We start from the raw sequence: 54,297 nt of genomic DNA, 5'->3' as shown, positions 1-54,297 counted from the left end.
TTTGCGCGCCTATAAACTTCGTAGTAACCGCAGGCATACAATCCAGACATGCCCGAATTGCCTGAAGTCGAAACCACCGGAGTTTGGTGGGCCAACCTTTCTTAGCCGCCCATGCGGCAGAGAACGATTGGCCGAAGGGCTCGGTCTCGATGGCGACTTTCTGAGCTGCCTATGCGGCAGAGAGCCACAACGCGGCCGGCATCATCCCGGACGGCATTTTCTGAGCTGCCTATGCGGCAGAGAGCTAGAGGCGGATGTGCCTTTGGCCCTTTGAAAGTCTAGCGTTTGCAGGGGTGTGGGTAGTGAAGCCCATTTCCACAAGGGGCTGGTAACCCGTTGATTTGATAGGGGCTGAAAAGGTGGCGTAAAAAAGGGCTGGGATGTCTCTGACATTCCAGCCCTTGGGTGTTGCGATGGTGATGTGGGGCTTAGTCGCCGAGGGTCAGCAGGGAGGCGTTGCCGCCGGCTGCGGTGGTGTTGATGGTGACGACCTTTTCGGTGGCGAAGCGCAGCAGGTAGTGCGGGCCGCCGGCCTTGGGGCCGGTGCCGGACAGGCCCTGGCCGCCGAAGGGTTGCACGCCGACCACGGCGCCGATCTGGTTGCGGTTGACGTAGACGTTGCCGACGGCGACGCGGTTGGCGATGCGGTCTACGGTTTCGTCGATGCGCGAGTGCACGCCCAGGGTCAGGCCGTAACCGGTGGCGTTGATCTGGTCGATCACGGCGTCGAGCTGGTCGGCCTTCCAGCGGATCACGTGCAGGATCGGGCCGAATACTTCGCGCTGCAGTTGCGAGAGTGATTGCAGTTCGTAGGCGCGCGGGGCGAAGAAGGTGCCGGCGGCGATGTCGTTGCCGATCGAGGCCTGGGCGATCAGGCGGGCTTCACGGTCCATGCGCGCGGCGTGATCCTGCAGGATCTTGAGCGCATCGGCGTCGATCACGGGGCCAACGTCGGTGGACAACAGGCCTGGGTCGCCGACCTTCAGTTCCGCCATCGCGCCGGCCAGCATCGTCATCACCTTGTCGGCGATGTCGTCCTGGACGAACAGCACGCGTGCGGCCGAGCAGCGCTGGCCGGCGGAGATGAAGGCGCTGGCGATCGCGTCCTTGACCACGGCTTCCGGCAGAGAGGAGGAGTCGGCGATGAAGGCGTTCTGGCCGCCGGTTTCGGCGATCAGTACGCCGATGGCGGCGTCGCGTGCGGCCATGGTGCGGTTGATCGCGCGGGCGGTTTCGGTGGAGCCGGTGAAGGCGACGCCGGCCACGCGCGGATCCTGGGTCAGTGCGGCGCCGACGGTGGCGCCGTCTCCCGGCAGGTATTGCAGCACGGCCTCGGGTACGCCGGCTTCGTGCAGCAGCTTCACGGCGGCGAAGCCGATCAGGTTGGTCTGCTCGGCGGGCTTGGCGATGACGGCGTTGCCGGCGGCGAGCGCGGCGCTGACCTGGCCGAGGAAGATCGCCAGCGGGAAGTTCCACGGGCTGATGCAGACGAATACGCCGCGGCCGTGCAGTTGCAGTTCGTTGGACTCACCGGTCGGTCCGGGCAGTTTCTCGGGTGCGCCGAACTGGGCGCGGGCCTGGCCGGCGTAGTAGCGCAGGAAGTCGACCGCTTCGCGTACCTCGGCAACGGCGTCGGGCAGGGTCTTGCCGGCTTCCTTCACGCATAGCGCCATGAACTCGGGCATGCGCGCTTCCAGCAGGTCGGCGGCGTGTTCGAGGATGGTGGCGCGGCTGGCGGCCGGGGTGCGGTTCCAGCCGGATTGCGCGGCGATGGCGTTGCTTAAGGCTTTTTCGACGGCGGCGGTATCGGCGGGCTGCCAGTGACCGACGACCTGATTGCGGTCGGCGGGGCTGGTTACCGGCAAGGCGTCGGTGGCGACCACGGCACCTGGCACCAGTGGGCCGGCCTTCCAGGGCTTGATCGCTGCATTGAGCTGCTCGGCGAGTTGGCGCAGTTCGTTGTCGTTGGCGAGATTGGCGCCCATGGAGTTCTTCCTGTTCTGGTTCTGGCTGCGCAGCAGGTCGAGCGGCAGCGGGATCTTCGGATGCGGGATGGAGGCGAACGAGGACACGGCCTCGACCGGATCGCGGATCAGGTCTGCGATCGGTACCTTCTCGTCGGTGATGCGGTTGACGAAGCTGGAGTTGGCGCCGTTTTCGAGCAGGCGACGTACCAGGTAGGGCAGCAGGTCTTCGTGCGAGCCGACCGGTGCGTAGACGCGGCATGGCAGGTCGAGGCGATCGGCCGGCACCACCTCGGCGTAGAGGTCATCGCCCATGCCGTGCAGTTTCTGGTGTTCGTAGGTGCGGCCGGCGGCGATCGTGCGGATCGCGGCGATGGTGTGTGCGTTGTGGGTCGCGAACATCGGGTAGATCGCATCGCTGTGACCGAACAGACGCTTGGCGCAGGCCAGGTAGGACACGTCGGTGTTCTGCTTGCGGGTAAACACCGGGTAGCCGGGCAGGCCTTCGACCTGGGCGCGCTTGACCTCCGCGTCCCAGTAGGCGCCCTTGACCAGGCGTACCTGCAGGCGACGGCCGATACGGCGGGCCAGGTCGGCCAGGTAGTCGATCGTGTAGGGCGTGCGCTTCTGGTAGGCCTGTACGACCACGCCGAAGCCGTCCCAGCCGGCGAGGGTCGGATCGCTGACCACGGCTTCGATGATGTCCAGCGACAGTTCCAGGCGGTCGGCCTCTTCGGCATCGACGGTGCAGCCGATGCCATAGGACTTGGCCAGTTGCGCCAGCTCCAGCACCGCCGGCGCGAGGTCGCGCATCACGCGGGCGCGCTGGGCGTGCTCGTAGCGCGGGTACAGCGCGGACAGCTTGATCGAAATGCCGTGCGAGGCGGTCACGTCGCCGTCGCTCTTGCCGCCGCGCGCGAGGTTGTCGCTGCCGATGGCGTGGATCGCGCGGCGATAGTCGTCGAGATAGCGGCGGGCGTCCTTCATGGTCAGCGCCGCTTCGCCGAGCATGTCGAACGAATAGCGGTAGCTGGCGTTGTCGCCCTTGTGCGAGCGTGCCAGTGCTTCGTCGATGGTGCGGCCCATGACGAACTGGTGGCCCATGATCTTCATCGCCTGGCGCACGGCCAGGCGCACCACCGGCTCGCCGATGCGGCCGACCAGGCGCTTGAACGCGCCGGGTACGTCGGCGCGGGTGAGGTCGTTGATCTGCACCAGATGGCCGGTGAGCATCAGGCCCCAGGTCGAAGCGTTGACCAGCACCGAGTCGCTGCCACCGAGGTGCTTTTTCCAGTCGGCGTCGCCGAGCTTGTCGCGGATCAGCTTGTCGGCGGTTTCCTGGTCGGGGATGCGCAGCAGCGCTTCGGCCACGCACATCAGCAGCACGCCTTCCTCGCTGCCGAGGTCGTACTGGCGCATGAAGGCTTCCACCGCGCTCTGGTTGGCGGCGCGGGCACGCACGCGGGTGACCAGATCGGCGGCGAGCGCCTGCACCTTGGCCTGTTCGGCGGCGGGCAGGCGCGCCTGGTCGAGCAATTCGCGGACGTGCTCGGTCTCGTCCTTCAGCCAGGCGGCGGTGATCGCCGCGCGCAGTGCAGGCGGGGCGGGGGGGAGTTCGGGAGCGAGAAGGACAGCTGGGGCGACGCCTCGCGGCGCGCCGGATTCGGGCAATGCGTTCATACGGAAACCGCCGATGGAATGCGGCAATTCTAGGACCGCGCCGGCCACCTCCACATGCGTGGAAACGGCAGCTTTTCTGACGTTTTGTGCATGGTGTGGGGCGCCATCCTGGAACCGGTGGTCGATCGACGGAAAGCGGGAAGATCTTGATTTTCGATGGGTTTCTGGTTGCGGTGCAGCATGAAAAAGCCGCATTGGAGCCTTGCCCCGCGTGTTCAGCGGGGGCTAACATCGAAGCGTTCCCCAGCAGACCGTTAGCGAAGGAACCACTCGTACTGAAGCGCGGTTGCGACATGATCGAGGTGCTGCCGGTATCAGCGGATGGGTCAGGTACGCAGCTGCGGCTGCGCCCCCCTCGGGCGATGACGGCCCGGCAGTTCGTCATGTTGTTTGTGGCGCTGAGCGGGGCGATGTGGCTGGTGGCTGGGCTGGGGTGGTGGACCGGGAACGTGTTTGCTCCGGTTTTCGCCCTGCTGCACAGCGGCCTGGTGGCATGGGCGCTGCGCGAGTTGTGGCGCGGTGGCGAGCGTGAAGAGGCGATCCGGGTGGAAGCGGCTACGGTCGAGGTCTTCCAGCCGCCGGGATCTCCCCCCACGTTCCGGGCGCATCCGCATTGGGTGCGTTTGCAGGTGGAAGGCGATGAACGACTGGTGCTGGTGAGCAGCGGGAAGCAGATCGAGATCGGCAGTTTCCTCGGTCCGGCCGAACGCAACGAACTTGCAACAACGCTGAAAGGCTTGCTCGCGGCCGTCGATGGCCGCAACCGATGACGTAAGGGTCTAGGCAATGAAGCAACGCAACGGCTGGGGCGACAGGTGGTGCAGGACAGGGATCGGGGCGGGGCTGGCGCTATTCGCGTCCGGCGCCTGGGCACAGGCCGCCGATCCCAAGGAATGGCAACTCAACATGGGCCGGGGCGTCACTCATACGGCGCGCATGGCCTACCAGGCGCACATGGAGGCGCTGTGGGTGTGCGTGGCGATCGGCGTGCTGGTGTTCGGCGCGATCGGCTATGCGCTGTTCAAGTTCCGCAAGTCCAAGGGCGCGGTCGCTGCCCAGTTCAGTCACAACACCAAGGCCGAGATCGTCTGGACGGTGATCCCGGTGGTGGTGCTGATCGCGATGGCCTGGCCGGCCACCGCCAAGCTGATCGCGATGTACGACATGCGCGACTCGGAAATGACGATCAAGGTCACCGGCTACCAGTGGCTGTGGAAGTACGAGTACCTCGGCGAGAACGTCGAGTTGACCAGTCGTCTGGCGCGCGAATCCGACCGCATCCGCCAGAGCGGTGAGCGGCCGACCGCCGCTTCGCAGCCGCATTACCTGCTGGACGTCGACAACCGGCTGGTGCTGCCGGTGGATACCAAGATCCGTTTCGTCATCACTTCCAACGACGTGATCCACGCGTGGTGGGTGCCGGCGCTGGGCTGGAAGCAGGATGCGATCCCCGGAATCATCAACGAGGCCTGGACCAACATCGAGGTGCCGGGCGTCTATCGAGGTCAGTGCGCCGAGCTGTGCGGCAAGGACCATGGTTTCATGCCGATCGTGGTCGAGGCGCTGCCGAAGGACGAGTTCAAGCGCTGGCTGGCCGCACGCAAGCCGGCGCCTGCCGAAGCGGCTCCGCCCGCGCCCGCTGCGCAACCTGCTGCCGGCACGGAAGCGCCGGCACCGACCGTCGCGCCCGCACCGGAATCGACCGGTACCTGATTCCTCTCCGCACGCTCCGACTTTGCAAGGGTAGTCGCACGCCATGGCATATACCGCAGTCGATCACCACGGGCACCACCAGCAGGGCTTTTTCGAGCGCTGGTTTTTCTCCACCAATCACAAGGATATCGGCACGCTGTATCTGCTGTTCTCCTTCGTGATGTTCATCATCGGCGCGGCGATGAGCGTGGTGATCCGCGCCGAGTTGATGCAGCCGGGCCTGCAGTTCGTCAGGCCTGAATTCTTCAACCAGATGACCACCGTGCATGCGCTGGTGATGATCTTCGGCGGGGTGATGCCGGCCTTCGTCGGGTTGGCGAACTGGATGATTCCGCTGCAGATCGGCGCGCCGGACATGGCGCTGCCGCGCATGAACAACTGGTCGTTCTGGCTGCTGCCGGTGGCGTTCTCGCTGCTGCTGGGGACGCTGTTCCTGCCCGGCGGCGCGCCGGCAGGCGGGTGGACGCTGTACCCGCCGCTGTCGTTGCAGGGCGGCTACAACGTGGCGTTCTCGGTGTTCGCGATCCACGTGGCCGGCATCAGTTCGATCATGGGCGCGATCAACATCATCGCCACGGTGTTGAACATGCGTGCGCCGGGCATCGACCTGCTGAAGATGCCGATCTTCTGCTGGGCCTGGCTGATCACTGCATTCCTGCTGATCGCGGTGATGCCGGTGCTGGCGGGCGCGGTGACGATGCTGTTGACCGACAAGTTCTTCGGCACCAGCTTCTTCAATGCCGCCGGCGGCGGCGATCCGGTGATGTACCAGCACATCTTCTGGTTCTTCGGGCATCCGGAGGTCTACATCATGATCCTGCCGGCGTTCGGCGTGGTCAGCGAGATCATCCCGACCTTCAGCCGCAAGCCGCTGTTCGGTTACCAGGCGATGGTGTACGCGATCGCGGCGATCGCGTTCCTGAGCTTCATCGTCTGGGCCCACCACATGTTCACCGTGGGCATGCCGCTGGGCGGCGAGATCTACTTCATGTTCGCGACGATGCTGATCTCGATCCCGACCGGCGTGAAGGTGTTCAACTGGGTCAGCACGATGTGGAAGGGCTCGCTGACCTTCGAGGCGCCGATGCTGTGGGCGGTGTCGTTCGTGATCCTGTTCACCATCGGTGGCTTCTCCGGCTTGATGCTGGCGATCGTGCCGGCCGATTTCCAGTATCACGACACCTACTTCGTGGTCGCGCACTTCCATTACGTGCTGGTCACCGGTGCGGTGTTCGGCTTGATCGCGGCGGTGTACTACTGGTGGCCGAAGTGGACTGGGCGGATGTACAGCGAGACCGCGGCCAAGTTCCACTTCTGGTGGACGATGGTGTTCGTCAACCTGCTGTTCTTCCCGCAGCACTTCCTCGGCCTGGCCGGCATGCCGCGGCGCATCCCCGATTACAACGTGGTGTTCGCCGACTGGAACATGGTCAGTTCGATCGGTGCGTTCGGCATGTTCGTCACGCCGTTCCTGATGGCGGGCATTCTTCTGTATTCGCTGCGCAATGGCGCCAAGGCCGCCGACCGCGCCTGGGAAGGCGCCAAGGGTCTGGAGTGGACGGTGCCGTCGCCGGCACCTGCGCATACCTTCACCGTGCCGCCGGTCATCAAGCCGGGAGACCTTGCCCATGAAGACATCGGTCACTGATGTGCCATCGGAGCCGGCGGTGACGCAACTGCTGTCGGCGGCCGAGCGGCAGGCGCAGCAGCGTCGTGCCGCGCGTCGCACTGCGCTGGTGATCGGGCTGGTCGCGGTGGCGATCTATGCCGGTTTCATCCTGTCCGGGGTGATCGGGCGATGAGCGCGCCGCAGCCCGTACCGCGTTCTCCGACCGCCGGTCTGATGCGGCTGTTGGGCGTGGTGTTGGCGGCATTCGTGCTGACGTTCTCGTTGGTGCCGCTGTACCGGGTGGCCTGCGAGAAGGTGTTCGGGATCCGCATCGACCGTGGGCCGGGCACCTATCAGGCCGGCAAGCCGCTGGTCGGCAAGCGCACGGTGCGGGTGGAATTCGATGGGACGGTCAATTCGCGTCTGCCGTGGTCATTCCGTCCCGAGCAGCTGACGATGGACGTGGTGCCCGGCGAGCTCAACGAGGCGCTGTACTTCGCCCGCAACGACAGCGATCACGCGGTGGTCGGCAGTGCGGTGCCGTCGGTGGCGCCGGCGCGCGCGTCGGGTTACTTCAGCAAGACCGAGTGTTTCTGCTTCACCGCGCAGACGTTGCAGGCGGGTGAAACACGTGACATGCCGCTGCGTTTCATCGTCGATCCGAACCTGCCCGATGATGTCACCACGATCACGCTTTCCTACGCGTTCTATCGCAACGATGCGCTGACTTCGGAGTTGGATGCCAAGGCCGATGGTGCACGTGGAGGTGCGCGTTAGTCCGGGACATGCTGTGGGAGGGGCTTCAGCCCCGACGCTTTCCGCGAAGGCCCTGTCGGGGCTGAAGCCCCTCCCACAGACTGCCCTCCTGTCTGGAATACGAACTGGAAGCGAGAACCATGGCCGAACACACTACTGACGCCAATGCCTACTTCGTGCCGAGCCACAGCCGTTGGCCGTTCATCGGTTCGATCGCGATGTTCGTGCTGATGATCGGCGTAGCCAGCTGGCTCAACGATGCGGCCTGGGGACGCTGGGCGTTCTTCGCCGGCATCGCGATGCTGGTGGCGACGTTGTTCATGTGGTTCGGCGATGTGATCCGCGAATCCAACGCCGGCTCCTACAACCGGCAGGTGGATGGTTCGTTCCGGATGGGGATGGTGTGGTTCATCTTCTCGGAGGTGATGTTCTTCGGCGCCTTCTTCGGCGCGCTGTTCTACACCCGCACCTTCATCCTGCCGTGGCTGGGGGGCGTCGGCGACGGGATGATGACCAACGAGTTGCTGTGGAACGGTTATTCGGCGGCGTGGCCGACCAACGGGCCGGGGCAGATCGGTGGGCAGTTCCAGACCATCCCGGCCTGGGGCCTGCCGCTGATCAACACGATGATCCTGCTCAGCTCCGGCGTGACCCTGACCATCGCGCACCACGCGCTCAAGGCCGGCAACCGTCGCCAGTTGCTGATCTGGCAGGGCATCACGGTGCTGCTGGGCTGCGCGTTCCTGTACTTCCAGGCCGAGGAGTACATGCATGCCTACCATGCGCTCAACCTGACGCTGGGTTCGGGCATCTACGGTTCGACGTTCTTCATGCTGACCGGCTTCCACGGCATGCACGTGGCACTCGGCACGATCATGCTGGTGGTGATGTGGCTGCGCGCCGCGCGTGGACATTTCACCCGCGACCACCACTTCGCGTTCGAGGCGGCGGCGTGGTACTGGCATTTCGTGGATGTGGTCTGGTTGGCGCTGTTTTTGTTTGTGTATGTGCTTTGAGGGCGGGGATTGGGGATTCGGGATTGGGGATTCGCAACGGCAGGAGCGCTTCCGCTTTTGCGAATCCCCAATCCCCTCGGCGGCTCAGCCGCCGATGCCATGCGGCTTGATCCAGCCGGCGTAGATGCCTAATACGACCAGCAGGATCAGGGTCACCGACAGGCCGATGCGCCAGGTCAATGCCCTGACCGTACGCCGGGTCTCGCCGCGGTCGTTGAGCAGGTAGTACAGGCCGGCGCCCAGGTTCCAGACGATGGCGATCAGGAACGCGACAATCAGCAGGGTTTTCAGCGAATCGTTCACGGTCGTTCCAATGTCCGGTGCGGTAACGCCATTGCAACCGCTTTCGGAACGCTTGTCATGACGCGCCAGCACACACGAGTGGGATTGTGGATCGCCGCGCTGCTGTTGGCGGCGGCATTTGTCGGGCTCGGCCGCTGGCAGTTGCAGCGCATGCATGGCAAGGAACAGTTGCTCGAAGCGGCCGCGCATGTGCGCGATCACACCGTCGCGCTGTCGCAGGCGCTGGCACGGCCGGCGGCGCTGGCGTGGGCCAGTGGCAATGGTCGATTCCTGCCGCAGCGGATCCTGCTCGACAACCAGACCCACGACGGACAAGCCGGCGTGCGTGTCTACCAGCCGTTCGAGGTGCAGGGCGCGTCCGTGCTGGTGCTGGTCGATCTGGGCTGGTTGCCGCTGCCGCCGGATCGGCGGATGCCGTCGCTGCCGCCGGTCACCGGCACGGCCGAGCTGCGCGGGTTGCTGACAGCACCGCCGTCAGCGGGACTGGCGCTGGGGCCGGCGATGGCCCCGACCGGTTCGGCGGCGACCTGGCTGGCGACGCGGATCGATCCGCAGGCGATCGCGCAGGCACTCGGGCGGCGCGACATTTCGTCGCAGGTGCTGCGCTTGGATCCGGCCCTGCCGCTGGGCTATCCGCGCGATCTGGAACTGTTGCCCAACACACTGCCGCCCGCGCGGCACTTGGCCTACGCGGTGCAGTGGTTCGGCCTGGCGCTGGCGGTACTGGTCACCGCCGGCCTGCTGGAGTGGCGCCGGCGGCGTGACGTGAGGCGGGCGGCGAAATCCATGGCATGAGAAAATCCCCGGCATGACTTCCTCCCCAACGGCCACGCCGCGTTCGACCAGACGCGGCCGCACGATGCTGATTGCGCTGTTCGTGCTGTTCTTCGGCTCGATGTTCGTGGCCGGTGTGCTGCGTTTTGCGGGCTGGCAGCCGGCGGCGATGCGCAACAACGGCGAGCTGCTGACGCCGCCGGGCGATCTGCGCGCACTGACGCCGCAACTGGCCGATGGCAGCGCCTACGCGTGGCAACCCTCGGAACGGTTGTGGCGGATCACGCTGGCGCCGCCGGCCAATTGCGTGGAGGCCTGCCTCGCGCTCGCGGGCGACCTCGACAAGGTCTGGCAATTGCTCGGCCACAACGCCGACAAGGTGCAACTGCTGTGGATCGGGACACCGCCGCCGGGACTGCCGGCACTGCCTGAGCTGCGCGTGTTGCGCGACGATCCACGCCTGCGGCAGGGACTGCCACGCGTGGACGATGCCGAGGGCGTGCCGGTGTACGTGATCGATCCGAACGGTTTCGTGATCCTGCGCTATGAGCCCGGTTTCGACCCGGCCGACCTGCGCGCGGATCTGGCGAAGCTGCTGAAACTGATGTGAGTCTTCTTTCCAAATGAATGTGATTTCCCGCCCGGCGCTGGCCCGGCATTTCCATCGCATGGTCTGGCTGGCGACGCTGTTCACCGCTTCGACGATTCTGTTCGGCGCCTTCGTGCGCCTGTCCGATGCCGGCCTGAGCTGCCCGGATTGGCCGACCTGCTATGGCCGGGCGACCTGGCCGGCTATCCCGGCTGAAGTGGCCGACCATGCGGCGAGCAAGATCCGCCCGCTGGAGACGCACAAAGCCTGGCGTGAGCAGGTACATCGCTTCCTGGCCGGCTCGCTCGGCATCGAGGTACTGCTGATCACGTTGCTGGCGGCGCGTCGGCGTCGCTTCGGCATGGCCCAGGTGATCGCCGCCTCAGTGCTGGTGGCGGCGGCGATCCCGATGTACATGCGCGGTGACCACACCACGGCCAGCGCGCTGGCGATCGCCGGCGAGGCGATCCTGCTGCTGGCGGCGCTGCGCTGGTCCAACATCGACCTGGCGCGTGCGGCGGTGCTGACGCTGGCGGTGGTGATCTTCCAGGCGCTGCTTGGCATGTGGACGGTGACCTGGCTGCTCAAACCGATCGTGGTGATGGGTCACCTGCTGGGTGCGTTGCTGATGTTCGGGCTGCTGGTGTGGATGGCCTGGCGCGCGACTCATCTGCCGATCACGTTGGCCGATGCGAACCGTCTGAAATGGCTGGTGGGCGTCGGCATCGCGGTGCTGGGGCTGCAGATCGCGCTCGGTGGCTGGGTCAGCGCGAACTACGCCGCGCTGGCCTGCGGTGGCGGCAGCTGGTCGGCGGACAACTTCCCGCGTTGCGTCAGCCAGTGGTGGCCGCCGCACGACTTCGCCGAGGGCTTCACGCTGTGGCGTGGCATCGGGGTGGATTACGAAGGCGGCGTGCTCGACGGCGCTTCGCGCATCGCGATCCAGATGGCGCACCGGCTGTGGGCGGTGGCGACTGCGCTGTACCTGTGGTGGCTGGCGTGGCGGTTGTATCGCCAGCCCGGTCTGCGCGTGTGGGCAGGGGCGCTGGCGTTGCTGGTGGTGGTGCAGGTCGGGCTGGGCATCCTCAACGTCAAGCTGGCGCTGCCGCTGGAAGTGTCGGTGATGCACAGCGGTGGTGCGGTCGCGCTGATGTTCGTGCTGGTCTCGCTGGTGGCGCGGCTGCGTGCGCCGGAGCCGGCATGAGCACCGCTGGCTCCAGCGTTCGTGACTACTGGGATCTGACCAAGCCGAAGGTGGTCGGCCTGATCGTGTTCACCGCGCTGGTGGGCATGGTGCTGGCGATTCCCGGCATGCCGAGCGCGGAGCAGGCGCGCGCGGGCGCGCTGGGTTTCCTCGGGATCTGGCTGGCGGCTTCGGCCGCGGCGGCGATCAATCAATTGCTGGATGCGCGTATCGACGCGCAGATGGCGCGCACGTCATGGCGTCCGCTGGTGGTCGGCAAGGTGCACCCGTGGCAGGTGCTGGTGTTTGCCAGCGTGCTGATCGTCATCTCGATGACGATCCTGGTGCTGTGGGTGAACATGATCACCGCGGTGCTGACCTTCGCCTCGCTGATCGGCTACGCGGTGATCTACACCGTCTACCTCAAGCGCGCGACCTCGCAGAACATCGTGATCGGCGGTCTGGCCGGGGCGACGCCGCCGATGCTGGGCTGGGCGGCGGTGACCGGGCTGCCGAGTTCGGCCGACTGGATCAATGCGGGCTTGCTGGTCGCGATCATCTTCGTGTGGACGCCGCCGCACTTCTGGGCGCTGGCGATCTTCCGCCGCGCCGATTACGCCAAGGCGGCGATCCCGATGTTGCCGGTCACCCACGGTGTGGAACACACCCGTCGGCAGATCATGGCCTATACGATCGCGTTGACCGTGGTGACGCTGCTGCCGGTCGCCACCGGCATGAGCGGGGTGTTCTACCTGGGCGGTGCGCTGGTGCTGGACGCGGTGTTCCTCTGGTACGCGTGGCGCATGCTCGATCCGCCGGACGAGCTGTTCTCGATGAAGACGTTCGGCTATTCGGTGGTCTACCTGATGGCGCTGTTCGCGTTCCTGCTGGTGGATCACTGGCTGCCGCGATGAGGCGGCATGCGCGGCTGGCTGGCGATGAAGCGGGCAGGATGGTTCGCGCAAGCGATTGACATGTAATCTGCGGACATCCGGCACCCCACTCCGGTTGAACACAGGTCAAGCATGGCCATACACGCCGCAGTCCGTCACCTGACCCACTATCTCTACGACCGTCCGGTCGTGCTTGGCCCGCAGGTGATCCGGTTGCAGCCGGCGCCACACTCCAGGACCAAGGTGCTGAGCCACTCGCTGCGGGTCGGCCCGGCGACGCATTTCGTCAACCTGCAGCAGGATCCGTACGGCAACTTCCTGGCCCGGTTCGTGTTTCCCGAGCCAGTGACCGAGTTGAAGATCGAGGTCGACCTGGTGGCCGACATGACGGTCTACAACCCGTTCGATTTCTTCGTCGAGGAGGTGGCCGAGCAGTGGCCGTTCGAATATCCGGACGAGATCGCGCCGGACCTGTCGATCTATCGCACGCCGGAGCCGGCCGGGCCGCGGCTGCGGGCGTTCCTGGATGGCATCGAGCGGACCCCGTGCAACACCGTGGACTTCGTCGTCGCGCTCAACGCGCGCGTGCAGCGCGAGATCGGCTATGTGATCCGCCTGGAAGCCGGAGTGCAGACGCCCGAGCGGACGCTGGAACTGAGGAGCGGTTCCTGTCGTGACTCATCCTGGCTGCTGGTGCAGACGCTGCGCCAGCTGGGGCTGGCCACGCGCTTCGTCTCCGGTTACCTGATCCAGCTCAAGCCCGATCTGGTGGCGCTGGATGGTCCACCCGGCACCCAGCATGACTTCACCGACCTGCATGCCTGGGCCGAGGTATATCTGCCCGGCGCCGGCTGGATCGGCCTGGACCCGACCTCGGGCCTGCTCACCGGCGAGAGCCACATTCCGCTGGCGGCCACGCCGCACTATCGCAACGCGGCGCCGATCAGCGGTGGTTTCACCGGGCAGGCCGAGATCGATTTCCGCTTCGACATGCAGGTGTCGCGGGTGGCCGAGCATCCGCGCATTACCAGGCCGTTCTCCGACGAATCCTGGCAGGCGCTGGATGCGCTCGGCGAAACGGTGGACCGCGCGCTGGCCGAGCAGGACGTGCGCCTGACCATGGGCGGCGAACCGACCTTCATTTCGATCGACGACTTCGAGTCCGGCGAGTGGAACACCGACGCGGTCGGCCCGACCAAGCGCGCCAAGGCCGACGCGCTAATCCGGCGGCTGCGCGAACGCTTCGCCCCCGGCGGCTTCCTGCACTACGGCCAGGGCAAGTGGTATCCGGGCGAGACGCTGCCGCGCTGGACCTTCTCGCTGTACTGGCGCCAGGACGGCGTGCCGATCTGGCGCGATCCGGAGCTGATCGCACGCGAGGAGGCACGTCACCCGGTCGCCAGCAGCGACGCGCAGCGACTGTTGCAGGCCATCGCCGGCGACCTGGGCATCGCGCCCGACATGGTCGTGCCAGCCTACGAGGACCCGGCCGAGTGGCTGCTCAAGGAAGGCAATCTGCCGGCCAACGTCGACCCGTCCAATCCGGAACTGGAGGACGCCGAAGCACGCAGCCGCATGGTGCGGGTGTTCGAGCGCGGCCTGACCGAACCGTCCGGCCATGTGCTGCCGGTGCAGCGCTGGAACAGCCAGGCACAGCCGCAGGGGCGCTGGCGCAGCGAACGCTGGAAGACCCGCCGCGGCAAGCTGTTCCTGGTGCCGGGCGACTCGCCGGTCGGCTACCGCCTGCCGTTGGGGACGCTGCCGTACATCCGCGCCGCCGACTACCCGTATGTGGTGCCGGTCGATCCGGCGGTCGAGCGCGCACCGTTGCCGCGTCGGCGAGCCGCCGCCGCGATGATGGAGACGGTGCCGTTGCAGGTGCCGGTGCAGGCCGCGGCCTCGTTCACCGCCACCGACGGCCAGGGCGATCGGGTGGAGCAGGTGCTGGGCGAAATCGGCGGCGCGGTGCGCACCGCGCTGTCGGTGGAACCGCGCGAGGGCCATCTGAGCGTGTTCCTGCCGCCGGTCGAATCGCTGGAGGATTACCTGGAGCTGGTCGCCGCCGCCGAGGACGCCGCGCGCCGGCTCGACCTGCCGGTGCAGATCGAGGGTTATCCGCCACCGCACGATCCGCGTCTGAACGTGATCCGGGTGGCGCCGGACCCGGGCGTGATCGAGGTCAACATCCATCCGGCGGCGAGCTGGCGCCAGTGCGTGGACACCACCGAGGCGATCTACGAGCAGGCGCGGCTGACCCGCCTGGGCACCGACAAGTTCATGATCGACGGCCGCCACACCGGCACCGGCGGTGGCAACCACGTGGTGGTCGGCGGCGCCACGCCGGCCGACAGCCCGTTCCTGCGTCGTCCGGACCTGCTCAAGTCGCTGATCCTGCATTGGCAGCGCCATCCGGCGATGTCCTACCTGTTCTCCGGGATGTTCATCGGCCCGACCAGCCAGGCCCCGCGCATCGACGAGGCGCGCCACGACAGCCTCTACGAACTGGAGATCGCGCTGGCGCAGATACCCGGACCCGGGCAGGGCGAGGCGCCGCTGCCGTGGCTGGTGGACCGGCTGCTGCGCAATCTGCTGGTCGACGTCACCGGCAATACCCACCGCTCGGAGATCTGCATCGACAAGCTGTTCTCGCCGGACGGCCCGACCGGGCGGCTGGGGCTGGTGGAGTTCCGCGGTTTCGAGATGCCGCCCAATGCGCGCATGAGCCTGGCCCAGCAACTGCTGGTGCGGGCATTGATCGCGCGCTACTGGGCGCGACCGCTGGACGGCGGCTGCGTGCGCTGGGGCACCTCGCTGCATGATCGCTTCATGCTGCCGCACTACGTCTGGGCCGATTTCCTCGACGTGCTTGATGACCTTGCCCGGCACGGTTTCACGCTGCGACCGGAGTGGTTCGCCGCGCAGCTGGAATTCCGTTTCCCGTTCTGCGGCCAGGTCGAATACGACGGGGTGACGCTGGAACTGCGCCAGGCGCTGGAGCCCTGGCACGTGCTGGGCGAGCAGGGTGCGATCGGCGGCACCGTGCGCTTCGTCGATTCCTCGGTGGAACGGCTGCAGATCAAGGCCGAAGGCTTCAATCCGGCGCGCCACGCGATCGTCTGCAACGGCCGGCAGGTGCCGATGACGATGACTGCGGTGGCCGGTACCGCGGTGGCGGGCGTGCGCTACAAGGCCTGGCAGCCGGCCAGCGGATTGCATCCGGTGTTGCCGGTCGCCGCGCCGCTGCGCTTCGATCTGTACGACCGCTGGAGCGGGCGCGCATTGGGCGGCTGCACCTACCATGTGGCGCATCCGGGCGGGCGCAACTACGAGACCTTCCCGGTCAACGGCAACGAGGCCGAAGCACGGCGGCTGGCGCGTTTCCAGGCCGACGGCCATACCCCCGGCCACTACGTGCTGGCGGCGGAGCGGCCGCTGGCGGAGTTCCCACATACGCTCGACCTGCGTCGGCCGTCGGGGATCTGATGAGTCTGTCCACGGATACGGCCGCTGCCGACGGCCTGCTGGAGCGCTATCGCCGGTTGTGCAGCGGCGTGGACGAGATGCTGTCCGCCGACGGCAGCCTGCGCCCGGTATGGCAGCCGTTCGTCGAACTGATCGCGGAACTGTCCGCCGACCAGCTCGCCGCCCGTTTCGCCCGTGCCGACCAGTACATGAAGGACGCCGGCGTGCACTACCGCGTCTACGGGCAGCCGGCCGGTACCGATGAGCGGCAATGGCCGCTGGCGCCGGTACCGGTGCTGATCGACGAGGGCGAATGGCAGCAGATCGGCGAGGGCCTGGTGCAGCGCGCCGAGTTGCTGGAATGCATGGCCGCCGACCTGCACGGCCCGCAGCGGCTGGTCCGCGACGGGCTGCTCCCGCCCGAGCTGATCGCTGCCAATCCGGGCTTCCTGCATCCGCTGGTCGGCATCACCCCGCGCGACGGCCACTACCTGCATTTCATCGCCTTCGAACTGGGACGTGGTCCGGACGGCCGCTGGTGGGTGCTGGGTGATCGCACCCAGGCGCCCTCGGGCGCGGGCTTCGCGCTGGAAAACCGCGTCGCCACCATGCGGGCGTTCCCGGACCTGCCCGAAGGCATGCACCTGCATCGGCTGGCCGGGTTCTTCCGGCGCTTCCGCGAGGCGCTGCTTGCGCAGGCCGGCGGCCGTCCGGGCGAAGTGGCGATCCTGACCCCGGGCGCCAACAACGAGACCTACTACGAGCACGCCTGGATCGCCCGCTACCTCGGTTTCATGCTGCTGGAAGGCGAAGACCTCAGCGTACGCAACGGCCGGGTGATGGTGCGCACGGTCTCCGGGCTGCAACCGGTCAGCGTGCTGTGGCGACGCCTGGATGCCGCGTTCATGGATCCACTGGAGTTGAATGCGGATTCGCGCATCGGCAGCCCCGGCTTCGTCGGCGCGCTGCGCGCCGGCAGCGTCGCGGTGGTCAATGCGCTCGGCGCCGGGTTGCTGGAAACGCGCGCGCTGGCGGCGTTCCTGCCCGGCATCTGCCAGGCGTTGACCGGCGCGGAGTTGGCCTTGCCGGGCATCGCCACCTGGTGGTGCGGACAGGCCGAGGCCCGCGAGCAGGTGATCGCCTCGCTGGAGCGGATGATGCTCAGCCAGGCCATGGCCACCCAGCTGCCTTACGACGATCCGCAGGCCACCTTGGTGGGGGCACAGCTGGATTCGGACGACCGCCGCCAGTTGCTGCAGTTGCTGCAGCGTGACGGTGCGCAGTGGGTGGCGCAGGAAGTGGTCACCCTGTCCACGACCCCGGCCTGGGTCGATGGCCGCCTGGAGCCGCGTCCATTCGTGCTGCGCGCCTATGCCGCGCGCACCGCCGAGGGCTGGCAGGTGATGCCCGGCGGATTCGGCCGGGTCGGTGCGCATACCGACGTGCATGCCATCACCATGCGCCTGGGCGGACAGGCTGCCGACGTCTGGGTGGTCAGCCCGAATCCGGTCAGCCACGAAACCCTGATCACGCCCAGCGTGCTGTCGGCGCAGCGCAGCGTCGGTGCCGAGCTGCCCAGCCGCGCCGCCGAGAACCTGCTGTGGCTGGGCCGCTACGCCGAGCGCAGCGAAGCCATCGCGCGGATCCTGCGCGCCTATCACGTGCGCCTGGCCGAGAACCTGAGCCATCCACCGCTGCTGCTTGAAACGCTGCGCGACTACATGCTGTTGCAGGACGTGGACCTGGCGCAGCCGATCCCCGACGGCCTGCTGCGCAGCTTCGACGGCGCCAGCCTCAGCGCCGGACGCATCCGCGACCGTTTCTCGCCCGATGGCTGGGCGGCGCTGAATGATCTGTCGACCACCGCCTACCGCTTCTCGCGCAAGGTGACCTGCGGCGACGATGCCAGCCGCGCCACGACCGTGCTGCTGCGCAAGTTGGCCGGCTTCTCCGGCCTGCTGCACGAGAACATGTACCGCTCGCCCGGCTGGTGTTTCCTGGAGATCGGCCGCCGCATCGAGCGCGGCATCCAGATCGCGCAGTTGCTGGCGCTGCTGGAAGAGGCGGACGCGTCCAGCGGGCTGCAGCAGGCGTTGCTGGAGATCGGCGACAGCGTGATGACCTACCGCAACCGCTACGGCGTGCAGACCGATTCGGTCAACGTGATTGATCTGCTGGTGCTGGACCCACGCAACCCGCGCTCGGTGATGTTCCAGCTCGAGGCGCTGCGGGTCCAGTTCGGGCAACTGCCCATCGCGCAACCGCCTGCCGCCGCGCTGGCCAAGCATGCACTGCACCTGCACACCCGCCTGTCGCTGCGCGAACCCGACACGCTGACCTCCGCCGACCTGCTGCAGCTGGCCGAGGATGTCGGCGGGCTGTACCTGCAACTGGCGCGGACCTATTTCGGTTGAACCCTGCCATGCGATACGACGTCCGCCTGCGCCTGCATTACGACTACGAATATCCCACCGCCGGCCACCATCTGGTGCGGGTGCTGCCGCGCGCGTTGCCCGGCATGCAATGGCTGCAACAGTCGCAGCTGCAGTTCGAGCCGAACCCGGAAGAACGGCAGGAATTCACCGATTTCTTCGGCAACCGCGTGGTCTCGATCGCGCTGCGCACGCCGCACCAGGCGCTGGATGTGGAGATGCGCGCGTCGCTGGTGGTGGAACGGGCGCCGCCGGAACTGGACCTGTCGCCCGACCTTGCCGGCCTGCGCGCGGAGCTGGCCACGCTGCGTTCGCTGGCCCCGGATTCGCCCAGCCACTTCCTGGCACCGAGCCCGCGCGTGTCGCTGCTGGGGCGGGTCAGCGCCTACGCCGCCGACAGCCTGCGTGCCAGCGGCAGCGTGCTGGCCGCCGCCCAGCATCTGGGCCGTCGCCTGCGCAACGACTTCGCCTACGACCCGGAGGCCACCGAGGTCGACACTCCGGTCGCGCAGGCCTTCGACATGCGTCGCGGCGTCTGCCAGGACTTCAGCCACATCATGATCGCCGGCCTGCGCGGGTTGGGCATTCCGGCCGGCTACGTCAGCGGTTTCCTGCGCACGCAGCCGCCGCCGGGCAAGCCGCGATTGGAGGGCGCCGACGCCACCCATGCCTGGGTGCGGGTCTGGTGCGGCCTGCAGATGGGCTGGCAGGAGTTCGATCCGACCAATGCCATCGCCGCCGGTGACGATCACATCACCATCGGCCATGGCCGCGACTACGCCGACGTGGCGCCGATCGTCGGCGTGCTGAAGACCTCCGGTGCACATGAGGCCAGCCAGGCGGTGGATGTGCTGGCGTTGGAGTGAATCTCGGGCGGGTTGAAGATCAACGCGCTCTACAACGACCCCGTCATTCCCGCGAAAGCGGGAATCCATGGACGTTCGATCCGCTCATCGCCACCTTGACGGAGGTCCATGGATTCCCGCTTTCGCGGGAATGACGAATGGATAACGCGCCCTAGCCCAGCCAACCGGCGCAGCTATCGCCGCAGTCCTGCTGCATCTTCTGGCGCAGACGTGCCAGCACGTCGCTGCCGTGATGGTCGCGGCTCCAGGCCTGCAGTGATTTGCCGAGGGTGTCGAAGCGTTGGCGGGTGCGCTGGTGGTAACCCTCCGGTTGCCCGGCCAGTTCGCCGATCACCTGGCTCGCCGCGCTCTCGATGCCGGTCTTGTCGTTCGGCTTGAGCCGCAGCAGGCCGTCGACGTAGAGCACGCCCCACTGCACGCGCGTGGCCGGGCCTTCGGCGACCTGGTAGGCCTTCTGCAGCCATGACAGCGCGTCGGTCTTGTCGCCGCGCGCTTCGGCGTAGTCGGCGAGTTCCGGCATGTAGTAGTACGGCGTCTTGCTGCGCTTGAGTTCGGCCAGCAGCAGCTGCTCGGCGCCGGTTCGGTCGCCGGCTTCGTCCAGCAGGTCGGCTGCGGTACTGAGGGTGGATTGGCGCTCGTAGTCGGTGCTGGCGGTCTGGTCGGCCCAGGCCACGCGTTGATGCACCTTCTCGGCTACGGAGGGAGGCAGCGGGGCTTCCTTGTCGGGATCCTTGCCCTGTGCAAGCCGGGCCAGCTGGATGTCGGCGTAGGTCGTGCCCAGGCGATCGCTGATCGGCAGGCTGGCGTCGGCGTAGACCGCGTCCAGCGCATGGATCAGTGCGCTGGAGAGCTGCTCGCGCTGCGGCTGATCGGCGGCAGCGGCGCGTACCAGACCACCGGCCGAATAGCTGAGCGTGCTGCGATTGCGGCGCACCTCGGCCGGGTCGGCGAGTACGGCCTGCAACAACGCGCGATTCGTGGCGAAGGCTTCGGGCGAAGGGCGTGCGGCGTCGGCTTTGCGCTGGCGCGCGGCCAGTGCGAGCAGGGCGAAGCGCCGCTGCAACGCCGGCTGTGGTGCCGAACGCGCCAACTGCTCCAGAACCTCGGGCGCCTGATCGTCCTTGAGCAGGCGGTTGGCATCCACGCTCCAGCCGTATTCGCCCAGCAACGTCCAGTCGTCGGCGCCGAGCTTGCCGGGATCGTGCAGCGCCTGCTGCAGCAGCTGCTCCGAGGTGGTGGTGCGGCCGGCGGCAACGCGCAGCACTTCGGTCAGGCGCGCGATGTCGCTGTCGCCGGCCAGGCGGGTGATCTCGCTGCGGTCCGGGCGCAGCACGATGATCGTGGGATAGCCCTTGATCGCGAAGCGCTCGCCCCAGGCCTGCGCGCCCTCGGAATCACCGTCCAGGTGCACCGCGACGAATTGCCGGGTGCGCGCGATGAAGGCGGGGTCCTTGAACAGCGTGGCCTTGAGCCGGTTGCACGGCGGGCACCACACCGCGCCCCAGTACAGCAGGATCGGCTTGTTGCTTTCGGCGGCCTCGGTGAAGGCGTCCTGTACGTCACCCTCGCGCCAGGCGATTTCGGTGGCCGGTTGCGCGGCGGGTGGTGCGACCTGCGCGACGGCTGCGGGCGCCGCCGTTTCGGTGCGATGGCAGGCGCTCAGCGCCAGGGTTGCGGACAGGCAGGCCGCGGACAGCAGGGTGGGGCGGGCGAGACGACGCATCGGGCGAACACAGACAGAGGGAACGGCACTGTATGCCGTTGCCCTCTGCGCCGGACATGACGGCTGGACATCTGCATATGCCCAGCCTGTCGGAGATCAGTGCTCGGCGGTACTGCCGCTCGCAGGCGTGGTGCGGGCGTAGCGCGCGGCGACGAACGCGCAGACGATCAGCTGCAACTGGTGATAGAGCATCACCGGCAGCACGATCGCACCCAGGCTGCCGCTGGCGAACATCACCTTGGCCATCGGCACGCCGGTCGCCAGGCTCTTCTTGGAACCGCAGAACACGATCGGCACCTCGTCGAAGCGCGAGAAGCCCAGCCGCCGCGAGATGAAGGTGATCAGCACCATCGCCACGCCCAGCAGCACTGCGGCGACCGCCAGCACGCTCAGCAGCGCCGGCAGCGGCGTCTTGTGCCACAGGCCCTCGTTCACCGCCGCGCTGAAGGCGGTATAGACCACCAGCAGGATCGTGGCCTGGTCGGTGTAACGCAGGATCGCGCGGTGGCGCTCCACCCAGCGGCTGATCCATGGACGCAGGAAATGCCCGGCCAGGAACGGCACCAGCAACTGCAGCAGGATCTTGCCGATCGCCTCGGCCGGGTGCGCCATGCCGCCCTGGGCGCCGACCAGCAGCGTCATCAGCAGTGGCGTGATGAACACACCGAGCAGGCTCGACAGCGAGGCCGCGCAGACCGCCGCGGGCACGTTGCCGCGCGCCATCGAGGTGAATGCGATCGAGGACTGCACGGTCGAGGGCAGCGCGCACAGGAACAGCACGCCGACGAACAGGTCCGGGGTCAGCAGCGCGTGCGACAGCGGCTTGGCGAGCAGGCCCAGCAACGGATAGAGCACGAAGGTGCAGGCGAGGATGACCAGATGCAGCCGCCAGTGCAGCGCGCCGGCCTTGACCGCCTCGCGCGACAGCCGCGCGCCATGCAGGAAGAACAGCGCGGCGATGGCGATATCGGTGAAGTCGTCCATCACCCCGGCGGCGGTGCCGGAGACCGGCAGCAGCGAGGCCAGGGTGACCGTGCAGAGCAGCGCGAGGGTGAAGGGATCGATGCGCAGCCGCGCCAGCCAGTTCTTCATTTCGGCCCTTGGGGATGGGGGATTCCGGGGTCGGGGCATTCTAAATGCAGGCCAGCCTTTGTAGGAGCGGCTTCAGCCGCGATGGGGCGTTCAGGCAGATCCCTCTGCAAAAGCCTGCACATCCATGTGCGGGGATTCAAACGGGAAAGCCCCATCGCGGCTGAAGCCGCTCCTACAAAGATATCCGGGCTATCAGCGTTGCGAGGCGCGTGCTTTGAGCAGCTCGCGCAGCTCGTATTTGTCGGTCTCGTCCAGGCCTTGCGCGCGCTGCTTGGCCTGCAGTTCCTCCAACCGCTGCTGCAGCAGTTGGCGTTCGAGCTGCAGCACGGCGTCGTGCAGTTCCTCGGCCCATTTGCTCTCGTCGCCGGGCTGCTCCTGCGCGGCCAGTTTCTGCAGCGCGGCCAGTTCCTCGCGCTCGGCGAAGTGTTCCAGCAAGGCGCCGGTACTGATGTCCGGACGCTGCTCGACCAGTTCCAGCAGCTCGATCAGCAGCTCGACGCCGGGCTGGCGCAGGCCGGCGAAGGCGTGATGGCCTTCCAGCGACAGCGCCAGCGAAGGCCTCTGCAACAGGATCGCGATCGCCGCGCGTACCAGGCTGCGCTTCTGTGTCGGAGCGGTCGGACGTATCGGTCGCGAGGCTTGCTGTGCCGCTGCGCCGGTAACCTGCGCACCGACCCCGGTCAGCCGCGACAGCTCCTGCTTCATCAGATCGCCGAACGCACCGTCCGGGATCTGCGCCAGCATCGGCCGGGCATGCTCGGCCAGGCGTGCGCGCCCATCGAGCGTGGTCAGGTTGATCTCGCGCGAGAGTTCGTCGAAGAAGAACTGCGACAGCGGCGTGGCCTGCTTCAGGCGCGCGTCGAACGCCTCCTTGCCTTCCTTGCGCACGATCGTGTCCGGGTCCTCGCCATCAGGCAGGAACAGGAAGAACGCCTGGCGGCCATCCTTCATCCGTGGCAGCACCGATTCGAGCGCGCGCCAGCCGGCCTTGCGCCCGGCGTTGTCGCCGTCGAAGCAGAAGTACACGTCCGGCGCGTTGCGGAACAGCAGCTCGGCGTGCTCGGGCGTGGTCGCGGTGCCCAGCGTCGCCACCGCCTGGGTGACGCCGAACTGGAACAGCGAGACCACGTCCATGTAGCCCTCGACCACGATCAGCCGCTCGATCTTCTGGTGCGCCTGGCGCACCTGCCACAGGCCGTACAGCTCGCGGCCCTTGTGGAACAGCGCGGTCTCGGGCGAGTTCAGGTACTTGGGGCCGTCGTCCTTGTCCAGCACGCGCCCGCCGAAGGCGATCACCCGCCCGCGCCGGTCGAAGATCGGGAACATCACCCGGTCGCGGAACTTGTCGTAGACGTGGCCACGATCGTTCCTGGAGAACAGCCCGGCGCGCTCGAGCAGCTTCATCCGACGCTCGTCGGTGCCGAGTGCGTCCTTCAGTGCGCTGTAGCCGTCCGGCGCATAGCCGATCTGGAAGCGCGCGCTGGTGCCGGCATCGACACCGCGTCCGTCCAGATAGACACGGGCCTTGTCGCTGCTCTCCAGATGTTTCTGGAAGAAACGCGTGGCCGCGTCCAGCGCGGCGTAGAGGTCGCGGCTGTCGTCCTGCTGGGCGGCGCTGCGCTGCTGGGTGTCACGCGGCACTTCCATGCCGGCGCGCTTGGCCAGCTCGTCGACCGCGTCGAGAAATTCGAGCCGGTCGTAATTGATCAGGAAGCTGATCGCGGTGCCATGCGCGCCGCAACCGAAGCAGTGATAGAACTGCTTGGTCGGCGAGACCGTGAACGAGGCCGAGCGCTCGTCATGGAACGGGCAGCGCGCCGAATATTCCTTGCCCTGGCGCTTGAGCGGCACACGCGTGTTGATGACCTCGACGATATCCGTTCGGGCCAGCAGGTCGTCAATGAAAGCGTCGGGAATACGTGCCATGCAGGCGCATAGGATGCCATGTTCGCAGGAGCGGCTTCAGCCGCGATGGCGCTTTTCCTGGGAAAGCGCCATCGCGGCTGAGGCCGCTCCTACGGAACGGTGCTGACATCGGGTTGGTCTCGTGCTTCCGCGCGTTCATCGATCACTGCAGTGATCAGCGCCCCGGCGAAGAACACCAGGATCGCGTAGTACATCCACACCAGCAGCAGTACCAGCGCGCCCATCGAGCCGTAGGCACTGCCCGGTGCCGCCCGCGCCAGGTACAGCCCGATCAGGTAGCGGCCAAGCGCGAACAGCAGCGCGGTGATGACCCCGCCCAGGATCGCCTGGCGCCACGCCACGCGCCGATCGGGCAGGTAGTGGTACAGGAACGCGAATGCAGCCGCGTACAGCAGCAGCGTGGTCGCGTAGCCGACCGCGGGCAGCAGCGAGGGCAGGTGCGCGAAGACGACCTGCAAGGTGGTGGTGGCGATCATCGAGACGATCAGCAGGAAACCCAGCGCCAGCACCACGCCCATCGAGAACACACGCTTCTTCAACCATGCCCACACGCCGTTGAGCTGCTGGCGGTTGCTGCGGAAGATCAGGTTGAGCACGCCCTGTAACTGCGCGAACACCACGGTCGCACCGACAAACAGCAGCAGCGTGCTCCACAGCCCGGCCAGCGAGCCGATGCTGGGTTGCTCGGTGGCATTGCGGATGACGGTGCCGGCCACCGTGGCGGCATTGGCACCGGCGATCTGCTCGATCTGATCGATCAACGACTGTTGCGCGGGTGGATACAGCGAGGCGGTCAGCCACAGCAGCAGGAGCAGCAACGGCGCCATCGACAGCAGCGCGTAGAACGACAGCGAGGCCGCCTGCGTCATCAGATCGATCTCGGTGAAGCGCTGCGCCAGCGCGACCGGCAAGCTGCGCTGGAAACGCTCGACGAGGTGCTGCAGGCGTGGGGACAGGTGCGAGATCAATACCGTGGTTGGGATATGGACGATGGGGTTGTTCTAGCAGATGCGCTTCCAAGGGCGGATGAAATCGGTGTTGGGGCTGTGTCGAGATGCGGCTCGTGGTCGAGCGATGGTTGTGCGGTTTCTGCAGACGAGTAGCCGGGAAAACCGAAGTGCCGATGGAGCGGAACGGAAACCGGCAACGGTGAACCGTCGTCCCCGAGCAGGTGGGGACCCAGAGACTTCAATGTCCTCCCATCGTCATCCCCGCGAACGCGGGGATCCAGGGACTTTCGGTCAGATGAAGTGACGGCTCCGGAAAACGATGAAATATCCAAGTTATCGCGGGTGCGTCCATGGATCCCGCGTTCGCGGGGATGACGAGCCGATAAGCCTGCGGCCGGATAGCAGAATGCCTGTCGCGAAGATGATAGGGCGCGCCAGAAACACGAAGCCCGCCAATCGGCGGGCTTCGATACACACGCTGGTAACGACAGAGCTGGCTCAGCCAGCCAACTGCTTCTTCACCAGCGCCGACACCAGGCCCATATCCGCCTGGCCGGCCAGCTTCGGCTTGAGCGAGCCCATCAGCTTGCCGATGTCGGCCGGGCCGCTGGCGCCGGTCTCGGCGATGGCAGCCTGGATCGCGGCGATGATCTCGGCCTCGCCCAGCTTGGCCGGCAGATAGCGCTCGATCACCACGATCTCCTCGCGCTCGACCTGGGCCAGGTCCTCGCGATTGGCGGCTTCGAACTGGCTTACCGAGTCCTTGCGCTGCTTGACCATCTTGTCGAGGATCGCGAGCACGGCGGCATCGTCCTGCTCGACGCGTTCGTCCACTTCCTTCTGCTTGATCGCGGCGTTGATCAACCGGATCACGCCGAGGCTGTGCTTGTCGCCGGCCTTCATGGCGGCCTTCATGTCGTCGGTGAGCTGCTGCTTGAGGGACATGGTGGTGCTCCTGGGAAAAAGGGTGGGCTTGGAAGGCCCATGCAAAAAGCCGGCGACGCTTGCGCGTGCCGGCTCTCGTCCTGCAAACCCGCGGACTGCGCCAGAAGCACAGGCCCCGCGGATCAGGCTACGCCAGACTTCAGTACAGGCGCTGACGCTTGGTGACGTCGCGCGAGCTGCGGCGCAGCTGACGCTTGACGGCAGCAGCCGCCTTGCGCTTGCGCTCTTGGGTCGGCTTTTCGTAGAACTCGCGCTTGCGGGTCTCGGCCAGGACGCCGGCCTTTTCGCAAGTGCGCTTGAAACGGCGGAGCGCAAACTCGAAGGGCTCGTTCTCGCGGACTTTGACGCTGGGCATGGGTTCTCCAGGGATTTTGGGTAGCCACCCGGTAGGCCGGATGGTTGCGAGCGAACTCGCATAGCATTAACCGGGCTCCCCCGGCGAGCCGTGCATTATAGCGGCTCCTCGCCGCACTGCAACCCGCCGGTTTGGCGCGGCCGGGAAACGGGTCCAGAATGGTACTTATGAAAGTCCTCGGTATCGAATCCTCGTGCGACGAGACCGGCGTGGCGGTCTATGACACCGCGCTGCCGCCCAGTCAGGCCCTGCTCGCCCACCACGTCTACAGCCAGATCGCCCTGCACGCTGAATACGGCGGCGTGGTGCCGGAACTGGCCAGCCGCGACCATGTACGCAAGCTGCTGCCGCTGCTGCGCCAGACCCTGGCCGAAGCCGGGCTGCGCAGCGACGAGCTGGACGGGGTGGCCTACACCGCCGGCCCCGGGCTGGTCGGCGCGCTGCTGGCCGGTGCCGCGGTCGCGCGCTCGCTGGCCTGGGCACTGGAGCTGCCGGCGATCGGCGTCCATCACATGGAAGGCCACCTGCTGGCACCGCTGATGGAGGAAGACCCGCCCGAGCCGCCGTTCGTGGCGCTGCTGGTCTCCGGCGGCCACACCCAATTGGTGGCGGTGGAGGCGATCGGCCGCTACCGCCTGCTCGGCGAGACCCTGGACGATGCCGCCGGCGAGGCCTTCGACAAGACCGCCAAGCTGATGGGACTGCCGTATCCGGGTGGTCCGCAGCTGGCGGCGCTGGCCGAACGCGGCACGCCCGGCAAGTACCGTTTCGCGCGGCCGATGACCGACCGGCCGGGGCTGGATTTCAGTTTCTCCGGATTGAAGACCCAGGTGCTGCTGGCCTGGCAGGCCAGCGACCAGGCCGAGCAGACCCGCGCCGACATCGCACGTGGCTTCGAGGACGCAGTGGTCGATACGCTGGCGATCAAATGCGCACGCGCGCTGGACGCAGCCGGATGCGACACGCTGGTGGTCGCCGGCGGCGTCGGCGCCAACAAGCGCCTGCGCGCCAGGCTGCAGACGATGTGTGCCGAGCGTGGTGGCCGCGCCTGTTTCCCGCGACCGTCGCTGTGCACCGACAACGGCGCGATGATCGCCTTCGCCGGCGCACTGCGTTTGCAGGCGGGGCAACGCGGCGATGCGGCCGTGCATGTGGTGCCGCGTTGGGATATGGCGTTGCTGCCGCCTTTGGCGGCAGCACGGGATTCGGGAGTGGAGATTCGGGATTCGTAGAAGCGAGTCTTTGCCTCCTCCCGGTTTCGATGTCTTCGCTCTTACCAATCCCTAATCTCGAATCCCCAATCCCGGCCCCCATGGATAAAGTCTTCATCGAAGCTCTGGAAATCGACGCGCTGATCGGTATCTACGACTGGGAGCGGCGCATCCGTCAGACGTTGTGCTTCGACCTGGAGATGGGTTTCGACAACCGCCGGCCGGCGGCCAGTGACGACATCGCCGATACGCTCAACTACAAGGCGGTCAGCAGGCGCTTGATCGAGTTTGTCGAGCAGTCGGATTTCGGGCTGGTGGAGACGCTGGCCGAGCGCTGTGCGGAGATCGTGCTGAATGAGTTCGACGTGCGCTGGCTGCGTTTGAAGCTGAGCAAGCCCGGTGCGGTGCGCGGTGCGAAGGCGGTCGGCGTGATCATCGAGCGCGAGGCTTCGCCTCACCGGTGAGGCGTGCCGTCGATGCGGTTTCGGGCGATCGTCCGAAAGCATCCGACCAGGGCGGCGACCGACTCTTGACGTGGTCTTGACGGCGTCCCGGGATACGGGCATGTTGCGATACAACATGCCGCGCGGCACCGCGCCGCGGGATGCGCAGTTGCACGGGGCGCGATGGACTGGAGCAGGTACCGCACGGCCACCTTTGACGAGCTGATCCAGGCCGACGGCAGTTCACGCCCGGCCGCACGCCCCGTCGTCGAATACCTCTCCAGCCTTTCCGGGCGCGAAATCTCCGAGCGCCAGCTCGCGGCCGACGTCGCTGCCCGGGTCATGGGCATCACCTTCACGGTCTATACCGACGGTCGCAACGTCGATCGCACGCTGCCGTTCGACCTGATCCCGCGCACCATCCCGCTCAGCGAATGGCGGCGTACCGAGGCCGGGCTGAAGCAGCGCATGCAGGCGCTCAACCTGTTCATCGGCGATCTGTACGGCGAGCAGAGGATCGTCAAGGACAAGGTGTTCCCGGCGATGCTGCTGGCCGAGTCGGTCAACTTCCGCCCGCAGTGCGTGAACATCAAGCCGCCATTGGGGGTGTGGGCGCATATCTGCGGTTCGGATCTGGTCCGGGATGCCGACGGCACGTTGTATGCGCTGGAGGACAACCTGCGGATTCCTTCCGGGGTGAGCTACATGCTGGAGAACCGGCAGGTGGCCAAACGGGTGTTTCCCGAACTGTTCGAGACCACCGCGATCCTGCCGGTCGATGAATACCCGGCGCAGCTGTACGACACCCTGGCGGCGCTGAGCCCGCGCCCCGGCGACGTGCCGGTGATCGCGCTGCTGACCCCGGGCGTGTTCAACAGCGCCTATTTCGAGCACGCGTACCTGGCGCAGGCGATGGGCATCGAGCTGGTCGAGGGCGATGACCTGTTCGTGGCCGACGACGACTGCACCTACATGCGCACCGTGTACGGCCCGCGCCGGGTCGATGTGATCTATCGCCGCATCGACGATGCCTTCATCGATCCGGAGGCGTTCCGTCCCGATTCGGTGCTGGGCGTGCCGGGCCTGATCCGCAGCTGGCGCGCCGGCAAGGTCGCGCTGGCCAATGCACCGGGTGCGGGCGTGGCCGACGACAAGGTGGTGTTCGCCTACGTGCCGCAGATGATCAAGTACTACCTCGACCAGGAGCCGATCCTGCCGAACGTGCCCAGCTACCTGTGCCACGACGACAAGGACCGGCAGTACGTGCTCGAGCACCTGGAGGAACTGGTGGTGAAGCCGGCCAACGAGTCCGGTGGCTACGGCATGTTGATCGGGCCGCGCTCGACCAAGCGCCAGCGCGAGCAGTTCCGCAAGCTGATCGAGGCCGACCCGCGCAACTACATGGCGCAGCCGACCCTGAACCTGTCGACCGCGCCGATCGTCACCGAGGACGGCCCGGCGCCGCGACATCTGGACCTGCGCCCGTTCATCCTCTCGCGCGAGGACACCTACGTGACCACCGGCGGGCTGACCCGGGTGGCGATGCAGGAAGGTTCGCTGGTGGTGAATTCCTCGCAGGGCGGTGGCGCCAAGGACACCTGGGTGGTCGATCTGGACGAGGACATGGCCTGATGCTCTCCCGCGTCGCCAACAATCTGTACTGGTTCAGTCGTTACCTGCGCCGGGCCGAGAACACCGCGCGGCTGGTGAGCGTGGGCAGTCTGCTGCAGCTGGACCTGCCACGCTCGGTGCGTTTCGCCTGGCGGCCGATGATCGATACGGTCGGTGCCGACGAGATCTTCAACGAGTTGTTCCCGAATGCCGGCGATGATGTCGCCGATACCGACGTGGTGCGCTTCCTGCTGCTGGACGAGCGCAACCCGTCCTCGCTGCGCAGCTCGATCGATCAGGCGCGCGAGATCCTGCGCGGCATTCGCGACACCCTGCCGCAGGAGGCGTGGGAAGCAGTCAATGACCTGCACCTGCACATCGGTGCGGAAGGCGAGCGCAGCATTGGCCGGCGTTACCGGATGGAGTTTCTCGGGCGGATCACCGATGCCTGCCTGAAGGTGTCCGGATTGCTGACCGCCAACGTCAGCCGCGATATCGGTTTCCAGTTCATGCGCCTGGGCACGGCGATCGAGCAGGCCGACATGACCACGCGCATCATCGATGCGGCCGCCTCGGGCCTGATCACGCCGCGCCAGCCGGACGATCGCGAGGCCTACCAGAACATGCAGTGGATGAACGCGCTGCGCGCGCTGGCTGCGTACCAGATGTACCGCCGGCATGTGCGTCAGCGGGTCACTGATGAGCAGGCGTTGCGCTTCCTGCTGCAGAACAACGAGTTTCCGCGCAGTGTGCAGTTCTGTTTGAGCCGGGCGGCGAGCATCCTGCCGAGCATGCCGCCGCGACCGCAGGCTGAGCGGGCGTTGATGCGGGTGTCGGGGATGATCCGCAATGCGGATCCGGTGTGGTTGGCGGCCAATGAGCCTACGGTGTTCATGGATGAGATCCAGGTGCGACTTGGGGAGTTGCACGGGGCTATTGCCGAGGCTTATTTCAGTTCTTAGTGGTGGGGCTTGGGTGTGCGGTGTTGTGACTGTAGGGGGGGATCCAATGTCTTCCACGCCATCCATCAACTGTCGTCCCCGCGAAGGCGGGGGTGAGGCGCCGCTGCTGGCGAGCCACTGGCTCGCGCGGCGCTGAGCGCCATCGGGTTCTGTCCGATGGCCGGGGATCGAAGATCCATGGACGTTGCTTCTTGGGTTTGAAGTAACGGCAACAGCAACAGCAAAGGCTTTCGCTCCTTCGGAGCGAGTCACTTGTTCTTTGCTTGTGCAAAGAAAAGTAACCAAAAGAAAGCACACCCCGGCCTACGCGCCCTCCGCTGCGCTACGGGTTCGCGGAGTCGAAGGGATTTTCTGACGCGACTTCCTGTCGCGGCAGAAAACGACGCACATCCATGTGCGTCGCCCTTCGGGTTTTTCCCGTCGTCTCCGCCGCTGCGGCAGGGGCCCCGGTAAGTCAAAGGCGAAACGCAACAGCAAAATCACAAGCAACGGCAACGGCAACGGCAACGGCCACAGCAACAGCAACAGCAACAGCGATGCCTTGCTGTGGAGGCTGATTCGGCTTCGGCCGATATTGGAGCGATCAGCGCTGGGTAAGTCGGCTGCCCTCCGGTCCGGGGAGTGCCCTCCGGCCTGCTGCCATTCAGGCCCGCTGGCTTCCTGCTACCATGCGCGCCCCTGAAGGTGACCGTCGGTGTATCGAGGGTTTAAACGGGAATCCGGTGCGTCAGCCGTGTTGGCTGGCAATTCCGGAGCTGCCCCCGCAACGGTGGGCGAGTACACGTTCCGCAGGTAATGCCACTGTGCCTTCGGGCATGGGAAGGCGTGGGACGGAGGGCGCAAGCCTTCGCTCGCGAGCCCGGAGACCGGCCACAGGATCGACCCGGCGCGCGGTGGGCGTGACCTTGGCGCGCTGTGTCCTGCGCCATCGTCCTGCTGCCCGTTCGCCGGCTTTACCCACCGTCCGCGCGGGAAGGCGCGGTAGCAGGAGCCACCTCACGATGTCGCTGTTCCCCACTGTTTCCCCACGCCGCGCTGTGCTTGCGTTGGCGCTGTCCTCGATCGTCGCCCCGGCCGTCGCCGCCGATGTCAACGACCTCGACCAGGTCGTGGTCACCGCCACCCGTACCGCGCAGACCCAGGACCAGACCCTGGCGCCGGTGACCGTGATCGACCGCGCCGAGATCGAGCGTCGTCAGGTCACCTCGCTGCCGGACCTGTTGCGCGGTGAGCTGGGTGTGTCGATCGCCAACAATGGCGGTCCGGGCAAGACCACGTCGCTGTTCCTGCGCGGCACCGAGTCCGATCACGTGCTGGTGCTGGTCGATGGCGTGCGCATCGGCTCGGCCACGGCGGGTGGTGCGGCGCTGCAGGACATCCCGGTCGAGCAGATCGAGCGTGTGGAAATCGTGCGCGGGCCGTTCTCCAGCCTGTACGGCTCGGAGGCGATCGGCGGCGTGGTGCAGATCTTCACCCGGCGTCCGAAGGGGGCGTTCACGCCGACCTTCAGCGTCGGCGTCGGCAGCGACAACGCGCGCCGCTATACCGCCGGTCTTGCCGGGCAAAGCCAGAGCGACCTCAGCGAGCACGGCGGCTGGTACTCGGTCAATGCAGTGCACGACGAGACCGATGGCATCAACGCTTATCTCAACACCGCCAGCAGTGCCTACGACCCGGATCGCGACGGTTATCGCAACGATTCGCTGAGCGTGCAGGGCGGCTGGCGCTTCAATCGCGAGTGGGATGCCGACGTGCAGGCGCTGCGCGCCGACAGCCGCAACGAGTACGACGGCACGATCTACGGCGGCAATCTCGCCAAGGGCGTGCAGCAGGTGGTCGGTGGCCGCGTGCGCTATGCACCGACCGATGCGCTCAAGCTCACCGCCAGCGTCGGCGCCAGCCAGGATCTGAGCGACGCCTACTACGACGGCACCTACGTTTCGACCTTCGATACCCGCCGCTCGCTCGGCTCGCTGCAGGCTGACGTCGATGCCGGCCCGGGCCTGCTGTCGCTGGGCCTGGACTGGCAGCGCGACCGTATCGCCAGCAGCGAGACCTACGACGAGGATCAGCGCATCAATCGTGGCGCGTTCGCACAGTGGCAGCAGAGCTTCGGTGCGCAGTCGCTGCAGGCCAGCGTGCGTCATGACGACAACAGCCAGTTCGGTGGCAAGAACACCGGCAGCCTGCTGTGGGGCTGGAACTTCGCCGAGCACCTGCGCCTGACCGCCAGTTACGGCACCGCGTTCAAGGCGCCGACCTACAACGAGCTGTACTACCCGGGCTATGGGAATCCGAACCTGAAGCCGGAAAATTCGCGCAGCCTCGAGCTGGGCCTGCGCGGTGAGTACGACTGGGGTACCTGGACGCTCAACACCTACCAGACCCGCGTCGACGACCTGATCGCCTACGACTCCTCGCTGGTGGACGCGACGCATCCGTTCGGACAGCCCAACAACATCGACAAGGCGCGCATCGGCGGTGTCGAGGCCGGTTACGACACCACGCTGGCCGGCTGGACGCTGCGCACGCGTCTGACCTGGATGGATCCGAAGGCCGACGGCGACACCTATCACGGCAACTGGCTGCCACGGCGCGCGCGCCAGACCGGCCGGATCGATGCCGATCGCCGCTTCGGTGCGTTCTCGGTGGGCGGCAGTGTGTTCGCCTCCGGCGCGCGTTACGACGACCTGGCCAACACCACGCGCCTGGGTGGCTACGGCCTGCTCGACCTGCGCGTGGGCTATGAGGTCAGCAGCGACTGGAGCGTGGCACTGAGCGCGAACAACGTGTTCGATCACCAGTACGAGACCGCTGCCTGGTACGCGCAACCCGGTCGTAATTACCAGTTGACCTTGCGCTACCATCCGGCGGAGTGATGGCGCGATGTTGTGGGAGGGGCTTCAGCCCCGACGGGGTTTGCCCGGAAAGCGTCGGGACTGAAGTCCCTCCCACAAGCTCCCAGGCCCTCGGAAATCCCGTTCCTTCTTCAGGAGAGCCTCGTCGATGAAACCCCTGTCGCGCCCCGCAGAAACCGGCCTGTTCATCGTGCTGATGGTGGTGATGGTGGCCACCCGCTTCAATCACGTCGGCGACTGGCTGCACCTGCCGGATGCGTCGATGGCGGTGTTCTTCCTGGGCGGGCTGTATCTGCGTCGGCACTGGCAGTTCGCGGTGCTGCTGGCATTGGCGTTCGCGGTGGACTGGGCCGCGATCGAGCTGGCCGGCGTCAGCGATTTCTGCGTCACCGCCGCCTATGCGCTGTTGCCGGTGGCCTATGGCGTGCTCTGGTATGCCGGTCGCGCAATCGCGCCACGGCTGGGCAATAGCTTCGGTCCGCTGGGGTTGGCGTGGGTGGTCGGCGTCGCCGCCGCCGCGTTGTCGTTCCTGATATCCAACGGCGCTTTCTACTGGCTTGGCGGCCGCTACACCGATCCGCACATGGCCGAGTACCTCGCCCGCGCATGGAAGTGGGGTCCGTTGTTCGTACGCACCACGGCCTGCTATCTGGCCGTGGGATTGGTGTTGCATGGCGTGTTGGCGAGGATTTTCGCCGCGCGTCGTCTAGCCGTTGCCAGGTGATCGTGAGATGAGCAAACCCGAACGTGACGACGCCTACTACCGCGAGCGTTCGCAGCGGCAGAAGGAACTGGTGGACCGGCGCATCGCGCGGGCGACCATCGACCGGGGTGTGCTGGTGGTCAACACCGGCAATGGCAAGGGCAAGAGTTCCTCCGGGTTCGGCATGTTGGCGCGCTCGCTCGGGCATGGCCTGCGCTGCGGCGTGGTGCAGTTCATCAAGGGCAGTTATTCGACCGGCGAGGAAGCGTTCTTCCGTTGCTTCCCCGGGCAGGTGGACTACCACGTGATGGGTGAGGGCTTCACCTGGGAAACCCAGGACCGCAGTCGTGACATCGAGGTGTCGATGGCGGCGTGGGCGCTGTGCAAGCGGATGCTGGCCGATCCGGGCTACGACTTCGTATTGCTGGACGAACTCAACATCGTGCTGGCCAAGGAGTACGTGCCGCTCGATGACGTACTCGCTGCATTGGCTGCGCGTCCGCCGCGCCAGCATGTCGTCATCACCGGGCGTGGCGCACCGGATGCGTTGGTCGAAGCCGCCGATACCGTGACCGAGATGCGCGTGATCAAGCATGCGTTCAAGGCCGGGATCATGGCGCAGAAGGGCATCGAGCTCTGAGCACGATGGCGATCGCGTGGCTGGCGGTCGCGTTGGACGTGCTGCTGGGCGAGCCGCGTCGTGCGCACCCGTTGGTGTTGTTCGGGCGCTGGGCGAACTGGTTTGAAGCGCATTGCTATCGCGATCGACGTCGCGCCGGCCTGCTGGCGTGGTGTCTGGCGGTGTTGCCGTGGGTGCTGTTGGCGACGGCGATGCAGTGGATGTTGTGGCGCTGGTCGCCGTGGGCCGGTGCCGGCTTCGTCGCAGTGACGCTGTACTTCGCGCTGGGGCTGCGCAGCCTGGGCGAACACGCGTTGCCGGTGGCACGTGCGCTGGAGGCAGATGATCTGCCGACCGCGCGCATTGCAGTGGGACGCATCGTCAGCCGTGACACCGCCACGCTCGATGCCACCCAGGTGGCCGCTGCCGCCACCGAATCGGTCTTGGAAAATGGCAGCGACGCGGTGTTTGCCGCGTTGTTCTGGGGTGTGTTGCTGGGCGCGCCGGGCGCGGTGCTGTACCGGTTGGCGAATACGCTCGATGCGATGTGGGGCTATCGCACGCCGCGCCTGCTCCGGTTCGGCTGGGCGGCGGCGCGTATCGACGACGTACTGAACTTCATTCCGGCGCGATTGACCGCGTTGACCTATGCATTGCTGGGACACACGCACACCGCGCTGCGTTGTTGGCGTGCCCAGGGACCGATCTGGAAGAGCCCGAACGCAGGCCCGGTGATGGCAGCAGGCGCCGGTGCGCTGCGGGTCGCGCTGGGCGGCGCGGCGCCGTACCACGGGCAGTGGCAGTCACGTCCCGCGCTGGGCGAGGGCGATCGGCCCGATGCGTCCAGCATCCGCCGCGCGCTGTGGCTGGTGCGCGGCGGCGTGGGGGGCTGGTTGCTGCTGCTGGCGGCGTGGGCCGCCGGGAGCATGCGATGAGGTCGGTGCCGTCAGTGGGTTTTCAGGCAACCGCTCATGAAGGTCTTGCGGGCATCGCCGGTGAGCTTCTTGGTGGCGGCCTCGGCATTGCAGTCCTTCATGCGCTGCTGCGGCGACACCTTGGCGTTGCTGTCGGTCTTGCCGCCGCTCAGGCAGGCTTTCTGCGAGGACTTGTAGTCCTCACCGGTCTTGCCCTTGTTCTGCGCCGAACACTTGGCCATCAGTTCCTGCTGGGCGGTCTTCGGGGCGGCACTGGCGAGCAGCGGCGTGGCAGCCAGGGCGAGGATCAGCAACGGAGCAAAACGATGGGTGGACATGCTGGCGGTTCCTTGGGATGTGCCCACATGCTGCACCTGAGCGGCGATGGCGAATATGTCGGCATTGACAAAAATGCCGATGTCGCTCAGCCAGCGGTCTGGCGCGCCACGCCGGAGGCGGGATGATGCTGGAGCACGGCGGCAAGCTGTTGCGCGCCGCACAACGCTTCGGCATCCCGGTCGAGCATTGGCTCGATCTTTCGACCGGGATCAGCCCGTTCCCCTGGCCGATACCGCCGGTGCCGGCGACTGCGTGGCATCGCCTGCCCGAAGACGAGGACGGTCTGCTGGACGCTGCGTGCGCCTACTACGATGCGCCGGCACTGCTGCCGGTGGCCGGTTCGCAAGCGGCAATCCAGGCCTTGCCGTTGCTGCGGGCGCCGTCACGGGTTGGGGTGATCGCGCCGGGTTATGCCGAGCATGCGCATGCCTGGCGGCGGGCGGGGCACGAGGTGCAGGTGTTGCCGGCCGAGCAACTGCTCGCACGCGTGGCGGAATTCGACGTCGTGGTGTTGATCCATCCGAACAACCCGGGGGGCGATCGCTTCGAGGTACAGACGTTGTTGGCCTTGCACGCGCAGTTGGCCACACGTGGTGGTTGGCTGCTGGTGGACGAGGCCTTCATGGATGCGACACCGCAGTACAGCCTCTGCGCGTACACGCAGCGCGACGGGCTGGTGGTGTTGCGCTCGGTCGGAAAGTTCTTCGGCATGGCCGGTGCGCGTGCGGGCTTCGTCTGCGCGGCCTCGTCGTTGCTTGAAGCGCTGCGCGAGCGGCTCGGTCCGTGGACGTTGAGTGGGCCTTCGCGTTGGGCGCTGCGGCAGGCGTTGGCTGATCGGGTCTGGCAACGGCAGGCGATTCCGCGGCTGCATGACGCGTCCGAGGCACTCGCGCAGGTGCTGCGGCGGCACGGTCTGGTGCCGAGTGCGGGGACCGCCTTCTTCCAATGGTGTCGGAGTGAGGGTGCGGCTGATCTGCACGATGCGTTGGCGCGGCGCGGCATCCTGGTGCGGTTGTTTGAGCAGCCGGCGAGTCTGCGTTTTGGCTTGCCGGCGAATGCGGACGAACTGGCGCGGCTTGACGCCGTACTCGGCGAGTTGGCTCCTGTGGGAGGGACTTCAGTCCCGACGCTTTCCCGGGAAAGCGTCGGGACTGAAGTCCCTCCCACAGGAGAGGTACCGGACGCCGATAAAGTGGCAAGCGCCCGCACGCTGATGATCCAGGGCTGCACTTCCGACGCCGGCAAGAGCACGCTGGTCGCCGCGTTGTGCCGCTGGTTGCATCGGCGCGGCGTGGCGGTGGCGCCATTCAAGCCGCAGAACATGGCGTTGAACTCGGCGGTCACCGCCGATGGCGGCGAGATCGGCCGCGCGCAGGCAGTGCAGGCGCAGGCTTGCGGGCTGGAGCCGCATACCGATTTCAATCCGGTGCTGCTCAAGCCCAACAGCGACACCGGTGCGCAGGTGATCGTGCACGGTCGCGCGATCGGCAATCTCGATGCAGTCGCCTACCACGCCTACAAGCGCACCGCGCGCGAGGCGGTGCTGGCTTCGCACACACGCCTGTGCGAGCGCTACGCGGTGGTGATGGTCGAGGGCGCCGGCAGTCCGGCCGAGATCAATCTTCGTGAAGGCGACATCGCCAACATGGGGTTCGCCGAGGCGGTCGATTGCCCGGTGATCCTGATCGCCGACATCGATCGCGGCGGCGTGTTCGCGCATCTGGTCGGCACGCTGGCGCTGCTGTCGCCGAGCGAACGCGCACGCGTGGTCGGTTTCGTCATCAACCGCTTCCGTGGCGATCTCACACTGCTGCAACCCGGCCTGGATTGGCTGGAGCGGGAAACCGGCAAGCCGGTGCTTGGCGTGTTGCCTTATCTGCACGGCCTGCAACTGGAAGCGGAAGATGCGTTGCCACGCACCGCGCCGGACAAGCCACAGGCGCAATTGCGGGTGGTGGTACCGGCATTGCCGCGCATCAGCAATCACACCGATCTGGATGCGCTCGCCGCGCATCCGCAGGTTACGGTGCAGTTCGTCGGGCCGGGTGAGGATTTTCCTGCCTGCGATCTGATCGTGCTGCCGGGCAGCAAGTCGACCCGCGCCGATCTGGCGTGGCTGCGTGCGCAGGGTTGGGACACGGCGGTCGCTCGCCACCTGCGTCACGGCGGCAAGTTGATCGGCATCTGCGGCGGCTTCCAGATGCTCGGCCGGCGCGTGCACGATCCGCACGGCATCGAGGGCGCGGCCGGCAGCAGCGAGGGGCTCGGCTGGCTCGATATCGAAACCACGCTGGAGCCGGAAAAACACTTGCAGCGCAGGGCCGGCACGCTGCGCCTGGGCGAGGCCGGAGCGAGCGTGCACGGCTACGAGATCCATTGCGGCGTCAGTTCCGGGGCCGCGTTGCAACGTCCGCTGCTGCGCTTGGACGAGGGTGGTGACGACGGCGCAGTTTCAGCCGATAACAAGGTTATCGGCAGCTACCTGCACGGTCTGTTCGACGCGCCGCAGGCGCTGGCCGTGCTGCTGGCCTGGGCCGGTCTGCGTGACGCGCAACCGCTCGATATCGCTGTGCTGCGCGAGGCCACACTCGACCGACTCGCCGACATGGTCGAGCAGTATCTGGATACACGCACACTCGCGCGGCTCACCGCGACGGAGGAGATCGCATGCAGCAACTGATCCTGGGCGGCGCACGCTCCGGCAAGAGCGCGCTGGCCGAACGCATCGCCGCCGCCAGCGGCAACGACGTGGTCTACATCGCCACCGCGCAGGCATTCGACGGCGAAATGGCCTCACGCATCGCCCATCACCGTGCGCAACGCCCGTCGCACTGGGCCAGTGTCGAGGAACCGCTGGCGCTCGCGGCCACGCTGCGCACGCACGCAGCACCCGGTCGCTGCCTGCTGGTGGATTGCCTGACGCTGTGGCTGAGCAACCTGCTCGGCAACGCAGATGCCAGCCGCTTCACGCGCGAACGCGACGCGCTGCTGGCGGTGCTGCCGCAGCTGCCCGGCGATGTCGTGCTGGTCAGCAACGAAGTCGGGCAGGGCATCGTGCCGCTGGGCGAGCTGACGCGCCGCTTCGTCGATGAAGCCGGCCGATTGCATCAGGCGCTGGCGACGCGCTGCGAGCGTGTCGTGTTCGTCGTCGCCGGCCTTCCGATGGTATTGAAAGGAGAACCGTTGTGAGCTTCGAGTGGATCCACGCCGCCTGTGCGCAACCGGACGAAACTGCACGTGCGGCCGCCGGTGCCCGTCAGGCACAACTGACAAAGCCGCCGGGCGCGCTCGGCACGTTGGAGCAGCTGGCGTTGGATTTCGCCGCCTGGCAAGGCCGTGAGCGCCCGCGCCTGGACAAGGTATGGATCGCGGTCTACGCCGCCGATCACGGTATCGCTGCCGAAGGCGTGTCGGCGTTCCCGCAGGCCGTGACTGGTGAGATGGTGCGCAACTTCGCCACTGGCGGCGCGGCGATCGCGGTGCTGGCGCGGGAGTTGGGCGCCACGCTCGAAGTGGTCAACCTGGGCACCGTCAACGATCCTGGCGAAGTGCATGACGTGCGCCGAGCGATCATCGCGCCATCCACCGCCAACCTGTGCGAAGCACCGGCGATGACCGAGGTGCAGCTCGCCGCTGCACTCGCCGCTGGTGCCGACAGCGTGGCACAGGCGAGTGCAGCGGACACCCAGCTGTTCATCGCTGGCGAGATGGGGATCGCCAACACCACCACCGCTGCCGCACTTGCCTGTGCACTGCTGGCGCAACCGCCGCAAGCGCTGACCGGCGCCGGTACCGGCCTGGATGGCGCCGGCATCGCGCGCAAGGCCGGCGTGGTGGCGCGCGCTTTGGCCCGTCATGTCGACGCGCACACGCCGCTGGAACAACTGCGCTGCCTGGGGGGATTCGAGATCGCGGCGATGAGTGGCGCTTTCATCGCCGCGGCGCAGGCCGGCATTCCGGTGTTGGTGGACGGTTTCATCGCCACCACGGCGGCATTGGCGGCGGTGCGGATCAATCCCGGTGTGCGCGACTGGCTGCTGTTCGCACATCGCTCGCCCGAGCGCGGCCATGCGGCGGTGCTCGATGCGCTGGATGCGCACCCGCTGCTCGATCTCGGCATGCGCCTGGGCGAGGCCAGCGGCGCGGCCGTAGCGGTACCTTTGTTGCGATTGGCCTGTGCGCTGCACGGCGGAATGGCGACGTTTGCCGAAGCCGGGGTGTCGCAGGGATGAGGCCGGGAATGAGAAGGCCGGGAATGGGGAATCGGAACGGCGGGGCACCGCGAACTGTGCGATGGCTGTGATGTCCTGCTGGCAGCAACTTCATTGCTCGTTCTCCGCCGAGCCTAAACTCCTTGAAGCCTTGCACATAACAATCCCGCTGCCATGACCCACCGATTCCCCATTCCCGATTCCCGATTCCCGGCCTTACACCTGCTGCGTCATGGCGATACCGGGCAGCGTAGCTATCGCGGGCAACTCGATGATCCGCTCACCGAGCTGGGCTGGCAGCAACTGCGCGCGGCCACCGCGAACGGGCAGTGGGATGCGGTGGTGTCCTCGACCTTGCAGCGCTGCGCGCGCTTCGCCGGGGAACTGGCCGCCGCGCGTGGCCTGCCGCTGCGGCTGGACGCGCGGCTGCGGGAGTATCACTTCGGTGATTGGCAAGGCGTGCCGATCGCCGATATCGATCGCGATTTCGGTGCAGCGCTCGGGCGTTACTGGGCCGATCCGGTGAGCTTCCCACCGCCGAATGCCGAGCCGTTCGCCGTGTTCCGTCAGCGCCTGTCCGACGCGCTCGATGCGATCGTCGCCGGGCATCCGGGACAACGCGTACTGGTGGTGACGCATGGCGGTGCGATCAAGCTGATCCGCAGTCTCGTCGAGGGACGCGCCTTCGGCGACATGGTCGAACTGCATGTGCCGCATGCCTCGCTGCATCCGATCGCATGGCCGCCGGCGTGATCGACGGCCTGCTCGCCGCGCTCGGTCTGCTGACGCGCATCCCGGTGCCGGCGCGGGTGTGGCAGGCCTCGGGCGTGCAGGCGCGTTCACTGCCGTGGTATCCGCTGGTGGGGTTGCTGCTCGGTGCGTTGTTGGCCGCGTTGGCATGGCTGCTGCGCGATGCAACGCCGTTGCTGATGGCCGCACTGCTGGTGACCGCCTGGGCGTGGCTGACCGGCGGCCTGCATCTGGACGGACTGGCTGACAGCGCCGACGCCTGGGTCGGCGGCATGGGCGATCGCGAACGCACGCTGGCGATCATGAAGGATCCGCGCAGCGGGCCGGCGGGTGTCAGTGCGCTGGTGCTGGTGTTGCTGTTGAAGACGGCCGCGTTGGCCAGCTTGGCCGGTGCTGCATGGCAATGGTTGTGGCTGGCGCCGGTGCTTGCACGCGGGGCGTTGACTGCTGCGTTTCTCGCGTTGCCGTATGTGCGTGCGGGTGGGATGGGGGCGGGGTTGAGTGGCGCTGGGCGCGTGCCGTGTTTGATTGTGCTTCTGGCGACGCTGGTGATTGTGGTGATGTTTGCGCGTTGGCAGGGTGTGGTGGCATTGCTCGTTGCTGTTGCTGTTTTTTCGCTGTGGTGGCGTGCCTGTCGCCGGCGGTTGGGGGGTATGACGGGCGATACCTGTGGTGCGTTGGCGGAGTTGGTTGAGGTTGCGGTGTTGGTGGGGTTGGCGTTGTAGGGTTGGCGGTGTGGGCGGCTTTGATATTTGTCGGTGATTTCGCCATGTCTGGTTTTTGCCGTTCCCCCGCGACTGGAAATTCGGTGCATTTCGCACCATTCCTTTACCGTTCGCCGCTATCTATCTATCGTCGTCCCCGCGCAGGCGGGGACCCAGTGACTTTCGCGTGATCTCTCTATCGTCATCCTCGCGAAGCGCTTTTCAGCAGCCGAAGGGCTCCACAACAGCCGAATGGCTGGTAATGGCTGATCAAGCGGGGATCCATGGACGTTGCTTTTTGGTTTCCTGAGTTTGAAGTAATAGCAACAGCAACAGCAAAGGCTTTCGCTCCTTCGGAGCGAGTCACCTTTCTTTGCTCGTGCAAAGAAACGTAACCCAAAGAAACACGCCCCAGTCCTCGCGCCCTTCGCTGCGCTACGGGTTCACTCCGCCAGCGGGATTTTCTGACGCGGCATCCATGCCGCGGCAGAAAACGACGCACATCCATGTGCGTCGCCCTTCGGGTTATTCCCGCTGGCTCCGTCGCTGCGGATGGGGGCCCCGGGAAAGTCAAAGTCCAAGGCAACTGCAAAGGCAAAATCACGAGCAACGGCAACGGCAACGGCAAGAGCAAGAGCAAGAGCAAGAGCGGCATCAGTAGCATGCCCGTAAATATCGACTTGCCTTGCACGACACGGCAAGTCCGAACCCGAGTCCGGTGCCAGAGGCTGGACAAACGGCGCAGTGCCTTCCGGCACATCGCGCCGCCGTGCAATCTCGACGAGCATGGTGCGGTCCGCCATCCTCCGCGAGCGAGCCTCCATGCGTCCCACCCTGTGTGCTGTGCTGGTCATTGCGCTGTCGATCCCCTTTGCAGTCAAAGCGGCAGACACGTCGGCAGCGTCCCGTTCGGCGCGGATGCAGGCGGTCATCGAAGGGTTGGGGGCGGCGGTCGAAATCAACGGACGTCCTGTCGTACGCACGCGCCTGGGCGATGACATGCAGGCCATGCATGTGCCGGGCGTGGCGATCGCGGTGATCCGCCATGGCAAGGTCGATTGGGCGCGCGGCTTCGGCGTCACTCGCGAAGGCGGCGAGCCGGTGACCGCCGATACGCTGTTCCAGGCGGGTTCGGTCAGCAAACCGGTGGCGGCGATGGCGGCCATGCGGTTGGTGCAGGAGGGCCGCCTGCCACTGGATACCGACGTCGATGCCACGTTGAAGCGCTGGAGGCTGCCGGCGAACGCCTATACCGAGCAGATGCCGGTGACGCTGCGCGCATTGCTCTCGCACAGCGCGGGCACCACGGTGCACGGATTTGCCGGTTACGCGGCGGGCGTGCCGGCGCCGACGTTGGTGCAGGTGCTGAGCGGTACCAAGCCGGCCAATTCGGATCCGGTGATCGTCGATCAACCGGTAGGACAGGCCTTCCGTTATTCCGGCGGGGGCTACTCGATCGCCCAGCAGATGATGATCGATGCCACCGGCACATCGTTTCCGCAACTGGTGCGCGAAACCGTACTCGCGCCGTTGGGCATGAAGCAAAGCACCGAGGAACAGCCGTTGGATGCCGCCCGCCTGGCGCACGCGGCGTGGCCGCACGATTCTACCGGTGCGCCGATAGTGGGCGGTCCTCACACCTATCCTGAGATGGCGGCGGCGGGGTTATGGACCACGGCCAATGATCTGGCGCGGTTCGTGATCGAGCTGCAGCGTACCGCCAGTGGCCATGCCGGCCGGGTGCTTGATCCCGCCACTGCGCATCAGATGATGACGCCGGTGAAGGGCCGCTACGGCCTGGGTGTGAAGGTGTTGGGGTCGGCCTCGGCGCCGTACTTCTTCCACGATGGCTCCAATGCCGGCTACAAGGCGACTATGCTCGGTTATCCCGGCTCGGGAGATGGTGTGGTGGTGCTGACCAATGGGGATCAGGGCTACGAACTGGGCCAGAAGATCGCTCGTGCGGTCGCGATCGTCTATGGTTGGCCGGACCTGCGTCCGGTCGAGCGCACTGCCATCGATCTGGGTGCCGATCAGTTGGCCGCATACGCGGGTTCATTCGAGATGGCCGGTCTCGGCGGATTTGAAATCCGCCGACACGGCGAAGGCCTGGTCGTGGAAATCTGGAAGGGCGTGGTCGATCCGTTGTACGCCGAAGCGCCCGGACGCTTCTTCATCACCTCACACGATCTGCAACTGACGTTCGACGGACCAGATCGTGGCAGCATCGCGCTGGACGATTTCAAGGGCACGTTCGTGCGCGCCAAGCCATGAACGCATCCGCTTCTCCCAGTCACTGACCAAACGGATTCACGGATGACATACGACATGCGATCACGCTGGTTTTCTTCTGCCCGCTGCCGAGCCCTGGCTACTGTCGGCGCGCTGTGGCTGTGCTTCTGCGTGCAGGTCAATGCAGCCGCGGAATTTCCGCCGGGCGCTGCGAGTGTCGAGGTGCCGTTCGAACTTTCGTCGGGCCACATCTATATCGACGTGGAGATCAACGGACAGGGGCCGTTGCATTTCATCTTCGACACCGGTGCGGTCAACGTGCTGACGCCGCAGGCGGCGCAGCGGCTGGGTCTTACGGTGAGCGGGAACGTGGAGGCCACCGGTACTGGCGGTCGTCAGGACGCGGGAAAAACCGAGGTCAAATCGGTTGCCGTGGGTGGAGCGGTGCTGCGCGATCAACGTTTCTATGTCCTCGAACTGCCCGCGACGGAAACCGTCGGCCGCCCAGTCGATGGTCTGATCGGGCAAGGCTGGCTGAGCGAGTTGCCGACACGGATCGACTACGCGGCATCGAAGATCACTTTCTATCAGGCCAAGGGCTTTCGCTACGCAGGGACCGCGCAGGCGACGCCGTTGTATTTCCGTGGCAACCGCTCGCAGGTGGAGGCGAACGTCGATGGCATCACCGGGAAATTCACCGTGGATACCGGCAGCAGCGGCTCGTTGATCCTGTTCCCGGCGTTCGTTGAGAAGAACGGATTGGTTGCGAAATATCGTCCGAAGACGCAAATCATGTCCGCCGTAGGCGTGGGCGGCCCGGTCTATTCGCTGCTCGCCCGTGCCGATCGCCTGGAGTTCGCCGGCGCGACGGTCGAGCACCCGGTCACCTACCTCTCGCAAGCACGCAGCGGCGCGGCGACGGACGAAAAGACCGCAGGTAGTCTGGGTTCCGGCGTGTTGCGCCGTTTCACGATCACCTTCGACTATCCCGGCAAGAAGGCGTACTTCGAACCCAACGCCGCGATCGGCGTGCCTGATCTGGCCGATCGCTCCGGCTTGCGCGTCGATCGCGCACCGGACGGCTTCAAGGTTGTATTCGTCGCCAAGGACAGCCCGGCGATGCGAGCGAACCTCAAGGCCGGCGACATCATCCGCAGCGTGGATGGGAAGCCCGCCGACGGCATCGGATTGCCGGCGTTGCGCGAGTTGTTGAAGGGCGCGGTGGGTACCCGCGTCACGTTCGAGCTTGTGGGTGGCAATGGTCCCGCGGTGCTGGAATTGGCCGATCTTTGATCCGCGGGGATGGAGCCCATCGTCGAATGTGGTTGATGCAAAAGCATCCAAGACGAATCGACATTCGCAACGAAGCCACGCTGTTGCTCGTGATTTTGACTTTGTAGTTAGCGCAACAACCCACCTCAGGCAAAAAACCGACTAGGCGGCTGCCCGAACTGCCGCCGGAACATCGCAGTGAACGCACTGGGACTGTCGTAACCCAACGCCAGCGCCACATCGATGATCTTCTCCCCGACAGCCAACCGCTCCAACCCACGCAACAGCCGCACCTGCTGCCGCCACTGCCCGAAGGTCATGCCCAGCTCGCGCTGGAACAGGCGCTGCACCGTCTTGACGTCCAACTGCAATCGCGTCGCCCAGTCCTCCAGCGTGGAGGCATCGGCTGGCTCGTCCTGCAAGGCGTCGCAGATCCGGCGCAGGCGTGGATCGTTGGGTTCGGGCAGGTGCAGCGGCAGTTCCGGCAGCGCGTGCAATTCGTCCAGGATCAGCCGCATCAGCCGGCCGTCGCGCGAGTCGGGGTGGTGATCCCAGGGGATCATCGCGGCGTGCCGGATCAACTCGGTCAGCAGTGCTCCGACCTCGACTACCGACGGTTGCGCCGGCATCCCGGCGATCACCTTGGGGCGCACGTACAGATTGCGCATCTGCACCAGGCCGATGCAGCGCACCGCATGCACGGTGCCAGCGGGCATCCACAGCGCACGCGTGCTCGGCACCACCCAGCGGCCGTGGCCGGACGTCACCACGATCAATCCGTGGATCGCGAAGATCAACTGATGGTGATGCAGGTGGCGATGCGGGGTGATCAGGGTGTCGGCGGGGTAGTCGATCGCCTTGCAGATCACGTCGGCCGGCGCGTTGTCGACATTCGGCAAGTGCGCCAGCGAGGCCAATGGTCTGTCTTTTTCGCGATGCTTGCTGACCATATCTCGTGAGAAGGTCACGGCGGGCCACCGTACCATGCGCCGCACTCTCCCGTCCGGGCCCGATGCCCAGGAGCCCCGTCCCCATGTCGATTTCAAGTACCTCGGCCGTCGCGGCCCCAGCCGCAGCCACCCCCGCCACGAGCCCAGCCGCCGCTTCCCGCCCGCTCGCAGGGGGCATCCTGGCTGCGATCACGGCTTCGCATCTGATCAACGACATGATGCAGTCGCTGATCCTGGCGCTGTATCCGGTGCTCAAGGGCCAGTTCCAGCTGAGCTTCGCCCAGATCGGGCTGATCACGCTGACCTACCAGCTGACCGCCTCGCTGTTCCAGCCGCTGATCGGCCTGCGTACCGATCGCCGCCCGGCACCGTATTCGTTGCCGTTCGGGATGACCTCGACGCTGTGTGGCCTGCTGCTGCTGGCATTCGCGCCGAGCTTTGCGATGGTGCTGCTGGCAGCAGCGCTGGTCGGTATCGGTTCGGCGGTGTTCCATCCGGAATCCTCGCGGATCGCCCGGCTGGCTTCCGGCGGCCGGCACGGACTGGCGCAATCGGTGTTCCAGGTCGGTGGCAACGCGGGTACCGCGCTCGGTCCGCTGATCGCGGCGGCGGTGATCGTGCCCAATGGCCGCCACAGCGTGGCCTGGTTCGGCGCCGCGGCGCTGGTGGGGATCGGGCTGCTGTCCTACGTCAGCCGCTGGTATGCGCTGCATCTGAGCCTGCGCGCGGCGTCACCACGACCGGTGGCGCAGACCCACGTGCAGGCACCGAAACGGGTGGGTTGGATCATCGCGATCCTGTTGCTGCTGATCTTCTCCAAGTATTTCTACATCGCCGGCATCAGCAGCTACTACACGTTCTATCTGATCCAGCGCTTCGGCATCTCGGTGCAGGAGGCGCAGATGCACCTGTTCGCGTTCCTGCTGGCCGCGGCGGCCGGCACGCTGGTCGGCGGCCCGGTCGGCGACCGGATCGGACGCAAGCCGGTGATCTGGGTGTCGATCCTGGGTGTGGCGCCATTCGCGCTGCTGTTGCCGCACGTCGGCCTGCATGCGACCACGCTGCTGGCGGTGCTGATCGGGCTGGTGCTGTCCTCGGCGTTCTCGGCGATCCTGGTCTACGCGCAGGAACTGATGCCAGGGCGGATCGGCATGGTGTCCGGGCTGTTCTTCGGCTTCGCCTTCGGCATGGGCGGGCTGGGCGCGGCGGTGCTGGGCCTGCTCGCCGACCACGTCGGCATCATCACGGTCTACAAGGTGATGGCGTACCTGCCGTTGCTCGGCATCGTCGCTGCGCTGCTGCCGGGACGACGCGCCCACGCCTGAGCCTGAGAGCGTCACGTTACTGCGCAGAAGGCAGCGGACGCTCCCGGCACCAAGGCACGACAACTCAGGCCGTCGTCGGATTCCGCAGACCCCGATAGGGCGGGGTGGACATCACCATTTCGACCAGCGAGTAGGCCAGTTCGCGCTCGGCCAGTACCGCGCCGTCGGCGCCGTGTTCGAGCAGGTGCTTGACCTCGGCCTCGCTGTGGGCGCGTGCCAGCAGCGTCAGCGATGGGTTCATCGCGCGCAGCTTGGCCAACGCCTCGCCCGCTTCCAGCGGTTGCGGGATCGCCAGGATCGCGATCTTGGCGCGTTCCGGATGCGCCTCGGCCAGCACCTTGTCCGCCGCCGCGCTGCCACGGATACCGGGGATGCCGGCGGCATGCGCGCGCACCACGTGGTCGCGGTTGTCGTCGATGATCAGCACCGGCACGCCGCGATCGCGCAGCAACTGCGCCAGCGCGCTGCCGACGCGGCCGTAGCCGATCACGATGGCGTGGTCATGCAGGTCCAGCGACGGGCCCGGCGGGATGTCCGGCTCGACCGCCACCGGTGCCTGCTGCGCGTTCTTGGCCTGCCAGCGGTCCAGCCAGGTGAACAGGAACGGGTTGGCGATGATCGACAGCAGCGCGCCGGCCAGGATCAGGTCGCGACCGGTCTCCGGCAGGATCGCCAGGCTCACGCCGAGGCCGGCGAGGATGAAGGAGAACTCGCCGATCTGCGCCAGGCTCACCGAGATCGTCAGCGCGGTGCCGGTCGGATGTCCGAACGCGCGCACGATGATGGACGCCGCCACCGATTTGCCGACGGTGATGGTCAGGAACGTCGCCAGCACCTGCCACGGGTGCTCGATCAGGATGTGCGGGTTGAACAGCATGCCGACCGAGACGAAGAACAGCACCGCGAACGCGTCACGCAGCGGCAGCGAGTCGTTGGCGGCCTTGTGGCTGAGTTCGGATTCGTTGAGCAGCATGCCGGCGAAGAACGCGCCGAGCGCGAATGACACCCCGAACAGCGTGGCCGAGCCGAACGCCACGCCCAGCGCGATCGCCAGCACCGACAGCGTGAACAGCTCGCGCGAGCCGGTCGCGGCGATCTTTTCCAGCACCCACGGGATCGCGCGGCGGCCGACGATCAGCATCACCGCGACGAACGCGGCCATCTTCAACAGCGTCAGACCCATCGCCGCAAGGATCGAGCCGGCGCCGCCATCCTTGCCGCCTCCCATGGCACTGGCCAGCGCCGGCAGCAGTACCAGCGTCAGCACCATCGCCAGATCCTCGACGATCAGCCAGCCGATCGCGATCTTGCCGCGCTGGGTTTCCAGCAGCCGGCGTTCCTCCAGTGCGCGCAGCAGCACCACGGTGCTGGCCACCGACAGCGCCAGGCCGAACACCAGCCCGTGCAGCGCCGGCCAGCCCATGCTCCAGGCCAGCAACCAGCCGAGCAGCGTGGCCACCGCGATCTGCACCACCGCGCCGGGGATCGCGATCCACTTCACCTCCAGCAGATCGGCCAGCGAGAAATGCAGGCCGACGCCGAACATCAGCAGCATCACGCCCAGTTCCGAGAGCTGGTTGGCCAGATCCTGGTTGGCGACGAAGCCCGGCGTGAACGGACCGACCACCATGCCGGCAATGAGATAACCCACCAGCGGTGACAACCGCAGTTTGTTGGCCAGTGCGCCCAGGACGAAGGCGACCGCGAGGCCGACGGCGATGATGTCGATGAGGCTGGTGTCGTGATGCATCTAGGGCGTGTCTTCCATTCCAGGGAGGGGGATCAGTCCGCGCGAGTCGCCATTGCCCCGGCACCATGGCCGAGGCTGCCGGTTCGATCCACGCATCGCCGGAAGGCGCACGCGCGGACGAAGACCGAAAGGAGGCACCCCGTGGTGGAGCATCATCTTCCGGCCGTGAAAGGATTCACGGCCTTGCGCTTCCTCGATCCGGGCATGCGCGAAAGGCGCACCGGTCTGGAGCGGACGACACGCCCCGAAACACGAGGGCAGGAACCCGAGTGTCGCCGATCCATGTGTCCGGGAGCAAACCGCAGCGCAAGAAAACCCCGGTACATGGCGGGGCAGTGACGCGGCACCTGATTCCGATCAGTGCGGCTAGTTGACCTCGATGCGGGTGAACGCCCTGTTGAAACTGGACGACGATAAGCCCGGGTGTGGCGGTTGCGCGAGCTGGCTGCGCTTGGGTTGGAACACGTCCACCATCGCCCGAAACGAAAACGCCCCGACCTTGCGGCCGGGGCGTCGTCATGTCGAACCAGGTGAAGGATTACCAGGTGTAGGTGATCTTCCCGTAGACGTAAGCACCGTTGTAACCGAACGGCGAGTAGTTGCTGTACGGCATGGTGCCGTAGTTGTTGTTGGCGTCCAGCAGGACCCGGTCCGGATAGGTGTTGAACAGGTTGTCCGCACCCAGGGTCAGCTTCCAGTTCTCGCCGGCCTTGTAGCTGGCCGAGGCATCGGCGATCCACTTGGCGCCGTAGGTCTGGTCGAAGGCCGCACCGCTGGTGCTACGGGTGGTGAAGCTGCCGTAGCGGGTCGCGGTCAGGCTCAGGGCCCAGTGATCGGTGTTCCAGGTGCCGCCGAGGATCGCCTTGTCCTTCGGGTAGCTGTCTTCCAGGCGGCCACGCTCGTCACGTCCGATCAGCGTCGTCGTCGAGCCGATTGCGGCCAGTCCGGCGGTCTGCGTGACGTAGTTGAGGATCTCGGTCTTGCTGTAGCTGTAGCTGGCGGTCAGATCGAGCGAGCTGGAGACAAACGGGATCGTGTAGGTGCTGACCAGGTCCACGCCGCGGGTGCGGGTGTCGGCGCCGTTGAGGAAGTAGCGCGCGCCGGTCACGTCGGTATAGCCGAGCGACTTGAGCACTGCGACGGCGGCCGAATCGCTGATCAGCGACGACAGCAGGATGCGGTCGTCGATCTTGATCTGGTACGCATCCACGGTCACGTACAGGCGATCCACCGGCTGCAGCACCAGACCCAGGCTGTAGGACAGCGAGGTTTCCGGCTTCAGCGCGGTCGAGCCCAGCGCCTGCGCCACCGTGCCCGAGGCCGGGAACACGCCGGCGTACAGGATCTGGCCGTTGCTGAAGGTGCTGGTCACCACGTTGTAGTTCTGCTGCACCAGCGACGGTGCGCGGAAGCCGGAGGACACCGTGGCGCGCAGCGCGACCTTGTCAGTGAACGCATAGCGGCCCGACAGCTTGCCCGAACCCTTGCTGCCGAAATCCGAGTAGTCCTCGTAGCGGCCGGTGATGCCGGCGGAGAACTTGTCGGTGATGTCCGCTTCCAGGCCGGTGTACAGCGCGTAGTTGTGGCGGCTGGAATGCACCGCATAGGCCGGGTTGAAGCCCGGGAAGCCCTGCGCGCCGCTGCCGGCGTAGGAGTTGTACTCGCCCGGCGACTGGTTCCACTTCTCCTCGCGGTACTCGGCACCGAACGACCAGGTCACCGGGTAGGCCAGGCCCCAGTCCAGCGACTGGGTGAAGTCGGCGTTGAAGATGTTCTGGGTGTACTCCAGCGCGCCGTCGTAGAAGCTGGTCGGCGTGTTGGTATCGATCGCGTTGTTGAGGTTGTAGCCGAGGTAGTAGTTGACCGAATTCCGGGTGTGGTAATTCACCCGGTTGTAGCCGTAGTTGTAGCTGACGTCCCAGTTGAGGCCGCCGTCGGTGCCGCCCTTCAGGCCGGCCACCAGCGAGCGGTCCTGCGAGAACTGGTTGATCACCGGCACGTAGCCGTTCGGGTACAGCGCGGTGATCAGCGCGGCGTAGTTGGCGTTGCTGTTGCGGGTGGAGCGGTAGAACGCGTACGAGTCGATATCGCGGTTGCTGGCGATGGCGGTGGCGTAGGCGCTGACGTGGTCGTTGAAGACGAACTCGCCGTTGGCCGAGACCGCGGTGGAATCGACGTCAGGCTCGCCGACGATGTAGGTCTTGGTGCCGGCCGCGGCCGGATAGTTGGTGGTGCTGGTGGCGCGGCCGTTGTAGGGGCCGGCGCGGTTGGTGCTGTCCTGCTGGGACAGCTGTGCAGCCAGGTGCAGGCTGCCGCGGCCATCGGCGAAGCTCACGCCGGTGTCGCCGGACAGGGTGTCCTGGGCGCCGTCGCCGGCCGAGTACTGGCCATGGCCTACGCTCAGGCTGCCGCCGGAGGCGCTGCCCTTGAGCACGATGTTGACCACGCCGGCGATGGCGTCCGAGCCGTACTGCGCCGAAGCGCCGTCACGCAGGACTTCCACGCGCTCGATCGCCGCGATCGGAATCGCGTTGAGATCCACCGCCGAGGAGCCACGGCCGATGCTGCCGTTGACGTTGAGCTGCGCCGAGGTGTGGCGGCGCTTGCCGTTGACCAGCACCAGCACCTGGTCGGGCGAGAGGCCGCGCAGCTGCGCCGGGCGGATGCCGCTGGTGCCGTCGACCAGCGCCGGGCGCGGGAAGTTCAGCGAGGGCAGGGCGCGCGACAGCGCGGTCGCCAGCTCGGTGGTGCCGGTCGAGGTCAGCTGCTCGGGCGAAATGATGTCGATCGGTGACTGCGACTCGGCGACGGTGCGGTCGCTGACATGCGTGCCGGTCACGATGACGGTATCGAGGGTGTTGGCCGTAGCCGTGGCCGGGCTCGTGGTGGACTGTGCGAAGGCCGGGAGGGCCAGGGGCAGGCCGAGTGCAACGGCGACGGCAGCGGCGAGGGTGCTGGTCTTGCGGTTCATCTGGAAACGACTCCGTTGGGGGGCGAACGCGGCGCGGTGCCTTGCCCCGGCTGGGGTGCCATGGCGACTGCGAGGCGCACACGGAATTAACGACTTTCTAATGTTCATGTCAAAACTGGTTACGTGTGCAAGCTGATGCCGTGGTTCGACAAGGCGGGTGCGAACGCGACACCCACGATGTCAAGTATTCGTTAACGCTAGAATGGCGTCGCAGGAGTGGCGCTCATCTGCTCATGCCTTTTGGTTATTTCGGATCGTCCCCCATGATTTCGCTACGTAATTTCGCCATGCGCCGCGGCGAGCGGCTGCTACTGTCCAACGTCGACCTGACGATGCATGCCGGCTACCGGGTCGGCGTGGTCGGCCGCAACGGCACCGGCAAGTCCAGCCTGTTCGCGGCGATCCGCGGCGAGCTGGAATCCGACAAGGGGGATGTCGAGCTGCCGGGCCGGGTGCGCATCGCCAGCGTCGCCCAGGAAACCCCGATGCTGCCGGACCCCGCCATCGAGTTCGTGCTCGGCGGCGATGAGGTGATCGCCAAGGTGCTGCGCGACGAGGCCGACGCCAACGCGCGCGAGGACTGGGAAGCGGTCGCCGATGCCCACCAGAAGCTGGCCGAACTGAACGGTTATGACGCCGAGGCGCGTGCCGGCAAGCTGCTGCACGGCCTGGGCTTTACCGCCGAGACTCATCATCGTCCGGTGTCGTCGTTTTCCGGTGGCTGGCGCGTGCGCCTGAACCTGGCACGCGCGCTGATGATGCCGTCGGACCTGCTGCTGCTCGACGAACCGACCAACCACCTGGATCTGGACGCGGTGTTCTGGCTGGAGCAGTGGCTGCTGAAGTACCCCGGCACGCTGCTGCTGATCTCGCACGACCGCGAGTTCCTCGACAACGTCGCCACCCACACCCTGCACCTGCACGGCGGCAACGCCAAGCTGTACGTCGGCGGTTACACCGATTTCGAGCGCCAGCGCGCCGAGCAGTTGCGCCAGCAGCAGATCGCGCACGAGAAGGAGCAGGCCGAGCGTGCCCACCTGCAGAGCTTCATCGATCGCTTCAAGGCACAGGCCAGCAAGGCCGCGCAGGCGCAGAGCCGGATGAAGCGCCTGGCCAAGCTGGCCGGTACCGAGGCGGTGCGCGCCGAGCGCGAGTTCCGCATCGAGTTCGCGCCGCCGGCCAAACTGCCGTTCTCGCTGATCCGGCTGAACCATGTCGAGGCCGGTTACGGCGCCGATGCGGTGATCCTGCACGAGGTCGGTTTCGGTCTGGAGGCGGGCCAGCGCATCGGTCTGCTCGGTCCGAACGGCGCGGGCAAGACCACACTGGTGAAGACCCTGGTTGGCGAGCTTGCGCCGCTGGCCGGGGAGCGCGCCGCGCACCCGGACCTGCGCATCGGCTACTTCGCCCAGCACACGGTGGAGTCGCTGCACGAAGGCCAGTCGCCGATGGAGCACTTCCGCGACATCGCGCCGGATGCACCCAACCAGGCGTTCCGCGACTTCCTCGGCAAGTGGAATTTCGCCGGTGACCGCGCGTTCGAACCGGTCGACGGTTTCTCAGGTGGTGAGCGTGCGCGCCTGGCGCTGGCGCTGATCGCCTGGCAGCAGCCGAACGTGTTGCTGCTCGACGAACCGACCAACCACCTTGACCTGGAAATGCGCGAAGCACTGGCCGAAGCGTTGGCCGACTTCGAGGGCGCGATCGTGATGGTCAGCCACGACCGTCACCTGATCGGCCTGGTCTGCGACACCTTCTGGCGCGTGGCCGACGGCGTGGTCGAGCCGTTTGCCGGCGACCTCGACGAGTACGCCGCCTGGCTGCGTTCGCGCCCGAACGCGCAGGGCACCAAGCAGAAGATGGCCGAAGCGGCGCCGGTACCGGCACCCAAGCCGCAGCCGCTGCCGCCGAGCAAGACCGTCAATCCGGTCAAGCTGGCGGCGGCCGAGAAGAAAGTCGGCGAACTGGAAGCATTGCTGGCCGAGCTGGATCGCAATCTGGCCGATCCGAAGCACTACGCCGACGGCGAGAAGATGGCCGTGCTCGGTCGCGAGCGTGAGGTCGCCGCAAAGCAGCTTGCCGACGCCGAACAGGCGTGGATGACGCTGATGGATGGCGCGTAAGCCCGCGCCCCCGTAGAGCCGAGCTTGCTCGGCTCTACAAGATTTCGCCCGAGGTTTCGTAGGAGCGGCGTAAGCCGCGATGGGGCTTTACCGATAAAGCCCCATCGCGGCTTACGCC

43 protein-coding genes, 1 pseudogene and 1 riboswitch are annotated in these 54,297 nt (G+C 66.5%); of the genes and pseudogenes, 31 read left to right on the top strand and 13 right to left on the bottom strand.

Annotation, left to right across the window (positions count from 1 at the left end; all coding sequences use genetic code 11):
• Nucleotides 1-428 precede the first annotated feature (428 nt).
• Complete coding sequence (gene putA, locus AC3WJE_RS17710; RefSeq protein ID WP_493732139.1) at nucleotides 429-3,644, bottom strand: bifunctional proline dehydrogenase/L-glutamate gamma-semialdehyde dehydrogenase PutA; 3,216 nt, start codon at nucleotides 3,642-3,644, stop codon at nucleotides 429-431.
• A gap of 293 nt (nucleotides 3,645-3,937) precedes the next feature.
• On the opposite strand from putA, the gene AC3WJE_RS17705 reads away from it, so the two are divergent.
• The 6 genes from AC3WJE_RS17705 to AC3WJE_RS17680 all read left to right on the top strand — a co-directional run bounded on the left by AC3WJE_RS17705 (nucleotide 3,938) and on the right by AC3WJE_RS17680 (nucleotide 8,738).
• On the top strand, nucleotides 3,938-4,414 hold the full coding sequence (locus tag AC3WJE_RS17705; protein ID WP_493732138.1) for a DUF2244 domain-containing protein: 477 nt from the start codon (nucleotides 3,938-3,940) through the stop codon (nucleotides 4,412-4,414).
• Between the two features lie 16 nt (nucleotides 4,415-4,430).
• Nucleotides 4,431-5,357, top strand: a complete 927-nt coding sequence (gene coxB, locus AC3WJE_RS17700) for a cytochrome c oxidase subunit II (RefSeq protein WP_493732137.1) — start codon at nucleotides 4,431-4,433, stop codon at nucleotides 5,355-5,357.
• Nucleotides 5,358-5,400: 43 nt separating this feature from the next.
• Complete coding sequence (gene ctaD, locus AC3WJE_RS17695; protein WP_493732136.1) at nucleotides 5,401-7,005, top strand: cytochrome c oxidase subunit I; 1,605 nt, start codon at nucleotides 5,401-5,403, stop codon at nucleotides 7,003-7,005.
• The gene (locus AC3WJE_RS17690; RefSeq protein WP_493732135.1) at nucleotides 6,986-7,159 is read left to right on the top strand and encodes a hypothetical protein; all 174 of its coding nucleotides are present in this window, start codon (nucleotides 6,986-6,988) and stop codon (nucleotides 7,157-7,159) included. Before ctaD ends, AC3WJE_RS17690 begins: the two co-directional genes overlap by 20 nt.
• Entirely contained in the window at nucleotides 7,156-7,743 is a 588-nt protein-coding gene (locus AC3WJE_RS17685) for a cytochrome c oxidase assembly protein (RefSeq protein WP_493732134.1), read from the top strand. Before AC3WJE_RS17690 ends, AC3WJE_RS17685 begins: the two co-directional genes overlap by 4 nt.
• Nucleotides 7,744-7,862: 119 nt before the next feature.
• A complete protein-coding gene (locus AC3WJE_RS17680; RefSeq protein ID WP_493732133.1) occupies nucleotides 7,863-8,738 on the top strand; it encodes a cytochrome c oxidase subunit 3 in 876 nt (291 codons plus the stop codon).
• 84 nt (nucleotides 8,739-8,822) lie between these two features.
• Here the strand turns inward: AC3WJE_RS17680 and AC3WJE_RS17675 are convergent, their stop codons facing one another.
• Nucleotides 8,823-9,041: a twin transmembrane helix small protein gene (locus AC3WJE_RS17675; RefSeq protein ID WP_493732132.1), complete on the bottom strand. Its 219-nt coding sequence runs from the start codon at nucleotides 9,039-9,041 to the stop codon at nucleotides 8,823-8,825.
• A 57-nt stretch (nucleotides 9,042-9,098) separates the two neighbouring features.
• Here AC3WJE_RS17675 and AC3WJE_RS17670 point away from each other — a divergent pair, with 57 nt between their 5' ends.
• The 7 genes from AC3WJE_RS17670 (at nucleotide 9,099) to AC3WJE_RS17640 (ending at nucleotide 19,240) form a co-directional block, all read left to right on the top strand.
• Nucleotides 9,099-9,836 carry an SURF1 family protein gene (locus tag AC3WJE_RS17670; RefSeq protein ID WP_493732131.1) on the top strand — a complete coding sequence of 246 codons (738 nt, stop codon included), beginning with the start codon at nucleotides 9,099-9,101 and terminating at the stop codon, nucleotides 9,834-9,836.
• A 13-nt stretch (nucleotides 9,837-9,849) separates the two neighbouring features.
• Nucleotides 9,850-10,425, top strand: a complete 576-nt coding sequence (locus tag AC3WJE_RS17665) for a redox-active disulfide-containing membrane protein (protein ID WP_493732130.1) — start codon at nucleotides 9,850-9,852, stop codon at nucleotides 10,423-10,425.
• A 13-nt stretch (nucleotides 10,426-10,438) separates the two neighbouring features.
• On the top strand, nucleotides 10,439-11,608 hold the full coding sequence (locus AC3WJE_RS17660) for a COX15/CtaA family protein (RefSeq protein WP_493732129.1): 1,170 nt from the start codon (nucleotides 10,439-10,441) through the stop codon (nucleotides 11,606-11,608).
• The gene (gene cyoE, locus AC3WJE_RS17655; RefSeq protein WP_493732128.1) at nucleotides 11,605-12,501 is read left to right on the top strand and encodes a heme o synthase; all 897 of its coding nucleotides are present in this window, start codon (nucleotides 11,605-11,607) and stop codon (nucleotides 12,499-12,501) included. The genes AC3WJE_RS17660 and cyoE overlap by 4 nt, the downstream gene beginning before the upstream one ends.
• Nucleotides 12,502-12,612: 111 nt before the next feature.
• Entirely contained in the window at nucleotides 12,613-15,963 is a 3,351-nt protein-coding gene (locus tag AC3WJE_RS17650; RefSeq protein ID WP_493732127.1) for a transglutaminase family protein, read from the top strand.
• Nucleotides 15,963-18,356, top strand: coding sequence for a circularly permuted type 2 ATP-grasp protein (locus tag AC3WJE_RS17645; RefSeq protein WP_493732126.1), 2,394 nt, complete (start codon nucleotides 15,963-15,965; stop codon nucleotides 18,354-18,356). Before AC3WJE_RS17650 ends, AC3WJE_RS17645 begins: the two co-directional genes overlap by 1 nt.
• An 8-nt stretch (nucleotides 18,357-18,364) precedes the next feature.
• Nucleotides 18,365-19,240, top strand: a complete 876-nt coding sequence (locus AC3WJE_RS17640; protein WP_493732125.1) for a transglutaminase family protein — start codon at nucleotides 18,365-18,367, stop codon at nucleotides 19,238-19,240.
• A gap of 151 nt (nucleotides 19,241-19,391) precedes the next feature.
• Here the strand turns inward: AC3WJE_RS17640 and AC3WJE_RS17635 are convergent, their stop codons facing one another.
• The 6 genes from AC3WJE_RS17635 to rpsU all read right to left on the bottom strand — a co-directional run bounded on the left by AC3WJE_RS17635 (nucleotide 19,392) and on the right by rpsU (nucleotide 26,231).
• A complete protein-coding gene (locus AC3WJE_RS17635; RefSeq protein WP_493732124.1) occupies nucleotides 19,392-20,963 on the bottom strand; it encodes a thioredoxin family protein in 1,572 nt (523 codons plus the stop codon).
• 96 nt (nucleotides 20,964-21,059) lie between these two features.
• Nucleotides 21,060-22,055 carry a bile acid:sodium symporter family protein gene (locus tag AC3WJE_RS17630; protein ID WP_493732123.1) on the bottom strand — a complete coding sequence of 332 codons (996 nt, stop codon included), beginning with the start codon at nucleotides 22,053-22,055 and terminating at the stop codon, nucleotides 21,060-21,062.
• A 192-nt stretch (nucleotides 22,056-22,247) separates the two neighbouring features.
• Nucleotides 22,248-23,981 carry a DNA primase gene (gene dnaG, locus AC3WJE_RS17625; protein WP_493732122.1) on the bottom strand — a complete coding sequence of 578 codons (1,734 nt, stop codon included), beginning with the start codon at nucleotides 23,979-23,981 and terminating at the stop codon, nucleotides 22,248-22,250.
• Nucleotides 23,982-24,070: 89 nt separating this feature from the next.
• Nucleotides 24,071-24,949 (bottom strand): YihY/virulence factor BrkB family protein, encoded by an 879-nt coding sequence (locus AC3WJE_RS17620; RefSeq protein WP_493732121.1) that lies wholly within the window; start codon nucleotides 24,947-24,949, stop codon nucleotides 24,071-24,073.
• 480 nt (nucleotides 24,950-25,429) lie between these two features.
• On the bottom strand, nucleotides 25,430-25,876 hold the full coding sequence (locus tag AC3WJE_RS17615) for a GatB/YqeY domain-containing protein (RefSeq protein WP_493732120.1): 447 nt from the start codon (nucleotides 25,874-25,876) through the stop codon (nucleotides 25,430-25,432).
• Nucleotides 25,877-26,015: 139 nt separating this feature from the next.
• Complete coding sequence (gene rpsU / locus AC3WJE_RS17610; RefSeq protein WP_002808376.1) at nucleotides 26,016-26,231, bottom strand: 30S ribosomal protein S21; 216 nt, start codon at nucleotides 26,229-26,231, stop codon at nucleotides 26,016-26,018.
• Nucleotides 26,232-26,398: 167 nt separating this feature from the next.
• Here rpsU and tsaD point away from each other — a divergent pair, with 167 nt between their 5' ends.
• The 8 genes from tsaD to cbiB all read left to right on the top strand — a co-directional run bounded on the left by tsaD (nucleotide 26,399) and on the right by cbiB (nucleotide 35,573).
• Nucleotides 26,399-27,463 (top strand): tRNA (adenosine(37)-N6)-threonylcarbamoyltransferase complex transferase subunit TsaD, encoded by a 1,065-nt coding sequence (gene tsaD / locus AC3WJE_RS17605; RefSeq protein ID WP_493732119.1) that lies wholly within the window; start codon nucleotides 26,399-26,401, stop codon nucleotides 27,461-27,463.
• An 80-nt stretch (nucleotides 27,464-27,543) separates the two neighbouring features.
• A complete protein-coding gene (gene folB, locus AC3WJE_RS17600) occupies nucleotides 27,544-27,906 on the top strand; it encodes a dihydroneopterin aldolase (protein WP_493732118.1) in 363 nt (120 codons plus the stop codon).
• Between the two features lie 162 nt (nucleotides 27,907-28,068).
• Nucleotides 28,069-29,517, top strand: a complete 1,449-nt coding sequence (locus AC3WJE_RS17595; RefSeq protein WP_493732117.1) for a circularly permuted type 2 ATP-grasp protein — start codon at nucleotides 28,069-28,071, stop codon at nucleotides 29,515-29,517.
• Nucleotides 29,517-30,458, top strand: coding sequence for an alpha-E domain-containing protein (locus tag AC3WJE_RS17590; protein ID WP_493732116.1), 942 nt, complete (start codon nucleotides 29,517-29,519; stop codon nucleotides 30,456-30,458). Before AC3WJE_RS17595 ends, AC3WJE_RS17590 begins: the two co-directional genes overlap by 1 nt.
• Nucleotides 30,459-31,122: 664 nt before the next feature.
• Nucleotides 31,123-31,347, top strand: a riboswitch (cobalamin riboswitch).
• A 112-nt stretch (nucleotides 31,348-31,459) separates the two neighbouring features.
• Nucleotides 31,460-33,337: a TonB-dependent vitamin B12 receptor gene (gene btuB / locus AC3WJE_RS17585; RefSeq protein ID WP_493732115.1), complete on the top strand. Its 1,878-nt coding sequence runs from the start codon at nucleotides 31,460-31,462 to the stop codon at nucleotides 33,335-33,337.
• 127 nt (nucleotides 33,338-33,464) lie between these two features.
• Nucleotides 33,465-34,040 carry a hypothetical protein gene (locus tag AC3WJE_RS17580; RefSeq protein ID WP_493732114.1) on the top strand — a complete coding sequence of 192 codons (576 nt, stop codon included), beginning with the start codon at nucleotides 33,465-33,467 and terminating at the stop codon, nucleotides 34,038-34,040.
• Nucleotides 34,041-34,047: 7 nt separating this feature from the next.
• Entirely contained in the window at nucleotides 34,048-34,659 is a 612-nt protein-coding gene (gene cobO / locus AC3WJE_RS17575) for a cob(I)yrinic acid a,c-diamide adenosyltransferase (protein ID WP_493732113.1), read from the top strand.
• Nucleotides 34,656-35,573: an adenosylcobinamide-phosphate synthase CbiB gene (gene cbiB / locus AC3WJE_RS17570; RefSeq protein ID WP_493732141.1), complete on the top strand. Its 918-nt coding sequence runs from the start codon at nucleotides 34,656-34,658 to the stop codon at nucleotides 35,571-35,573. The genes cobO and cbiB overlap by 4 nt, the downstream gene beginning before the upstream one ends.
• A gap of 11 nt (nucleotides 35,574-35,584) precedes the next feature.
• On the opposite strand, the gene AC3WJE_RS17565 is transcribed toward cbiB, so the two are convergent.
• Nucleotides 35,585-35,890, bottom strand: coding sequence for a PsiF family protein (locus AC3WJE_RS17565; protein WP_493732112.1), 306 nt, complete (start codon nucleotides 35,888-35,890; stop codon nucleotides 35,585-35,587).
• A gap of 122 nt (nucleotides 35,891-36,012) precedes the next feature.
• Here AC3WJE_RS17565 and cobD point away from each other — a divergent pair.
• From cobD to AC3WJE_RS17535, 6 genes and pseudogenes are all read left to right on the top strand, one after another.
• Nucleotides 36,013-36,969: pseudogene (cobD, locus tag AC3WJE_RS17560) on the top strand (threonine-phosphate decarboxylase CobD); the annotation flags it as partial.
• 135 nt (nucleotides 36,970-37,104) lie between these two features.
• Nucleotides 37,105-38,571, top strand: a complete 1,467-nt coding sequence (locus AC3WJE_RS17555) for a cobyric acid synthase (protein ID WP_493732140.1) — start codon at nucleotides 37,105-37,107, stop codon at nucleotides 38,569-38,571.
• Entirely contained in the window at nucleotides 38,559-39,080 is a 522-nt protein-coding gene (cobU, locus tag AC3WJE_RS17550; RefSeq protein WP_493732111.1) for a bifunctional adenosylcobinamide kinase/adenosylcobinamide-phosphate guanylyltransferase, read from the top strand. Before AC3WJE_RS17555 ends, cobU begins: the two co-directional genes overlap by 13 nt.
• Nucleotides 39,077-40,123 carry a nicotinate-nucleotide--dimethylbenzimidazole phosphoribosyltransferase gene (cobT, locus tag AC3WJE_RS17545; protein ID WP_493732110.1) on the top strand — a complete coding sequence of 349 codons (1,047 nt, stop codon included), beginning with the start codon at nucleotides 39,077-39,079 and terminating at the stop codon, nucleotides 40,121-40,123. The genes cobU and cobT overlap by 4 nt, the downstream gene beginning before the upstream one ends.
• A 153-nt stretch (nucleotides 40,124-40,276) precedes the next feature.
• Complete coding sequence (locus AC3WJE_RS17540) at nucleotides 40,277-40,855, top strand: histidine phosphatase family protein (RefSeq protein WP_493732109.1); 579 nt, start codon at nucleotides 40,277-40,279, stop codon at nucleotides 40,853-40,855.
• Nucleotides 40,840-41,577, top strand: a complete 738-nt coding sequence (locus AC3WJE_RS17535) for an adenosylcobinamide-GDP ribazoletransferase (RefSeq protein ID WP_493732108.1) — start codon at nucleotides 40,840-40,842, stop codon at nucleotides 41,575-41,577. The genes AC3WJE_RS17540 and AC3WJE_RS17535 overlap by 16 nt, the downstream gene beginning before the upstream one ends.
• A 422-nt stretch (nucleotides 41,578-41,999) precedes the next feature.
• Here AC3WJE_RS17535 and AC3WJE_RS17530 read toward each other — a convergent pair whose 3' ends face one another.
• Nucleotides 42,000-42,344, bottom strand: a complete 345-nt coding sequence (locus tag AC3WJE_RS17530) for a hypothetical protein (RefSeq protein WP_493732107.1) — start codon at nucleotides 42,342-42,344, stop codon at nucleotides 42,000-42,002.
• Nucleotides 42,345-42,378: 34 nt separating this feature from the next.
• Between AC3WJE_RS17530 and AC3WJE_RS17525 the strand changes: the two genes are divergently transcribed.
• Together AC3WJE_RS17525 and AC3WJE_RS17520 are read left to right on the top strand one after the other, a co-directional pair.
• Nucleotides 42,379-43,830, top strand: coding sequence for a serine hydrolase domain-containing protein (locus AC3WJE_RS17525; RefSeq protein ID WP_493732106.1), 1,452 nt, complete (start codon nucleotides 42,379-42,381; stop codon nucleotides 43,828-43,830).
• Nucleotides 43,831-43,872: 42 nt separating this feature from the next.
• Nucleotides 43,873-45,081, top strand: a complete 1,209-nt coding sequence (locus AC3WJE_RS17520) for an aspartyl protease family protein (RefSeq protein WP_493732105.1) — start codon at nucleotides 43,873-43,875, stop codon at nucleotides 45,079-45,081.
• 125 nt (nucleotides 45,082-45,206) lie between these two features.
• Here AC3WJE_RS17520 and AC3WJE_RS17515 read toward each other — a convergent pair whose 3' ends face one another.
• The gene (locus tag AC3WJE_RS17515) at nucleotides 45,207-46,028 is read right to left on the bottom strand and encodes an AraC family transcriptional regulator (RefSeq protein ID WP_493732104.1); all 822 of its coding nucleotides are present in this window, start codon (nucleotides 46,026-46,028) and stop codon (nucleotides 45,207-45,209) included.
• Between the two features lie 65 nt (nucleotides 46,029-46,093).
• On the opposite strand from AC3WJE_RS17515, the gene AC3WJE_RS17510 reads away from it, so the two are divergent.
• Entirely contained in the window at nucleotides 46,094-47,335 is a 1,242-nt protein-coding gene (locus AC3WJE_RS17510; RefSeq protein WP_493732103.1) for an MFS transporter, read from the top strand.
• A 64-nt stretch (nucleotides 47,336-47,399) separates the two neighbouring features.
• Here the strand turns inward: AC3WJE_RS17510 and ybaL are convergent, their stop codons facing one another.
• On the bottom strand, nucleotides 47,400-49,085 hold the full coding sequence (gene ybaL, locus AC3WJE_RS17505) for a YbaL family putative K(+) efflux transporter (RefSeq protein WP_493732102.1): 1,686 nt from the start codon (nucleotides 49,083-49,085) through the stop codon (nucleotides 47,400-47,402).
• 538 nt (nucleotides 49,086-49,623) lie between these two features.
• Nucleotides 49,624-52,056, bottom strand: coding sequence for a TonB-dependent receptor plug domain-containing protein (locus AC3WJE_RS17500; RefSeq protein WP_493732101.1), 2,433 nt, complete (start codon nucleotides 52,054-52,056; stop codon nucleotides 49,624-49,626).
• A gap of 263 nt (nucleotides 52,057-52,319) precedes the next feature.
• Between AC3WJE_RS17500 and AC3WJE_RS17495 the strand changes: the two genes are divergently transcribed.
• Nucleotides 52,320-54,179: an ABC-F family ATP-binding cassette domain-containing protein gene (locus AC3WJE_RS17495; RefSeq protein ID WP_493732100.1), complete on the top strand. Its 1,860-nt coding sequence runs from the start codon at nucleotides 52,320-52,322 to the stop codon at nucleotides 54,177-54,179.
• Nucleotides 54,180-54,297 lie beyond the last annotated feature (118 nt).

This window comes from Pseudomonas sp. GW821-FHT07E12, from assembly GCF_058986605.1.
The sequence above is the reverse complement of the archived record's forward strand: the minus strand, read 5'-3'. Positions and strand labels throughout refer to the sequence as shown.

What these genes read in the sequence shown, in the direction of transcription:
- putA (WP_493732139.1), bottom strand. Translation starts at nt 3,644, where the DNA reads ATGAACGCATTGCCCGAATCCGGCGCGCCGCGAGGCGTCGCCCCAGCT.
- AC3WJE_RS17705 (WP_493732138.1), top strand. Translation starts at nt 3,938, where the DNA reads ATGATCGAGGTGCTGCCGGTATCAGCGGATGGGTCAGGTACGCAGCTG.
- coxB (WP_493732137.1), top strand. Translation starts at nt 4,431, where the DNA reads ATGAAGCAACGCAACGGCTGGGGCGACAGGTGGTGCAGGACAGGGATC.
- ctaD (WP_493732136.1), top strand. Translation starts at nt 5,401, where the DNA reads ATGGCATATACCGCAGTCGATCACCACGGGCACCACCAGCAGGGCTTT.
- AC3WJE_RS17690 (WP_493732135.1), top strand. Translation starts at nt 6,986, where the DNA reads ATGAAGACATCGGTCACTGATGTGCCATCGGAGCCGGCGGTGACGCAA.
- AC3WJE_RS17685 (WP_493732134.1), top strand. Translation starts at nt 7,156, where the DNA reads ATGAGCGCGCCGCAGCCCGTACCGCGTTCTCCGACCGCCGGTCTGATG.
- AC3WJE_RS17680 (WP_493732133.1), top strand. Translation starts at nt 7,863, where the DNA reads ATGGCCGAACACACTACTGACGCCAATGCCTACTTCGTGCCGAGCCAC.
- AC3WJE_RS17670 (WP_493732131.1), top strand. Translation starts at nt 9,099, where the DNA reads ATGACGCGCCAGCACACACGAGTGGGATTGTGGATCGCCGCGCTGCTG.
- AC3WJE_RS17665 (WP_493732130.1), top strand. Translation starts at nt 9,850, where the DNA reads ATGACTTCCTCCCCAACGGCCACGCCGCGTTCGACCAGACGCGGCCGC.
- AC3WJE_RS17660 (WP_493732129.1), top strand. Translation starts at nt 10,439, where the DNA reads ATGAATGTGATTTCCCGCCCGGCGCTGGCCCGGCATTTCCATCGCATG.
- cyoE (WP_493732128.1), top strand. Translation starts at nt 11,605, where the DNA reads ATGAGCACCGCTGGCTCCAGCGTTCGTGACTACTGGGATCTGACCAAG.
- AC3WJE_RS17650 (WP_493732127.1), top strand. Translation starts at nt 12,613, where the DNA reads ATGGCCATACACGCCGCAGTCCGTCACCTGACCCACTATCTCTACGAC.
- AC3WJE_RS17645 (WP_493732126.1), top strand. Translation starts at nt 15,963, where the DNA reads ATGAGTCTGTCCACGGATACGGCCGCTGCCGACGGCCTGCTGGAGCGC.
- AC3WJE_RS17640 (WP_493732125.1), top strand. Translation starts at nt 18,365, where the DNA reads ATGCGATACGACGTCCGCCTGCGCCTGCATTACGACTACGAATATCCC.
- AC3WJE_RS17635 (WP_493732124.1), bottom strand. Translation starts at nt 20,963, where the DNA reads ATGCGTCGTCTCGCCCGCCCCACCCTGCTGTCCGCGGCCTGCCTGTCC.
- AC3WJE_RS17630 (WP_493732123.1), bottom strand. Translation starts at nt 22,055, where the DNA reads ATGAAGAACTGGCTGGCGCGGCTGCGCATCGATCCCTTCACCCTCGCG.
- dnaG (WP_493732122.1), bottom strand. Translation starts at nt 23,981, where the DNA reads ATGGCACGTATTCCCGACGCTTTCATTGACGACCTGCTGGCCCGAACG.
- AC3WJE_RS17615 (WP_493732120.1), bottom strand. Translation starts at nt 25,876, where the DNA reads ATGTCCCTCAAGCAGCAGCTCACCGACGACATGAAGGCCGCCATGAAG.
- rpsU (WP_002808376.1), bottom strand. Translation starts at nt 26,231, where the DNA reads ATGCCCAGCGTCAAAGTCCGCGAGAACGAGCCCTTCGAGTTTGCGCTC.
- tsaD (WP_493732119.1), top strand. Translation starts at nt 26,399, where the DNA reads ATGAAAGTCCTCGGTATCGAATCCTCGTGCGACGAGACCGGCGTGGCG.
- folB (WP_493732118.1), top strand. Translation starts at nt 27,544, where the DNA reads ATGGATAAAGTCTTCATCGAAGCTCTGGAAATCGACGCGCTGATCGGT.
- AC3WJE_RS17595 (WP_493732117.1), top strand. Translation starts at nt 28,069, where the DNA reads ATGGACTGGAGCAGGTACCGCACGGCCACCTTTGACGAGCTGATCCAG.
- AC3WJE_RS17590 (WP_493732116.1), top strand. Translation starts at nt 29,517, where the DNA reads ATGCTCTCCCGCGTCGCCAACAATCTGTACTGGTTCAGTCGTTACCTG.
- btuB (WP_493732115.1), top strand. Translation starts at nt 31,460, where the DNA reads ATGTCGCTGTTCCCCACTGTTTCCCCACGCCGCGCTGTGCTTGCGTTG.
- AC3WJE_RS17580 (WP_493732114.1), top strand. Translation starts at nt 33,465, where the DNA reads ATGAAACCCCTGTCGCGCCCCGCAGAAACCGGCCTGTTCATCGTGCTG.
- cobO (WP_493732113.1), top strand. Translation starts at nt 34,048, where the DNA reads ATGAGCAAACCCGAACGTGACGACGCCTACTACCGCGAGCGTTCGCAG.
- AC3WJE_RS17565 (WP_493732112.1), bottom strand. Translation starts at nt 35,890, where the DNA reads ATGTCCACCCATCGTTTTGCTCCGTTGCTGATCCTCGCCCTGGCTGCC.
- AC3WJE_RS17555 (WP_493732140.1), top strand. Translation starts at nt 37,105, where the DNA reads ATGATCCAGGGCTGCACTTCCGACGCCGGCAAGAGCACGCTGGTCGCC.
- cobU (WP_493732111.1), top strand. Translation starts at nt 38,559, where the DNA reads ATGCAGCAACTGATCCTGGGCGGCGCACGCTCCGGCAAGAGCGCGCTG.
- AC3WJE_RS17540 (WP_493732109.1), top strand. Translation starts at nt 40,277, where the DNA reads ATGACCCACCGATTCCCCATTCCCGATTCCCGATTCCCGGCCTTACAC.
- AC3WJE_RS17535 (WP_493732108.1), top strand. Translation starts at nt 40,840, where the DNA reads ATGGCCGCCGGCGTGATCGACGGCCTGCTCGCCGCGCTCGGTCTGCTG.
- AC3WJE_RS17530 (WP_493732107.1), bottom strand. Translation starts at nt 42,344, where the DNA reads ATGCTCGTCGAGATTGCACGGCGGCGCGATGTGCCGGAAGGCACTGCG.
- AC3WJE_RS17525 (WP_493732106.1), top strand. Translation starts at nt 42,379, where the DNA reads ATGCGTCCCACCCTGTGTGCTGTGCTGGTCATTGCGCTGTCGATCCCC.
- AC3WJE_RS17520 (WP_493732105.1), top strand. Translation starts at nt 43,873, where the DNA reads ATGACATACGACATGCGATCACGCTGGTTTTCTTCTGCCCGCTGCCGA.
- AC3WJE_RS17510 (WP_493732103.1), top strand. Translation starts at nt 46,094, where the DNA reads ATGTCGATTTCAAGTACCTCGGCCGTCGCGGCCCCAGCCGCAGCCACC.
- ybaL (WP_493732102.1), bottom strand. Translation starts at nt 49,085, where the DNA reads ATGCATCACGACACCAGCCTCATCGACATCATCGCCGTCGGCCTCGCG.
- AC3WJE_RS17500 (WP_493732101.1), bottom strand. Translation starts at nt 52,056, where the DNA reads ATGAACCGCAAGACCAGCACCCTCGCCGCTGCCGTCGCCGTTGCACTC.
- AC3WJE_RS17495 (WP_493732100.1), top strand. Translation starts at nt 52,320, where the DNA reads ATGATTTCGCTACGTAATTTCGCCATGCGCCGCGGCGAGCGGCTGCTA.